At 71.4% G+C, this 51,460-nt stretch carries 47 protein-coding genes; 43 read left to right on the plus strand and 4 right to left on the minus strand.

Translation table 11 applies throughout. The features are described from left to right. The first annotated feature begins 83 nt into the window (after positions 1-83). The 12 genes from GT045_RS02520 (at position 84) to GT045_RS02580 (ending at position 12,646) form a co-directional block, all read left to right on the plus strand. A complete protein-coding gene (locus GT045_RS02520; protein WP_161298537.1) occupies positions 84-626 on the plus strand; it encodes a hypothetical protein in 543 nt (180 codons plus the stop codon). A gap of 114 nt (positions 627-740) precedes the next feature. Continuing rightward, positions 741-1,646 carry a pyridoxal 5'-phosphate synthase lyase subunit PdxS gene (gene pdxS / locus GT045_RS02525; protein ID WP_053661824.1) on the plus strand — a complete coding sequence of 302 codons (906 nt, stop codon included), beginning with the start codon at positions 741-743 and terminating at the stop codon, positions 1,644-1,646. A gap of 21 nt (positions 1,647-1,667) precedes the next feature. Then, on the plus strand, positions 1,668-2,273 hold the full coding sequence (gene pdxT, locus GT045_RS02530; protein WP_161298536.1) for a pyridoxal 5'-phosphate synthase glutaminase subunit PdxT: 606 nt from the start codon (positions 1,668-1,670) through the stop codon (positions 2,271-2,273). 51 nt (positions 2,274-2,324) lie between these two features. Next, entirely contained in the window at positions 2,325-3,077 is a 753-nt protein-coding gene (locus GT045_RS02535) for a YebC/PmpR family DNA-binding transcriptional regulator (RefSeq protein WP_161298535.1), read from the plus strand. A gap of 134 nt (positions 3,078-3,211) precedes the next feature. Beyond that, positions 3,212-3,760 carry a crossover junction endodeoxyribonuclease RuvC gene (gene ruvC / locus GT045_RS02540; protein ID WP_161298534.1) on the plus strand — a complete coding sequence of 183 codons (549 nt, stop codon included), beginning with the start codon at positions 3,212-3,214 and terminating at the stop codon, positions 3,758-3,760. Next, complete coding sequence (ruvA, locus tag GT045_RS02545; RefSeq protein WP_161298533.1) at positions 3,757-4,362, plus strand: Holliday junction branch migration protein RuvA; 606 nt, start codon at positions 3,757-3,759, stop codon at positions 4,360-4,362. The genes ruvC and ruvA overlap by 4 nt, the downstream gene beginning before the upstream one ends. 24 nt (positions 4,363-4,386) lie before the next feature. Next, positions 4,387-5,493 (plus strand): Holliday junction branch migration DNA helicase RuvB, encoded by a 1,107-nt coding sequence (gene ruvB, locus GT045_RS02550; protein ID WP_161333155.1) that lies wholly within the window; start codon positions 4,387-4,389, stop codon positions 5,491-5,493. Between the two features lie 176 nt (positions 5,494-5,669). Next, a complete protein-coding gene (gene yajC, locus GT045_RS02555) occupies positions 5,670-6,197 on the plus strand; it encodes a preprotein translocase subunit YajC (RefSeq protein ID WP_161333156.1) in 528 nt (175 codons plus the stop codon). A 142-nt stretch (positions 6,198-6,339) separates the two neighbouring features. After that, complete coding sequence (secD, locus tag GT045_RS02560; protein WP_345942528.1) at positions 6,340-8,130, plus strand: protein translocase subunit SecD; 1,791 nt, start codon at positions 6,340-6,342, stop codon at positions 8,128-8,130. A gap of 3 nt (positions 8,131-8,133) precedes the next feature. Beyond that, on the plus strand, positions 8,134-9,243 hold the full coding sequence (gene secF / locus GT045_RS02565) for a protein translocase subunit SecF (RefSeq protein ID WP_161333157.1): 1,110 nt from the start codon (positions 8,134-8,136) through the stop codon (positions 9,241-9,243). Continuing rightward, positions 9,240-9,788, plus strand: coding sequence for an adenine phosphoribosyltransferase (locus tag GT045_RS02570; protein ID WP_161333158.1), 549 nt, complete (start codon positions 9,240-9,242; stop codon positions 9,786-9,788). Before secF ends, GT045_RS02570 begins: the two co-directional genes overlap by 4 nt. A 290-nt stretch (positions 9,789-10,078) precedes the next feature. Next, positions 10,079-12,646: a bifunctional (p)ppGpp synthetase/guanosine-3',5'-bis(diphosphate) 3'-pyrophosphohydrolase gene (locus tag GT045_RS02580; RefSeq protein ID WP_161298528.1), complete on the plus strand. Its 2,568-nt coding sequence runs from the start codon at positions 10,079-10,081 to the stop codon at positions 12,644-12,646. A 114-nt stretch (positions 12,647-12,760) separates the two neighbouring features. On the opposite strand, the gene GT045_RS02585 is transcribed toward GT045_RS02580, so the two are convergent. Together GT045_RS02585 and GT045_RS02590 are read right to left on the minus strand one after the other, a co-directional pair. Further along, on the minus strand, positions 12,761-13,990 hold the full coding sequence (locus GT045_RS02585; protein WP_161298527.1) for a DUF349 domain-containing protein: 1,230 nt from the start codon (positions 13,988-13,990) through the stop codon (positions 12,761-12,763). 188 nt (positions 13,991-14,178) lie between these two features. Further along, positions 14,179-15,000 carry a peptidylprolyl isomerase gene (locus tag GT045_RS02590; RefSeq protein WP_161298526.1) on the minus strand — a complete coding sequence of 274 codons (822 nt, stop codon included), beginning with the start codon at positions 14,998-15,000 and terminating at the stop codon, positions 14,179-14,181. 167 nt (positions 15,001-15,167) lie between these two features. On the opposite strand from GT045_RS02590, the gene GT045_RS02595 reads away from it, so the two are divergent. The 5 genes from GT045_RS02595 (at position 15,168) to rpsD (ending at position 20,463) form a co-directional block, all read left to right on the plus strand. After that, the gene (locus GT045_RS02595) at positions 15,168-15,875 is read left to right on the plus strand and encodes an MBL fold metallo-hydrolase (protein ID WP_161333159.1); all 708 of its coding nucleotides are present in this window, start codon (positions 15,168-15,170) and stop codon (positions 15,873-15,875) included. A gap of 15 nt (positions 15,876-15,890) precedes the next feature. Then, positions 15,891-17,153 carry a histidine--tRNA ligase gene (hisS, locus tag GT045_RS02600; RefSeq protein ID WP_161298524.1) on the plus strand — a complete coding sequence of 421 codons (1,263 nt, stop codon included), beginning with the start codon at positions 15,891-15,893 and terminating at the stop codon, positions 17,151-17,153. Between the two features lie 334 nt (positions 17,154-17,487). Further along, a complete protein-coding gene (locus tag GT045_RS02605) occupies positions 17,488-18,144 on the plus strand; it encodes a vitamin K epoxide reductase family protein (protein ID WP_161333160.1) in 657 nt (218 codons plus the stop codon). Between the two features lie 43 nt (positions 18,145-18,187). Beyond that, positions 18,188-19,543 carry a replication-associated recombination protein A gene (locus GT045_RS02610; protein WP_161298522.1) on the plus strand — a complete coding sequence of 452 codons (1,356 nt, stop codon included), beginning with the start codon at positions 18,188-18,190 and terminating at the stop codon, positions 19,541-19,543. A 305-nt stretch (positions 19,544-19,848) separates the two neighbouring features. Next, the gene (gene rpsD / locus GT045_RS02615) at positions 19,849-20,463 is read left to right on the plus strand and encodes a 30S ribosomal protein S4 (RefSeq protein ID WP_161298521.1); all 615 of its coding nucleotides are present in this window, start codon (positions 19,849-19,851) and stop codon (positions 20,461-20,463) included. Between the two features lie 20 nt (positions 20,464-20,483). Here the strand turns inward: rpsD and GT045_RS02620 are convergent, their stop codons facing one another. Next, positions 20,484-22,709 carry a regulator gene (locus GT045_RS02620; RefSeq protein WP_202516753.1) on the minus strand — a complete coding sequence of 742 codons (2,226 nt, stop codon included), beginning with the start codon at positions 22,707-22,709 and terminating at the stop codon, positions 20,484-20,486. A gap of 135 nt (positions 22,710-22,844) precedes the next feature. On the opposite strand from GT045_RS02620, the gene GT045_RS02625 reads away from it, so the two are divergent. The 13 genes from GT045_RS02625 to nusB all read left to right on the plus strand — a co-directional run bounded on the left by GT045_RS02625 (position 22,845) and on the right by nusB (position 35,915). Beyond that, a complete protein-coding gene (locus GT045_RS02625; RefSeq protein WP_202515018.1) occupies positions 22,845-23,309 on the plus strand; it encodes a DUF948 domain-containing protein in 465 nt (154 codons plus the stop codon). A gap of 16 nt (positions 23,310-23,325) precedes the next feature. After that, positions 23,326-23,688, plus strand: coding sequence for a hypothetical protein (locus GT045_RS02630; protein ID WP_161333161.1), 363 nt, complete (start codon positions 23,326-23,328; stop codon positions 23,686-23,688). Beyond that, positions 23,688-26,360: an alanine--tRNA ligase gene (alaS, locus tag GT045_RS02635; protein ID WP_161287348.1), complete on the plus strand. Its 2,673-nt coding sequence runs from the start codon at positions 23,688-23,690 to the stop codon at positions 26,358-26,360. The genes GT045_RS02630 and alaS overlap by 1 nt, the downstream gene beginning before the upstream one ends. Before the next feature lie 15 nt (positions 26,361-26,375). Further along, entirely contained in the window at positions 26,376-26,840 is a 465-nt protein-coding gene (ruvX, locus tag GT045_RS02640) for a Holliday junction resolvase RuvX (protein ID WP_161287347.1), read from the plus strand. 122 nt (positions 26,841-26,962) lie between these two features. Beyond that, positions 26,963-28,618: an endolytic transglycosylase MltG gene (gene mltG / locus GT045_RS02645; protein ID WP_202526923.1), complete on the plus strand. Its 1,656-nt coding sequence runs from the start codon at positions 26,963-26,965 to the stop codon at positions 28,616-28,618. Next, positions 28,599-29,438: a shikimate dehydrogenase gene (locus GT045_RS02650; protein WP_161333162.1), complete on the plus strand. Its 840-nt coding sequence runs from the start codon at positions 28,599-28,601 to the stop codon at positions 29,436-29,438. The genes mltG and GT045_RS02650 overlap by 20 nt, the downstream gene beginning before the upstream one ends. Before the next feature lie 166 nt (positions 29,439-29,604). Then, positions 29,605-30,789 carry a chorismate synthase gene (gene aroC / locus GT045_RS02655; protein ID WP_161287345.1) on the plus strand — a complete coding sequence of 395 codons (1,185 nt, stop codon included), beginning with the start codon at positions 29,605-29,607 and terminating at the stop codon, positions 30,787-30,789. Continuing rightward, positions 30,786-31,304 (plus strand): shikimate kinase, encoded by a 519-nt coding sequence (locus GT045_RS02660; protein WP_161287344.1) that lies wholly within the window; start codon positions 30,786-30,788, stop codon positions 31,302-31,304. Before aroC ends, GT045_RS02660 begins: the two co-directional genes overlap by 4 nt. Then, the gene (gene aroB / locus GT045_RS02665) at positions 31,301-32,392 is read left to right on the plus strand and encodes a 3-dehydroquinate synthase (protein WP_161287343.1); all 1,092 of its coding nucleotides are present in this window, start codon (positions 31,301-31,303) and stop codon (positions 32,390-32,392) included. The genes GT045_RS02660 and aroB overlap by 4 nt, the downstream gene beginning before the upstream one ends. Positions 32,393-32,593: 201 nt before the next feature. Beyond that, complete coding sequence (locus tag GT045_RS02670) at positions 32,594-33,538, plus strand: Pro-rich N-terminal domain-containing protein (protein ID WP_161333163.1); 945 nt, start codon at positions 32,594-32,596, stop codon at positions 33,536-33,538. Between the two features lie 222 nt (positions 33,539-33,760). Then, a complete protein-coding gene (locus GT045_RS02675; RefSeq protein ID WP_161298009.1) occupies positions 33,761-34,867 on the plus strand; it encodes an aminopeptidase P family protein in 1,107 nt (368 codons plus the stop codon). Between the two features lie 50 nt (positions 34,868-34,917). Beyond that, positions 34,918-35,484 (plus strand): elongation factor P, encoded by a 567-nt coding sequence (gene efp, locus GT045_RS02680; protein WP_037742222.1) that lies wholly within the window; start codon positions 34,918-34,920, stop codon positions 35,482-35,484. A 2-nt stretch (positions 35,485-35,486) separates the two neighbouring features. Beyond that, the gene (gene nusB / locus GT045_RS02685) at positions 35,487-35,915 is read left to right on the plus strand and encodes a transcription antitermination factor NusB (protein ID WP_161298010.1); all 429 of its coding nucleotides are present in this window, start codon (positions 35,487-35,489) and stop codon (positions 35,913-35,915) included. Between the two features lie 304 nt (positions 35,916-36,219). Here the strand turns inward: nusB and bldD are convergent, their stop codons facing one another. Then, a complete protein-coding gene (gene bldD, locus GT045_RS02690; RefSeq protein ID WP_018570201.1) occupies positions 36,220-36,723 on the minus strand; it encodes a transcriptional regulator BldD in 504 nt (167 codons plus the stop codon). A 263-nt stretch (positions 36,724-36,986) separates the two neighbouring features. On the opposite strand from bldD, the gene pyrR reads away from it, so the two are divergent. The 13 genes from pyrR (at position 36,987) to metK (ending at position 51,322) form a co-directional block, all read left to right on the plus strand. Next, positions 36,987-37,586, plus strand: coding sequence for a bifunctional pyr operon transcriptional regulator/uracil phosphoribosyltransferase PyrR (gene pyrR / locus GT045_RS02695; protein WP_161298011.1), 600 nt, complete (start codon positions 36,987-36,989; stop codon positions 37,584-37,586). A gap of 90 nt (positions 37,587-37,676) precedes the next feature. Then, positions 37,677-38,654 (plus strand): aspartate carbamoyltransferase catalytic subunit, encoded by a 978-nt coding sequence (locus GT045_RS02700; RefSeq protein WP_161298012.1) that lies wholly within the window; start codon positions 37,677-37,679, stop codon positions 38,652-38,654. Positions 38,655-38,661: 7 nt separating this feature from the next. Then, a complete protein-coding gene (locus GT045_RS02705) occupies positions 38,662-39,948 on the plus strand; it encodes a dihydroorotase (RefSeq protein WP_161298013.1) in 1,287 nt (428 codons plus the stop codon). Continuing rightward, on the plus strand, positions 39,945-40,505 hold the full coding sequence (locus GT045_RS02710; protein ID WP_161298014.1) for a hypothetical protein: 561 nt from the start codon (positions 39,945-39,947) through the stop codon (positions 40,503-40,505). Before GT045_RS02705 ends, GT045_RS02710 begins: the two co-directional genes overlap by 4 nt. After that, positions 40,502-41,644 (plus strand): glutamine-hydrolyzing carbamoyl-phosphate synthase small subunit, encoded by a 1,143-nt coding sequence (gene carA / locus GT045_RS02715; RefSeq protein WP_161333164.1) that lies wholly within the window; start codon positions 40,502-40,504, stop codon positions 41,642-41,644. The genes GT045_RS02710 and carA overlap by 4 nt, the downstream gene beginning before the upstream one ends. After that, positions 41,637-44,945, plus strand: a complete 3,309-nt coding sequence (gene carB / locus GT045_RS02720; protein WP_161333165.1) for a carbamoyl-phosphate synthase large subunit — start codon at positions 41,637-41,639, stop codon at positions 44,943-44,945. The genes carA and carB overlap by 8 nt, the downstream gene beginning before the upstream one ends. 51 nt (positions 44,946-44,996) lie before the next feature. Further along, on the plus strand, positions 44,997-46,103 hold the full coding sequence (locus GT045_RS02725; RefSeq protein WP_161298017.1) for a quinone-dependent dihydroorotate dehydrogenase: 1,107 nt from the start codon (positions 44,997-44,999) through the stop codon (positions 46,101-46,103). Further along, a complete protein-coding gene (gene pyrF, locus GT045_RS02730; RefSeq protein WP_161333166.1) occupies positions 46,100-46,945 on the plus strand; it encodes an orotidine-5'-phosphate decarboxylase in 846 nt (281 codons plus the stop codon). Before GT045_RS02725 ends, pyrF begins: the two co-directional genes overlap by 4 nt. Before the next feature lie 299 nt (positions 46,946-47,244). Then, on the plus strand, positions 47,245-47,568 hold the full coding sequence (locus GT045_RS02735) for an integration host factor (protein ID WP_003977346.1): 324 nt from the start codon (positions 47,245-47,247) through the stop codon (positions 47,566-47,568). Between the two features lie 60 nt (positions 47,569-47,628). Continuing rightward, positions 47,629-48,222 (plus strand): guanylate kinase, encoded by a 594-nt coding sequence (gene gmk / locus GT045_RS02740; protein ID WP_161298019.1) that lies wholly within the window; start codon positions 47,629-47,631, stop codon positions 48,220-48,222. A 53-nt stretch (positions 48,223-48,275) separates the two neighbouring features. Then, positions 48,276-48,548, plus strand: coding sequence for a DNA-directed RNA polymerase subunit omega (gene rpoZ, locus GT045_RS02745; protein ID WP_005319902.1), 273 nt, complete (start codon positions 48,276-48,278; stop codon positions 48,546-48,548). A gap of 114 nt (positions 48,549-48,662) precedes the next feature. Further along, the gene (gene coaBC / locus GT045_RS02750) at positions 48,663-49,865 is read left to right on the plus strand and encodes a bifunctional phosphopantothenoylcysteine decarboxylase/phosphopantothenate--cysteine ligase CoaBC (RefSeq protein ID WP_161298020.1); all 1,203 of its coding nucleotides are present in this window, start codon (positions 48,663-48,665) and stop codon (positions 49,863-49,865) included. Positions 49,866-50,113: 248 nt separating this feature from the next. Continuing rightward, positions 50,114-51,322, plus strand: a complete 1,209-nt coding sequence (gene metK, locus GT045_RS02755) for a methionine adenosyltransferase (protein ID WP_161298021.1) — start codon at positions 50,114-50,116, stop codon at positions 51,320-51,322. Positions 51,323-51,460 lie beyond the last annotated feature (138 nt).

Below are 51,460 nucleotides of genomic sequence, written 5' to 3' on the forward strand. Positions count from 1 at the left end.
CCCGGTTCGGACTGGCCCGGGACTGAGCCCGTCACGCCTCCTGGGCACGGGGGCGGCACCCGGCAGCCGATAGCCTTTCGGCCGTGACCGCAACCCTCGTCTGGATCCTCGTCGCGCTCCTCGCCGTCGGCGTGTACCTCAGCTGGACCGCCGGCCGGCTGGACCGGCTGCACGTGCGGATGGACGCCGCCCGCGCCGCGCTCGACGCCCAACTGCTGCGGCGCGCCTCCGTGGCGCAGGAGCTGGCGACCTCGGGCGTGCTGGACCCGGCCGCCTCGATCGTGCTGTACGAGGCCGCGCACGCCGCCCGGCAGGCCGAGGAGGAGCACCGCGAGGTCGCCGAGAGCGAGCTGAGCCAGGCGCTGCGGGCGGTCTTCGGGGAAGCCGCGCAGGTGGAGGCCGTGCGCGAGGCCCCCGGCGGTGAGGAGGCGGCCCGCGAGCTCGCCGAGGCCGTGCGCCGGGTGCCGATGGCCCGCCGCTTCCACAACGACGCCGTGGGGGCCGCCCGCAGGCTCCGCGAACACCGCAAGGTCCGCTGGTTCCGGCTGGCCGGCCACGCCCCCTTCCCGCTGGCCGTCGAGATGGACGACGAGCCGCCCGCGGCCCTGGTCGAACGGGCCTGCTGAACCCCCGGTGGACGAAAAGGATCCACCGGCTTGCCATTGGCCCTTGCTGTGGCCTGGTCCACTCGCGTTTCCTCGTCGGTGCAGCAACCCTCTTTCACTTCAGCGAGGTCATCCGTGTCCACCATCGACAACCAGGCTCCCGAGACCGGCACCGCCCGTGTGAAGCGCGGCATGGCCGAGCAGCTCAAGGGCGGCGTGATCATGGACGTCGTCACGCCGGAGCAGGCGAAGATCGCCGAGGACGCGGGCGCCGTCGCCGTCATGGCCCTTGAGCGGGTCCCGGCCGACATCCGCAAGGACGGCGGCGTGGCCCGCATGTCCGACCCGGACATGATCGAAGGCATCATCGACGCCGTCTCGATCCCCGTCATGGCCAAGTCCCGCATCGGCCACTTCGTCGAGGCCCAGGTGCTGCAGTCCCTCGGCGTCGACTACATCGACGAGTCCGAGGTGCTGACCCCGGCCGACGAGGTCAACCACTCCGACAAGTGGTCCTTCACGACCCCCTTCGTGTGCGGTGCGACCAACCTGGGCGAGGCCCTGCGCCGCATCGCCGAGGGCGCCGCGATGATCCGCTCCAAGGGCGAGGCCGGCACCGGCAACGTCGTCGAGGCCGTGCGCCACCTGCGCCAGATCAAGAACGAGATCGCCCGCCTGCGCGGCTTCGACAACCACGAGCTGTACGCCGCCGCCAAGGAGCTGCGCGCCCCGTACGAGCTGGTCAAGGAGGTCGCCGAGCTGGGCAAGCTCCCGGTGGTGCTCTTCTCCGCCGGCGGCGTGGCCACCCCGGCCGACGCCGCTCTGATGCGCCAGCTCGGTGCCGAGGGCGTGTTCGTCGGCTCCGGCATCTTCAAGTCCGGCGACCCGGCCAAGCGCGCCGCCGCCATCGTGAAGGCCACCACCTTCTACGACGACCCGAAGATCATCGCGGACGCGTCGCGCAACCTCGGCGAGGCCATGGTCGGCATCAACTGCGACACCCTCCCCGAGACCGAGCGCTACGCGAACCGCGGCTGGTAAGCACCGAGGAACCGCACTCACATGACCGACGCACCCGTCATAGGCGTCCTGGCCCTCCAGGGCGACGTACGGGAGCACCTCATCGCCCTGGCCGCGGCCGACGCCGTGGCCAGGCCGGTGCGGCGCCCCGAGGAACTCGCCGAGGTGGACGGCCTCGTCCTGCCCGGCGGCGAGTCCACCACCATCTCCAAACTGGCCGTGCTCTTCGGCGTGATGGAACCCCTCCGCGCGCGCGTGCGGGACGGCCTGCCCGTCTACGGCACCTGCGCCGGCATGATCATGCTCGCCGACAAGATCCTCGACCCGCGCTCGGGCCAGGAGACCATCGGCGGCATCGACATGATCGTGCGCCGCAACGCCTTCGGCCGGCAGAACGAGTCCTTCGAGGCCGCGGTCGACGTGCGGGGCGTCGCGGGCGATCCCGTGGAGGGCGTCTTCATCCGCGCGCCCTGGGTCGAGTCCGTGGGTGCCCGTGCCGAGGTCCTCGCCGAGCACGAGGGCCACATCGTCGCCGTCCGCCAGGGCAACGTGCTCGCCACGTCGTTCCACCCGGAACTGACCGGCGACCACCGCGTGCACTCCCTGTTCGTCGACATGGTGCGCGCGAACCGGACGACCGAGTCCTAGTAGGATCTCTGGCGTTCGTATAGAGATGGGTTACGCGAAGGAGACAGGCAGATGTCCGGCCACTCTAAATGGGCCACGACGAAGCACAAGAAGGCCGTGATCGACGCCAAGCGCGGCAAGCTCTTCGCGAAGCTGATCAAGAACATCGAGGTCGCGGCGCGGATGGGCGGCGTGGACCTCGACGGCAACCCGACGCTCTACGACGCCGTCCAGAAGGCCAAGAAGCAGTCGGTGCCGAACAAGAACATCGACTCCGCGATCAAGCGCGGCGGTGGTCTCGAGGCCGGTGGCGCCGACTACGAGACGATCATGTACGAGGGTTACGGCCCGAACGGTGTCGCGGTGCTCATCGAGTGCCTCACCGACAACCGCAACCGCGCCGCCTCCGACGTCCGCGTGGCCATGACGCGCAACGGCGGCTCCATGGCCGACCCCGGCTCCGTGTCGTACCTGTTCAACCGCAAGGGCGTCGTCATCGTCCCCAAGGGCGAGCTGAGCGAGGACGACGTGCTCGGCGCCGTCCTCGACGCCGGTGCCGAGGAGGTCAACGACCTCGGCGAGTCCTTCGAGGTGCTCAGCGAGGCCACCGACCTGGTCGCGGTCCGCACCGCCCTGCAGGACGCCGGCATCGACTACGACTCCGCCGAGGCCAACTTCGTCCCGACCATGCAGGTCGAGCTGGACGAGGAGGGCGCCAGGAAGATCTTCAAGCTCATCGACGCGCTGGAGGACAGCGACGACGTGCAGAACGTCTTCGCCAACTTCGACGTGAGCGACGAGGTCATGGAGAAGGTCGACGCGTAACGCGGACGGCTGGCCGACCGGGCCGACGGGACACACCCGTCGGCCCGTCGCGTTGTACGGCGTTGTCAGTGGCAGCCGATAGCCTGCTCAAACTGGCGATCGAGCCGTCGGGCCGTCGAAGGGAGGGGGCGCGCGTGCGCGTACTCGGGGTGGACCCCGGGCTGACACGGTGTGGTGTCGGCGTGGTCGAGGGGGTCGCGGGCCGCCCGCTCACCATGATCGGCGTCGGGGTCGTCCGGACCCCCGCCGACGCGGAACTCAGCCACCGCCTCCTCGCCGTCGAGCAGGGCATCGAGCAGTGGCTCGACGAACACCGGCCCGAGTACGTCGCCGTGGAGCGCGTGTTCAGCCAGCACAACGTGCGCACGGTCATGGGCACCGCCCAGGCCAGCGCCGTGGCGATGCTGTGCGCCGCCCGTCGCGGCATCCCGGTCGCCCTGCACACCCCCAGCGAGGTCAAGGCCGCCGTCACCGGCAGCGGGCGCGCCGACAAGGCACAGGTGGGCGCCATGGTCACCCGCCTGCTGCGGCTCGCCGCGCCGCCCAGACCGGCCGACGCCGCCGACGCCCTCGCCCTCGCCATCTGCCACATCTGGCGGGCCCCCGCCCAGAACCGGCTCCAGCAGGCCGTCGCCCGGCAGGCCCTGCACGCAACGAACGCAACGAAAGGCCGTACGGCATGATCGCCTTCGTCAGCGGCACGGTCGCCGCGCTCGCCCCCGACACGGCGGTCGTCGAGGTCGGCGGCGTCGGCATGGCCGTCCAGTGCACCCCGAACACGCTGTCCACGCTGCGGACGGGGCGGCCCGCCAAACTGCACACCTCCCTCGTCGTCCGGGAGGACTCCCTCACCCTGTACGGCTTCGCCGACGACGACGAGCGCCAGGTCTTCGAACTGCTGCAGACCGCGAGCGGTGTCGGCCCGCGCCTCGCCCAGGCCATGCTCGCCGTGCACACCCCGGACGCGCTGCGCCGCGCGGTCGCCACCGGTGACGAGAAGGCCCTCACCGCCGTCCCCGGCATCGGCAAGAAGGGCGCCCAGAAACTGCTGCTGGAGCTGAAGGACCGGCTCGGCGAGCCCGTCGGCGCCGCGGCCGTCGGCGCCCCCGTCAGCCAGGGCTGGCGCGACCAGCTGCACGCGGCCCTGATCGGCCTCGGCTACGCCACCCGCGAGGCCGACGAGGCGGTCACCGCCGTGGCGCCCCAGGCCGAGGCCGAAGGCGGCACGCCCCAGGTGGGCCGGCTGCTGAAGGCCGCCCTGCAGACCCTGAACCGAGCCCGCTGACCCACCCCGTCGTAAGGCACACACATGAACTGGGACGACACCACCGACAGCGCCGCCGCCGAGGGGCCGGGCCCCGCCGCGGAGCGGCTGGTGGGCAATGTCGCCGACGGGGAGGACCAGGCCGTCGAGGCCGCCCTGCGCCCCAAGGACCTCGGCGAGTTCATCGGCCAGGAGAAGGTCCGCGAGCAGCTCGACCTGGTCCTGCGCGCCGCACGCGCGCGCGGCGCCACCGCCGACCACGTGCTGCTCTCCGGTGCGCCCGGCCTCGGCAAGACCACCCTGTCCATGATCATCGCGGCCGAGATGGGCGCTCCCATCCGCATCACCTCCGGCCCCGCCATCCAGCACGCCGGCGACCTCGCCGCGATCCTCTCCTCCCTCCAGGAGGGCGAGGTGCTCTTCCTCGACGAGATCCACCGGATGTCGCGGCCCGCCGAGGAGATGCTGTACATGGCGATGGAGGACTTCCGCGTCGACGTCATCGTCGGCAAGGGCCCCGGAGCCACCGCGATCCCGCTGGAGCTGCCGCCGTTCACCCTGGTCGGCGCCACCACGCGCGCGGGCCTGCTGCCGCCGCCGCTGCGCGACCGCTTCGGCTTCACCGCGCACATGGAGTTCTACGAGCCGCACGAGCTGGAACGCGTCGTCCACCGCTCGGCCGGCCTGCTCGACGTCGGGATCGATCCGGAGGGCGCCGTCGAGATCGCCGGCCGCTCCCGCGGCACGCCCCGCATCGCCAACCGGCTGCTCCGCCGTGTCCGCGACTACGCGCAGGTCAAGGCCGACGGACTGATCACCCGCGACATCGCCGCCGCCGCCCTCGCCGTCTACGAGGTCGACGCGCGCGGTCTCGACCGGCTCGACCGGGCGGTGCTGCAGGCCCTGCTGAAGCTCTTCGGCGGCGGACCGGTGGGACTGTCCACCCTCGCCGTCGCCGTGGGGGAGGAGCGGGAGACCGTCGAGGAGGTCGCCGAACCGTTCCTGGTCCGGGAGGGACTGCTCGCCCGCACCCCGCGCGGCCGGGTCGCCACCCCGGCCGCCTGGGCGCACCTCGGACTGACCCCGCCGGGGCCGGCGGCGGGCCCCGGGGGAACCGGCAGAAACGGACAACAGGACCTGTTCGGGGCGTGAGGGCCGCCGCGCGGCGAGGGCGGTGGCCCGGCAGGAACCCAGGTGCCATGCTGAGCGTTGTTCCATGCGAGCGGACTCGCTTAGACTCCGCCGATGCCGCCCTTGTGGGCGGCGCCGACCACACCCCCATCCAAAGGCCGCTCACCCGCGCGGTCGCGCGAAGGAAATTCCGTCCCGTGAATGCCTATACCCTTCTCCCGTTCATCGTGCTCATCGCGGCCATGTTCCTGATGACGCGCTCGGCCAAGAAGAAGCAGCAGCAGGCCGCCAACATGCGGAACGAGATGCAGCCCGGCTCCGGTGTCCGCACCATCGGGGGGATGTACGCGACGGTCAAGGAGGTCAACGAGGACACCGTCCTCCTCGACGCCGGCCCGGGCGTCGACCTCCTCTTCGCCAAGAACGCCATCGGCGCCGTCCTCACCGACGACGAGTACAACCGCATCGTCCACGGCATCGAGCACGACCTGAAGTCCGACGCCGGCCTCGTCCCGGACGACGCCTCCTCCCTCGCCGAGTCCGACGAGTCCGACGGTTCCGCCGCCGCTGCCGCCGCCGCCGATGACAAGATCGACCTCGGTAAGAAGGACTCCGCCGAGCGCGGCGCGGACGCGATCCAGGCCGCCGAGGACAAGGCCGACGCGGCCGAGGCCAAGGCGGAGGACGAGTCCAGGAAGACCGACGGCGACTCCGACACGAAGTAGTCACCCCCCGGGACGCGCGACGGCGGCATGACGGCGCCCCGCGCACCCCGGGCGCGTCTGTTTCCCGTACGGGAGCCCGACACCATGTCATGGCCGACCGCGCCGACCGGGCGCGGGGCGGCCCGAGAGGGAGTACGAGAAGGTGGCAGCACCTAAGAGGGGCCGAAGTGCGAGCGCCCAGAGCAAGCCAGGGCGCTCGCTGGCCCTCATCCTGATCGCCATCGTGGCGCTGACCGGAGGGATGTTCGCCTCCGGGCACAAGACTCCGCGTCTCGGCATCGACCTCGCCGGTGGTACGAGCATCACGCTCAAGGCGAAGGCCGACCAGGGGTCCGCGATCAACAAGGCCAACATGGACACCGCGGTCGACATCATGAACCGCCGTGTCAACGGTCTGGGCGTCTCCGAGGCGGAGGTGCAGACCCAGGGGAACGACAACATCATCGTCAACATCCCCAAGGGCACCAACTCCAAGGAGGCCCAGGAACAGGTCGGCACCACCGCCAAGCTGTACTTCCGGCCGGTCCTGGCCAGCGAGCCCAGCGGCCCGGCCGGCAAGAGCCCCTCGCCGAGCGCGTCCTCCGGCGGCAGCTCCTCGCCGAAGCCCGGCGCGAGCCCGTCGTCGAGCGCCTCCTCGAAGGAGAAGGCTTCCTCGCCCGGCTCCTCCTCCCCGTCGGCCACGGCCACCTCCCAGGGCCGCGCCGTCACCGACGCGCTGAAGGCCGGCTCCACTCCCTCGCCGAGCGGCTCCGCCTCCGGCAGCGGCAAGCCGTCGGCCAGCCCGTCGGCCTCCTCCGGCAGCGGCTCGGACACGGCCGCCAAGCTCCAGGCGCAGTACGCCGCCCTCGACTGCACCAAGCCGACCGACCGCGCGTCCGCCGGCAAGAACGCCGAGCCCGGCCGGTCGACCGTGGCCTGCGGCGAGAACGACGGCGCCTGGTACAAGTACCTGCTGGGTCCGGCCGGCGTGGACGGCACCGAGGTGAAGAAGGCCCAGGCGGTCTTCGACACCCAGGGCGCCTCCGGCTGGCAGGTCCAGATGACCTTCACCTCCAAGGGCGCCAAGAAGTTCGCCGACATCACCGGCGAGCTGGCCAAGAACCAGCAGCCGCAGAACGAGTTCGGCATCGTCCTCGACGGCCAGGTCGTCTCCAGCCCCTTCGTGCGGACGGCCATCACCGGCGGCCAGGCCGAGATCTCCGGCAGCTTCAAGCAGGAAGAGGCGCAGAACCTCGCCAACATGCTGTCGTACGGCGCCCTGCCGCTCTCCTTCCAGGAGCAGTCCGTCACCACCGTCACCGCCGCGCTCGGCGGTGAGCAGCTGCACGCCGGCCTGCTCGCCGGCGCGATCGGCCTGGCGCTGGTCGTGATCTACCTGGTGGTCTACTACCGCGGCCTGTCGCTCGTCGCCATGGCCTCCCTCGTGGTCTCCGCGATCCTCACCTACGTGATCATGGCCCTGCTCGGCCCGGCCATCGGCTTCGCGCTGAACCTGCCGGCCGTCTGCGGTGCCATCGTCGCCATCGGTATCACCGCGGACTCGTTCATCGTGTACTTCGAACGCATCCGCGACGAGATCCGCGAGGGCCGCTCCCTGCGCCCCGCCGTGGAGCGGGCCTGGCCGCGCGCCCGGCGCACCATCCTGGTCTCCGACTTCGTGTCGTTCCTCGCCGCCGCCGTGCTGTTCATCGTCACCGTCGGCAAGGTGCAGGGCTTCGCGTTCACGCTGGGCCTGACCACCGTGCTCGACGTGGTCGTCGTCTTCTTCTTCACCAAGCCGCTGATGACACTGCTCGCTCGCCGCAGGTTCTTCGCCGACGGCCACAAGTGGTCCGGACTCGACCCGAAGAGCCTCGGCGCCAAGCCGCCGCTGCGCCGCACCCGCCGTCCCGCCGGACCCGCCGCCGGCCCCGTCGACCCCAAGGAGGCGTGAGCGATGTCGAAACTCGGCAACCTCGGCGCTCGACTGCACCGCGGCGAGATCTCCTACGACTTCGTCGGCAAGCGCAAGATCTGGTACGGCGTCTCGATCCTGATCACCATCACGGCCATCCTCGGCCTGGCGGTGCGCGGCCTGAACATGGGCATCGAGTTCCAGGGCGGCGCGGTCTTCACGACGCCCACGAAGATGAGCACGTCGGTGGCCAAGGCGGAGGAGTACGCCGACGCGGCCTCCGGCCACCAGGCGGTCGTCCAGAAGCTCGGCAACGGCAGCCTGCGCATCCAGATCGCCGGCATCGACACCAACCAGTCCGACAAGATCAAGCAGGAGCTGGCCAAGGACCTGAACCTCGACCCCGAGAAGCTCGCCGCCGACCTGGTCGGCCCGAGCTGGGGCGAGCAGATCGCCAGCAAGGCCTGGCAGGGCCTGGCGATCTTCATGGTCCTCGTGGTGATCTACCTGGCGATCGCCTTCGAGTGGCGCATGGCCGTCGCGGCGCTCGTCGCGCTGATCCACGACATCACCATCACGACCGGCATCTACGCCCTGGTCGGCTTCGAGGTCACGCCCGGCACGGTCATCGGTCTGCTGACCATCCTCGGTTACTCGCTCTACGACACGGTCGTCGTCTTCGACAGCCTCAAGGAGCAGACGAAGGACATCACCAAGCAGACCCGCTTCACCTACAGCGACATCGCCAACCGGTCGATCAACGGCACCCTGGTCCGCTCCATCAACACCACGGTCGTCGCCCTGCTGCCGGTCGCCGGTCTGCTGTTCATCGGCGGCGGCTTCCTCGGCGCGGGCACGCTCAACGACATCTCGCTGTCGCTGTTCGTCGGCCTCGCGGCCGGTGCCTACTCGTCGATCTTCATCGCCACCCCGCTCGTCGCCGACCTCAAGGAACGCGAGCCGGCGATGAGGGCACTGAAGAAGCGGGTCCTGGCCAAGCGTGCCCAGGCCGGCCCCGACGAGGGCCTCGTCGGGGACCGCGCCACCGCGGATGACGACGCCGACGACGCCGCCCCGGCCGTCGTGGGCCCGCGCAACCAGCCCGCGTCCCGCGGCCGGGGCCGCGGCCGACCCTCGGGGAAGCGCCGATGACCGAGCTCACCGACATCCCGGCCCTGCTGCGCAGCCGCATCCGCGACGTCGCCGACTACCCGGAGCCGGGAGTGATGTTCAAGGACATCACCCCGCTGCTGGCCGACCCGGACGCCTTCACCGCGCTGACCGACGCGCTCGCCGGGATCGCCGCCGACACCGGCGCCACCAAGGTCGTCGGCCTGGAGGCCCGGGGCTTCATCCTGGGTGCCCCGGTCGCCGTCCGGGCCGGCCTCGGCTTCATCCCGGTCCGCAAGGCGGGCAAGCTGCCCGGAGCCACCCTGCGCCAGGCGTACGACCTGGAGTACGGCTCGGCGGAGATCGAGGTGCACGCCGAGGACCTGGCCGCGGGCGACCGCGTGCTGATCGTCGACGACGTCCTGGCCACCGGCGGCACCGCCGAGGCCGCGATCAAGCTCATCCAGCGCGCGGGCGCCGAGGTCTGCGGCCTCGCGGTCCTGATGGAGCTGGGATTCCTGGGCGGCCGGACGCGCCTGGGACAGGCCCTGGACGGGGCTCCCCTGGAGGCGCTCCTCCAGGTCTGACGACGCGGTACGGCGACGGCCGCCCCGGGGACACCCTGGGCGGCCGTCGCCGTACGCGGTCCCGCACCGCGTCCCGGTGGTGGCCCGGGGCGGCCGTCGCCCTCCGGTCACGCACCGCACACCGGGAGAACCCCCCCGCCGACACCCCCAGGAATCCCGCGAGCGCCGCACGCGTTGCAGGGGTAGACGGTCCTCACAGGCGCCTGAAGGCGATGACCGGGCGCAGGATCGCTACCATGGGGTCTCCGGAGCCTGACCGGGGGACCCGGATCGTGCACGGAGGAGTCCTCTTGCCAGACGAGGCCCAGCCACTGACCGCCGCCAAGCCCGAGCCCGCCTCGGCCGCCGCGGCGAAACCCGCGCCGAACGCTTCCCACGTGAAGAACGACACCCGCGGGGCGGTCGAGCACGCCCAGTCGGCGCCCGTCGAGAAGAGCGCCGAGTCCTCGCGCCCCAAGCCGTCCTCCACGCTGGACTCCGCCCGGGCGGGATCCTCCTCGCCCGAGCGCCCCGCGCAGCCCCCGGTGGTGCGCCAGCCGGCCGCGCAGCCGGCCCGCACCGGCTCCTCCAACCGCGTCCGGGCCCGCCTCGCCCGCCTCGGCGTCCAGCGCGCGAACCCGTACAACCCGGTCCTGGAACCGCTGCTGCGGATAGTGCGCAGCAACGACCCCAAGATCGAGAACTCCACGCTGCGCCAGATCGAGCGCGCCTACCAGGTCGCCGAGCGCTGGCACCGCGGCCAGAAGCGCAAGAGCGGCGACCCGTACATCACGCACCCGCTCGCCGTCACCACCATCCTCGCCGAGCTGGGCATGGACCCGGCCACGCTGATGGCCGGCCTGCTGCACGACACGGTCGAGGACACCGAGTATGGCCTGGAGGACCTGCGCCGGGACTTCGGCGACGTCGTCGCCCTGCTCGTCGACGGCGTGACCAAGCTCGACAAGGTCAAGTTCGGCGAGGCCGCGCAGGCCGAGACCGTGCGCAAGATGGTCGTCGCCATGGCGAAGGACCCCCGCGTCCTGGTCATCAAGCTCGCCGACCGCCTGCACAACATGCGCACCATGCGCTATCTCAAGCGCGAGAAGCAGGAGAAGAAGGCGCGCGAGACGCTGGAGATCTACGCTCCGCTCGCCCACCGCCTCGGCATGAACACCATCAAGTGGGAGCTGGAGGACCTCGCCTTCGCGATCCTCTACCCCAAGATGTACGACGAGATCGTACGGCTGGTGGCCGAGCGGGCGCCCAAGCGCGACGAGTACCTGGCCATAGTGACCGACGAGGTCCAGGCCGACCTGCGCGCCGCCCGCATCAAGGCGACCGTCACGGGCCGCCCGAAGCACTACTACAGCGTCTACCAGAAGATGATCGTCCGCGGCCGTGACTTCGCGGAGATCTACGACCTGGTGGGCATCCGCGTCCTCGTCGACACGGTCCGCGACTGCTACGCCGCCCTCGGCACCGTGCACGCGCGATGGAACCCGGTCCCCGGCCGGTTCAAGGACTACATCGCGATGCCCAAGTTCAACATGTACCAGTCGCTGCACACGACGGTCATCGGCCCCAACGGCAAGCCGGTCGAGCTGCAGATCCGCACCTTCGACATGCACCGCCGCGCCGAGTACGGCATCGCCGCGCACTGGAAGTACAAGCAGGAGGCGGTCGCCGGCGCCTCCAAGGTGCGCTCGGACGCGCCGAAGAGCACCGGCAAGGACGACCACCTCAACGACATGGCGTGGCTGCGCCAGCTCCTCGACTGGCAGAAGGAGACCGAGGACCCCGGCGAGTTCCTGGAGTCACTGCGCTTCGACCTGTCGCGCAACGAGGTCTTCGTCTTCACGCCGAAGGGCGACGTGATAGCGCTGCCCGCGGGCGCCACACCGGTGGACTTCTCGTACGCGGTGCACACCGAGGTGGGCCACCGCACCATAGGAGCCCGCGTCAACGGCCGCCTCGTACCGCTCGAGTCGACCCTGGACAACGGCGACCTGGTCGAGGTCTTCACCTCCAAGGCCGCCGGGGCCGGACCCTCCCGGGACTGGCTCGGCTTCGTCAAGTCACCGCGGGCGCGCAACAAGATCCGGGCCTGGTTCTCCAAGGAGCGCCGGGACGAGGCGATCGAGCACGGCAAGGACGCCATCGTCCGCGCCATGCGCAAGCAGAACCTGCCGATCCAGCGGATCCTCACCGGCGACTCGCTCGTCACGCTCGCCCACGAGATGCGCTACTCGGACATCTCCGCGCTGTACGCGGCGATCGGCGAGGGCCATGTCTCGGCGCAGAACATCGTGCAGAAGCTCGTCCAGGCCCTCGGCGGCGAGGAGGCCGCGAGCGAGGAGATCGACGAGACCGTCCCGCCGTCCCGCACCCGCAGCCGCAAGCGGCGCTCCAGCGCCGACCCCGGAGTCGTCGTCAAGGGCGTCGACGACGTGTGGGTCAAGCTGGCCCGCTGCTGCACCCCGGTGCCCGGCGACCCCATCATCGGGTTCGTCACGCGCGGCAGTGGCGTATCGGTTCACCGCAGCGACTGCGTCAACGTCGACTCACTGTCCCGCGAGCCGGAACGCATCCTCGACGTGGAGTGGGCGCCCACCCAGTCCTCGGTCTTCCTGGTCGCCATCCAGGTGGAGGCCCTGGACCGCTCCCGGCTCCTCTCGGACGTCACGCGCGTCCTGTCCGACCAGCACGTCAACATCCTCTCGGCGGCCGTCCAGACCTCACGCGACCGGGTGGCCACCTCGCGCTTCACCTTCGAGATGGGCGACCCCAAGCACCTCGGCCACGTCCTGAAGGCCGTGCGGGGCGTGGAGGGCGTGTACGACGTGTACCGGGTGACGTCGGGACGCACCCGCTCGTAGCAGCCCGCCGGGACGCACCCGCTAGGCAAGAAAGAAACCCGCCGAGCGCCCGCCGCGCATGGGAGAGGGCCCCGTACGGCCGTACGGGGCCCTCTCCCATGCGCGGCGGGAGTCTCAGCCGCCGAACTCCTGCAGACCCTTCAGGGCCTGGTCCAGAAGCGCCTGACGGCCCTCCAGCTCCTTCTCCAGCTTGTCGGCCCGGGAGTTGTTGCCCTGGGCGCGCGCCTGCTCGATCTGACCCCGCAGCTTGTCCACGGCGGCCTGCAGCTGGCCGGTCAGACCCTCGGCGCGGGCGCGTGCCTCCGGGTTCGTCCGGCGCCACTCGGCCTCCTCGGCCTCCTGGATCGCCCGCTCCACGGCGTGCATCCGGCCCTCGACCTTCGGACGCGCGTCCCGCGGGACGTGACCGATGGCCTCCCAGCGCTCGTTGATCGAACGGAAGGCGGCACGCGTGGACTTCAGGTCGCCGATCGGCAGGAGCTTCTCGGCCTCCTCGGCCAGCTCCTCCTTCAGCTTGAGGTTCTCCGACTGCTCGGCGTCCCGCTCGGCGAACACCGAGCTGCGGGCGGCGAAGAACACGTCCTGGGCGCCGCGGAAGCGGTTCCACAGGTCGTCTTCGTGCTCGCGCTGGGCGCGGCCCGCGGCCTTCCAGTCCGCCATCAGCTCGCGGTAACGGGCGGCCGTCGGCCCCCAGTCCGTCGAACCGGACAGCCCCTCGGCCTCGGCGACCAGCCGCTCCTTGATCCGGCGGGCGTCCTCGCGCTGCGCGTCCAGCTGCGCGAAGTGCGCCTTACGGCGCTTGGAGAACGCCGAGCGGGCGTGCGAGAAGCGGTGCCACAGCTCGTCGTCGGACTTGCGGTCCAGCCGCGGCAGCCCCTTCCAGGTGTCCACCAGCGCCCGCAGCCGCTCACCGGCGGCCCGCCACTGGTCGGACTGCGCGAGCTGCTCCGCCTCGACGACCAGGTCCTCCTTGGCCTTGCGGGCCTCGTCGGACTGCTTGGCCCGCTGGACCTTGCGCTCCTCGCGGCGCGCCTCCACGGTCGCCACGAGCTTGTCCAGCCGCTCCCGCAGCGCGGCCAGGTCGCCCACCGCGTGGTGCGCGTCCACCTGCTCGCGCAGGTGGCCGATGGCGGTCTGGGCGTCCTTCGCCGACAGGTCGGTCGTCTTCACTCGCTTCTCGAGGAGGCCGATCTCGACAACCAGGCCCTCGTACTTGCGCTCGAAGTAGGCCAGCGCCTCCTCGGGGGAGCCGGCCTGCCAGGAACCGACGACCTGCTCGCCGTCGGCCGTACGCACGTACACGGTCCCCGTCTCGTCGACGCGGCCCCACGGGTCGCTGCTCACAGCGCCTCCTCCACATGATGCCTGCGGGGGGCCTCAGCACCCCCGGGCATCGTCCACAGTTTCGTCACGGCCAACATAGGCGACCGGCGGGTTGCCTGTCCGCATCCAGCGCGACCGAAATTCCGCTACCGGCCGTGTCGACCTTCACGTGCGGTTATCGGCCCGGCCGGGCGGGTCGGGACGCCGGTTCAGGACTTGGTGACCGTGGCCTTGTCGATCACGACCGTCGCGTTCGGTGCGCCGTCCCCGCCGCCGGTGTTCTCGCCGGCCGCGGCGATCTTGTCCAGCACCTTCAGGCCGGCCGCGTCGATGGTGCCGAACGGCGTGTACTGGGGCGGCAGCGGGCTGTCCTTGTAGACGAGGAAGAACTGGCTGCCGCCGGTGTGCTTCTGCCCGGTGTTGGCCATCGCCACCGTGCCCGCCGGGTACGTGTGGCTCTTCAGGCTGCTGTCCTTCAGGTTCTCGTCCGGGAGCGTGTAGCCGGGGCCGCCGGTGCCGGTGCCCTGCGGGTCGCCGCACTGCAGGACGTAGATGCCCTGGGTCACCAGGCGGTGGCACTTGGTGTGGTCGAAGTAGCCCTTGCCGGCGAGGAAGTCGAACGAGTTCACCGTGTGCGGCGCCGCGGACGTCTTCAGCGCGACGCCGATGTCGCCGCATGTCGTCGCGAGCTTCATCGTGTACTTCGCCGACGTGTCGATCGTCATCGCCGGCTCCTTCTTCCAGCTCAGCTTCTTCACCGAGCCGGCCGCCGGCTTCTCGCACGGGTCGGGGGCCTTGCTGGTCGGAGTGGCGCTCGGCGTGGTCTCGGCGCTGGCGTTCGTCTTCTTGTCGTCGTCCTTGAGCACGCCCGTCGTGTACAGGGCGACACTGCCGATCACGACCAGGCCCAGTACCGACGCGATCGCGGAGTTGCGCAGGCGGGCCTTGCGCCGCGCCTGGGTGCGCCGCTGCTGCTGCCGCAAGAACTTCTCCCGGGCGAGCTGACGCCGCCGCTGCTCCTGGCTGACCACCGGGTTTCTCCTATGCGTGTCGTGTGTCGGGCGGGACGCGCGCGTCCTCGTGAGCCGACCGCTGGGTGTAGCCCCGTACCGTATATGGGTTCGCTGAGGAAACGGCAGCGCCGGTAGGCTCTGAGGGCGGCCGAAGCCGCCAGTATTCGACACAACGAAGGACGATCGTGCTCATTGCCGGGTTCCCCGCCGGGGCCTGGGGGACGAACTGTTATGTCGTCGCCCCCGCCGCCGGTGAGGAGTGCGTGATCATCGACCCCGGCCACCAGGCCGCCGAGGGCGTCGAGGAGACGCTGAAGAAGCACCGGCTCAAGCCGGTCGCCGTCATCCTCACCCACGGCCACATCGACCACGTCGCCTCGGTCGTCCCCGTCTGCGGAGCACACGGGGTACCGGCCTGGATCCACCCCGAGGACCGGTACATGATGAGCGACCCCGGGAAGGGCATCGGCCGCTCCATCGGCATGCCCCTGCTGGGCGAGCTGACCGTGGGGGAGCCCGACGACGTCAGGGAGCTGACGGACGGCGCGAACCTGGAACTGGCCGGACTGGACTTCTCCGTCGCGCACGCGCCGGGCCATACCAAGGGGTCGGTGACCTTCAGGACGCCCGGGACCACCGACATCCCGTCGGTGTTCTTCGCCGGGGACTTCCTGTTCGCCGGCTCCATCGGACGCACCGACCTGCCGGGCGGATCCATGGAGGACATGATGCGGTCCCTGGCACGCGTGTGCCTGCCGCTCGACGACTCCACCGTGGTGCTGTCCGGCCACGGCCCCCAGACGACCATCGGCCAGGAGCGCGCCACCAACCCGTACCTGCGGCAGGTGGCCGCCGGCCGGGAAGCCGCCCAGGCTCCCCGACGAGGAATGTGACGAGAGAGCTTTCCGTTGAGCACCTTCAAGGCCCCCAAGGGCACCTACGACCTGCTCCCGCCGGACTCGGCCAAGTACCTGGCGGTCCGCGAGGCGATCGCGGCCCCGCTGCGCGACTCCGGCTACGGCTACATCGAGACCCCGGGTTTCGAGAACGTCGAGCTGTTCGCGCGCGGTGTCGGTGAGTCCACCGACATCGTGACCAAGGAGATGTACGTCTTCGAGACCAAGGGGGGCGACCGGCTCGCCCTGCGCCCGGAGACCACCGCTCCCGTGCTGCGGGCGGTGCTGGAGGCCAACCTGCACAAGGCCGGCAACCTCCCGGTGAAGGTCTGGTACTCCGGCTCGCAGTACCGCTACGAGCGCCCCCAGAAGGGCCGTTACCGCCACTTCTCCCAGGTCGGTGCCGAGGCGATCGGCACGGAGGACCCGGCGCTGGACGCCGAGCTGATCATCCTGGCCGACCAGGCGTACCGCTCCCTCGGCCTGCGCGACTTCCGCATCCTGCTCAACAGCCTCGGCGACAAGGAGTGCCGGCCGGTGTACCGGTCCGCGCTCCAGGACTTCCTGCGCGGCCTGGACCTGGACGAGGACACGCTGCGGCGCGCGGAGATCAACCCGCTGCGCGTCCTGGACGACAAGCGCGAGTCGGTGCAGAAGCAGCTGACCGGCGCGCCCCTCCTGCGCGACTACCTGTGTGACGCGTGCAAGGCGTACCACGAGGAGGTCCGCGAGCTGATCACCGCGGCGGGCGTCTCCTTCGAGGACGACCCGAAGCTCGTGCGCGGCCTGGACTACTACACCCGCACCACCTTCGAGTTCGTGCACGACGGCCTCGGCTCGCAGTCCGCGGTGGGCGGCGGCGGCCGCTACGACGGCCTGTCCGAGATGATCGGCGGCCCCGCGCTGCCGTCCGTCGGCTGGGCCCTCGGCGTCGACCGCACGGTCCTCGCGCTGGAGGCCGAGGGAGTCGCACTGGACATCCCCGCGACGACCAGCGTCTACGCCGTCCCGCTCGGCGAGGAGGCCCGCCGGGTGCTCTTCGCCAAGGTCACCGAGCTGCGCAAGGTGGGCATCGCGACGGACTTCGCGTACGGCGACAAGGGGCTGAAGGGCGCCATGAAGAACGCCAACCGCTCGGGCGCCCGCTACACGGTCGTGGCCGGCGAGCGGGACCTTGCCGAGGGCGTCGTCCAGCTCAAGGACATGGAGACCGGCGAGCAGGCGGCGATCGGCGTCAACGAGATCGTGGCGGAACTCGAGGCACGGCTCGGCTGACGGCACGTGGGCGCCGGAGGAATCCGGCGCCCACACCGGTCCGTGACGCCGGCAGGCACCGGCCCGTCGAGCCGGCAGGCGCCGGTCCGTGGAGCCGGCCCTCGCCGGTCCGTGGAGCCGGGCCAGCGCCGGTCCGTCAAGACGGCGAGCGCCGATTCGTCCGCCGCCCATGCGTTCGCGTGGGCTGCCGGGCCCCCCGGACCCGGCCGGAACCGAACGGTTCGGGCTCCTCGCGCGTACCTTCTTATGTCCACCGAACGGTGGACACAGGTGCCCGTGCGGCACAATGACCGTGCCCGAAGATGGTCCAGTCTCAAGTGACGGAATCGGCGTGATGAGCAAGACGACAGTGAACGACGTCTCCGCGGAACCCGGTCCGGAGCGCGCCGCCACGGCCCCGCGCGCGGTGGGCGGCAGCCGTGCCTTCGCCATCCTGCTGGTGATCACCGGCGCGGCCGGACTGCTGGCCGCCTGGGTCATCACGATCGACAAGTTCAAGCTGCTGGAAGCCAAGGTCGCGGGCAAGACCTTCACCCCCGGCTGCAGCCTCAACCCGGTGGTCTCCTGCGGCAGCGTCATGGAGAGCAAGCAGGCCGCCGCCTTCGGTTTCCCCAACCCGATGCTCGGCCTGGTCTGCTACGGCGTCGTGATCTGCGTCGGCATGAGCCTGCTGGCCCGCGCCCGCTTCCCCCGCTGGTACTGGCTGACCTTCAACTTCGGCTGCCTCTTCGGCGTCGCCTTCTGCACCTGGCTGCAGTTCCAGTCCCTGTACCGGATCAACGCGCTGTGCCTGTGGTGCTCGCTGGCCTGGGTCGCCACGATCACCATGTTCTGGTACGTCACCTCGTTCAACGTCCGCAACGGCTTCCTGCCGGCCCCGCGTCCGCTGAAGTCCTTCTTCGGCGAGTTCACCTGGGTCGTGCCCGTCCTGCACGTCGGCATCATCGGCATGCTGGTCCTCACCCGCTGGTGGGACTTCTGGACGAGCTGACGGCCCTGCGGGGATTGTCAGTGCGGTGTTCTAGGGTTTCAGCGTGGAACCCGACCTCTTCACCGCCGCGGCGGAAGAACGCCAGGAGAAGGACCCGGCAGGCAGCCCCCTGGCGGTGCGCATGCGCCCGCGCACACTCGACGAGGTCGTGGGCCAGCAGCATCTGCTGAAGCCCGGCTCGCCGCTGCGCCGCCTGGTCGGCGAGGGCTCCGGCGGTCCCGCCGGCCCGTCCTCGGTGATCCTGTGGGGCCCGCCGGGCACCGGCAAGACCACCCTGGCCTACGTCGTCTCCAAGGCGACCGACAAGCGGTTCGTGGAACTGTCCGCGATCACCGCCGGCGTCAAGGAGGTCCGCGCGGTCATCGACGGCGCCCGCCGGGCCACCGGCGGCTTCGGCAAGGAGACCGTCCTCTTCCTGGACGAGATCCACCGCTTCAGCAAGGCCCAGCAGGACTCCCTGCTGCCGGCCGTGGAGAACCGCTGGGTGACCCTGATCGCGGCCACCACGGAGAACCCGTACTTCTCGGTGATCTCCCCCCTGCTCTCCCGCTCCCTGCTGCTCACCCTCGAACCCCTCACCGACGACGACATCCGCGGCCTGCTCCGGCGCGCGCTCGCCGACGACCGCGGCCTGAAGAACGCCGTCGCGCTCCCCGAGGGCACCGAGGACCACCTGCTGCGGATCGCCGGCGGCGACGCCCGCCGCGCCCTGACCGCCCTGGAGGCCGCCGCCGGGGCCGCCCTGGACCAGGGCGAGAGCGAGATCAGCCTCCAGACGCTGGAGCAGACCGTCGACCGGGCCGCGGTGAAGTACGACCGCGACGGCGACCAGCACTACGACGTCGCCAGCGCCCTCATCAAGTCCATCCGCGGCTCCGACGTCGACGCGGCCCTGCACTACCTGGCCCGCATGATCGAGGCCGGCGAGGACCCCCGGTTCATCGCCCGCCGCCTGATGATCTCCGCCAGCGAGGACATCGGCCTGGCCGACCCGGGCGCCCTGCCGATCGCGGTCGCCGCCGCCCAGGCCGTCGCCATGATCGGCTTCCCGGAGGCCGCCCTCACCCTCAGCCACGCCACCATCGCCCTGGCCCTCGCCCCCAAGTCCAACTCGGCGACCACCGCGATCGGCGCCGCCATGGAGGACGTACGCAAGGGCCTGGCCGGCCCGGTGCCGCCGCACCTGCGCGACGGGCACTACAAGGGCGCCGCCGAACTCGGCCACGCCCAGGGATACGTGTACCCGCACGACCTGCCGGAGGGCATCGCCGAGCAGCAGTACGCCCCGGACGCCCTGAAGGACCGCGCGTACTACGAACCGACCCGGCACGGCGCCGAGGCACGGTACGCGGACGCCGTGGAATGGACCCGCAAGCACCTCGGTCGCAAGCGCTCATGAGCACCCTGTAGACTGCTCCGAAGTGCCGAGTCCCGTGCAGTCAGAGCGGGACAGCCGGCCGGAGACCCGGTCCTTCGCGGACCGGCTCCAGGAGCGTCGCGCACCGTCGAACGGTGTCGCGGGCAGCCCACCACCACCCCGGAACTCCCGGGAGAGGTCGGTGGGCCACTCGCGTGCTGCACGTATGTGCCCAGACCAGGGAAGCGGCTGCCCGACAGGTCCCCTGCGGACCTCACGGGTTTTCCCGGCTGCGGATGCGACCTCTCTCGACCTGACGAGCCGGAAACTAGGAAAGAGAAGAACAAGTGGCGAACCAGTCCCGCCCCAAGGTCAAGAAGTCGCGTGCCCTCGGCATCGCGCTGACGCCGAAGGCCGTCAAGTACTTCGAGGCCCGCCCCTACCCGCCGGGTGAGCACGGCCGTGGCCGCAAGCAGAACTCGGACTACAAGGTCCGTCTGCTGGAGAAGCAGCGTCTGCGCGCGCAGTACGACGTGTCCGAGCGCCAGCTCGTCCGCGCCTACGAGCGTGCCTCCAAGGTCCAGGGCAAGACCGGTGAGGCCCTGATCATCGAGCTGGAGCGCCGTCTCGACGCGCTGGTCCTGCGTTCGGGCATCGCCCGCACGATCTACCAGGCCCGCCAGATGGTCGTCCACGGCCACATCCAGGTCAACGGCCAGAAGGTCGACAAGCCGTCCTTCCGTGTCCGCCCGGACGACGTCGTGCAGGTCCGCGACCGCTCCAAGGACAAGACGCTCTTCCAGATCGCCCGTGAGGGTGGCTTCGCCCCCGACGGCGAGACCCCGCGCTACCTGCAGGTGAACCTCAAGGCCCTGGCGTTCCGCCTGGACCGCGAGCCGAACCGCAAGGAAGTTCCGGTCATCTGCGACGAGCAGCTCGTCGTCGAGTACTACGCCCGCTGATCCCAGCCCGGCGCAGCACCTCAGCCCGCCGTCTCCCCGCCCTTCCGGGTGGGCGAGGCGGCGGGCTCACGTGTACCCGCCGCACCGCGCTTCCCCGGCTCACCCGGCGTCCCGCTCTCCCCGCCCCCCGGGCCCACCGGACCGCGCGGAGCAGGCAGCGAGGGCAGCGCCCCCGCCTCCCGGTGCCGCAGTGCCCGCGCCACCGCCGCCTCCCGGTCCAGCTCCGCGCCCTCCCGCACGCACTGCGCGTACCGGGTGTCGCCGAGAGCCTGCCGCGCGGCGGCCTCGCACCGCTCGTGCGGGGCGTTGTAGTACGCCGAACCGAACAGCGGCAGCCCCACCGAAGGCCACAGCCGCGCCGCGGCGCCCTGGAGCACCGCCGCCTCCACCGGATCCCCCTGGGTCACCGTCACCAGCGCCAGCAGCTCGATCGACAGCACCGAGCCGAGCAGGTCGTGGAAGCCGTGCGCGTTGTCCAGGCAGTCCGCCAGCAGCACCCGCGCGCCGGCCGGATCCCCGTCGGCCCAGGCCGCGTAGGCCAGCACGTACAGCGCGTACGACCGCGCCCAGCGCTCCCCGTGGTCCTCGCACACCCGGCGTACGTCCTCGCACAGCCGCACCGCGTCCGGCAGGTCCCCCTGGAACGCCCGGGCCATCGCCAGCTCCACCTGGCCCATCAGGACGTTGCTGTTCAGCTCGCCGATCTCCTGGTAGCGGTCGAGCGCCGAGCGCAGCAGCGTCTCCGCACCGGCCATGTCATCCGTGACCAGGGCCAGACAGCCGGTGCGGTGCTCGGCGTACGCCACCGCCGCCGGGTCGGCCGCACCCTCCGCCTGCGCCCGGCACGCCCGCAGCGCCCGCAGCGCCGGCACGGTGTCGCCCTGCAGGACCGCCACGTAGCCGAGCACCCACAGCGCCTTCAGCCGGGACTGCTCGTACTCCGACTCCAGCTCCAGGCTGCTCTCCAGCCAGCGCCGCCCCTCCGAGAGCCGGCCGCACCCCACCCAGCAGAACCACAGCGAGCCCGCCAGGTGCTGGCCGAGATGCGCCTCGTCGGGCGCGGTCAGACAGAACTCCAGCGCCGTCCGCAGGTTCGGCAGCTCGGTGTCCACCCGCGCCGCCACCTCCCGCTGCCGGGGCGAGAACCACTCCAGCTCGCACCAGGTCGCCAGGCCCAGGTACCAGTCCCGGTGCCGTCTGCGCAGCCGGTCCGCGTCCCCGGTCCCCGCCAGCCAGTCGGCGCCGTAGGCACGGACGGCGTCCAGCATCCGGTAGCGCGGGCCCGCCGGAGCCTCCTCGCGGGAGACGACGGACTGGGCGAGCAGCTGCGAGAGCACGTCCAGCACGTCCTCGGCGGACAGCCCGTCCCCGCTGCACACGTACTCGGCCGCCTCCAGGTCGAAGGTCCCCGCGAACACCGACAGCCGTGCCCACAGCAGCCGCTCGGCCGGCGTGCACAGCTCGTGGCTCCAGCCGATCGCCGTCCGCAGGGCGCGATGGCGGGGGAGCGCGTCCCGACCGCCACCGGTCAGCAGCCGGAACCGGTCGTCCAGGCGCCGCAGGAGCTGCGCCGGGGACAGCGCGCGCAGCCGCCCGGCCGCCAGCTCCAGCGACAGCGGGAGCCCCTCGAGCCGCCGGCACACCTCCCGTACCTCGGCGTCGTCGGCCACCGCCACCCCCGAGGCGCGGGCCCGGTCCAGGAACAGCTCCACCGCCTCGTCCCCGCTGAGCGGCGCCAGCGGCAACAGCCGCTCGCCCGCCAGGCCCAGCGGACGCCGGCCCGTCGCCAGCACCCGCAACTCCGGCAGCCTGCGCAGCAGCTCCGCCACCAGGTCGGCGCAGGCCGGCACGAGGTGCTCGAACCCGTCCAGCAGCAGCAGGGCGCGCCGGCCCGCCAACTGCTCCAGCATCGTCTCCCGCGGCCCGCGGGTGGTGTGGTCGGTCAGGCCCAGCGCCTCCACGACCGCGTACTCCAGGAACCGCGGATCACGGACCGGCGCCAGCTCCACCCGGCCCAGGTCCGCCGCGGGCACGCCGCGCGCCGGGTCACCGGACGCCCACCGCTGAGCCGCCCGCACCGCGAGCCGGGACTTGCCGACCCCGCCCGCCCCCGTCACCGTCACCAGCCGGGCCCGGCCGAGGGCCGTCGCCAGCTCGGCCAGCTCGGCCGAGCGTCCGACGAAAGCGGTGAGTTCGAGGGGCGGACCGCCGTCCGCCCAGGAACCGGCACTGTGAGGACCTCGCATGGGACACGGAGCGTACTGAACCGTGTTCATTCCGTACAATCGGTTCCCCCGACTCCGCCCGCCCGCACCCGTAATCCGGTACGGAGCCTCCGCCCCGGCGCGATAGGCTCGGGGCACTGCTTTTTCATGGTTCCGATGTTCAGAGCACGTTTCAGGGAGCGGGTGCGCACAGTGTCCGGTGGAGAGGTGGCCGGGATCCTGGTGGCCGTCTTCTGGGCGATCCTGGTCTCCTTCCTCGCCGTGGCACTGGCGAGGCTGGCCCAGACGCTCAAGGCGACCACCAAGCTCGTCGCGGACGTGACCGATCAGGCCGTCCCGCTGCTCGCCGACGCCTCCCAGGCGGTGCGCTCCGCGCAGACCCAGATCGACCGGGTCGACGCGATCGCCTCCGACGTCCAGGAGGTCACGTCGAACGCCTCCGCGCTGTCGACCACGGTCGCCTCCACCTTCGGCGGCCCGCTGGTCAAGGTCGCGGCCTTCGGCTACGGCGTGCGCCGGGCGCTCGGCGGACGCAAGGAGGAGGGCGTGCCCGCCTCGTCGGCCCGGCGTACCGTGATCGTGGGCCGGACGGTCCCCGCCGCACGTCGCAAGCGGAAGTAAGGACTGAGACCGAGCGATGTTCCGCCGAACGTTCTGGTTCACCTCCGGTGTCGCCGCCGGGGTGTGGGCCACCACCAAGGTCAACCGCAAGCTCAAGCAGCTGACCCCGGAGAGCCTGGCCGCCACCGCGGCGAACAAGGCCCTGGAGACCGGCCGGCGCGTGAAGGACCGCGCGGTCGGCTTCGCGCTCGACGTGCGCGACAACATGGCCCAGCGGGAGGCCGAACTGGGCGAGGCGCTGGGCATCGACGCCGAGCCCGGTCTCCCCGCGCCCCGGCGGTACGCCGCCATCGAGAACGACCGCAGCACCCCGAGGTACATCGAGGCCCCGATGACCTCGCACCCGAAGCACTCGTACGACCGGAATGAGGACCACTGATGGAGTCGGCTGAGATCCGCCGCCGCTGGCTGAGCTTCTACGAGGAGCGCGGGCACACCGTCGTGCCTTCGGCGTCGCTCATCGCGGACGATCCGACGCTGCTCCTCGTCCCCGCCGGCATGGTCCCCTTCAAGCCCTACTTCCTGGGCGAGGTCAAGCCGCCGTTCGCGCGCGCCACCAGCGTGCAGAAGTGCGTGCGCACACCGGACATCGAAGAGGTCGGCAAGACCACCCGGCACGGCACGTTCTTCCAGATGTGCGGCAACTTCTCCTTCGGCGACTACTTCAAGGAAGGCGCCATCACGTACGCCTGGGAGCTGCTCACCACGCCCCAGGACAAGGGTGGTTACGGTCTGGAGCCGGAGAAGCTCTGGATCACCGTCTACCAGGACGACGACGAGGCCGAGCGCATCTGGCACGAGGTCGTCGGGGTGCCGAAGGAGCGCATCCAGCGCCTCGGCATGAAGGACAACTACTGGTCCATGGGCGTCCCCGGCCCGTGCGGTCCCTGCTCCGAGATCAACTACGACCGCGGCCCCGAGTTCGGCGCCGAGGGCGGCCCCGCCGTCAACGACGAGCGGTACGTGGAGATCTGGAACCTCGTCTTCATGCAGTACGAGCGCGGCGAGGGCATCGGCAAGGACAACTTCGAGATCCTCGGCGAGCTGCCGAGCAAGAACATCGACACGGGCCTCGGCCTGGAGCGCCTCGCCATGATTCTGCAGGGCGTGCAGAACATGTACGAGATCGACACCTCCATGGCCGTCATCAAGAAGGCCACCGAGCTGACCGGCGTGGCCTACGGCGACTCCCAGCAGTCGGACGTCTCGCTGCGCGTGGTCACCGACCACATGCGCACGTCCGTGATGCTCATCGGCGACGGCGTCACCCCCGGCAACGAGGGCCGCGGCTACGTCCTGCGCCGCATCATGCGCCGCGCCATCCGCAACATGCGCCTGCTCGGCGCCACCGGCCCGGTCGTGCTCGACCTGATCGACACGGTGATCCGGATGATGGGCCAGCAGTACCCGGAGCTGGTCACCGACCGCGAGCGCATCGAGAAGGTGGCCGTCGCCGAGGAGAACGCCTTCCTCAAGACCCTCAAGGCCGGCACCAACATTTTGGACACGGCCGTCACCGAGACCAAGCAGACCGGTGGCACGGTCCTCTCCGGCGACAAGGCGTTCCTGCTCCACGACACCTGGGGCTTCCCGATCGACCTCACCCTGGAGATGGCCGCCGAACAGGGCCTCTCCGTGGACGAGGACGGCTTCCGCCGCCTGATGAAGGAGCAGCGGGAGCGCGCCAAGGCCGACGCCCAGGCCAAGAAGACCGGCCACGCCGACATGGGCGCCTACCGCGAGATCGCCGACGCCGCCGGTGCCACCGACTTCATCGGCTACACGGACACCGAGGGCGAGAGCACCATCGTCGGCATCCTCGTCGACGGCGCCTCCTCCCCGGCCGCCACCGAGGGCGACGAGGTCGAGATCGTCCTGGACCGCACCCCGTTCTACGCCGAGGGCGGTGGCCAGATCGGCGACACCGGCCGCATCAAGGTCGACACGGGTGCCGTCATCGAGATCCGCGACACCCAGAAGCCGGTCCCGGGCGTGTACGTCCACAAGGGCGTCGTGCAGGTCGGCGAGGTCACCGTCGGTGCCAAGGCCCACGCCTCCATCGACGGCCGCCGCCGTACGGCCATCGCCCGCGCCCACTCGGCCACCCACCTGACCCACCAGGCCCTGCGCGACGCCCTCGGCCCGACGGCCGCCCAGGCCGGTTCCGAGAACCAGCCCGGCCGCTTCCGCTTCGACTTCGGCTCCCCGGCCGCCGTGCCGACGGCCGTGATGACCGACGTCGAGCAGAAGATCAACGAGGTGCTCGCCCGCGACCTGGACGTGCACGCCGAGGTCATGGGCATCGACGACGCCAAGAAGCAGGGCGCCATCGCCGAGTTCGGCGAGAAGTACGGCGAGCGGGTCCGCGTGGTGACCATCGGCGACTTCTCCAAGGAGCTGTGCGGCGGCACCCATGTGCACAACACCGCCCAGCTGGGTCTGGTGAAGCTGCTCGGCGAGTCCTCCATCGGCTCCGGTGTGCGCCGTATCGAGGCGCTGGTCGGCGTGGACGCCTACAACTTCCTCGCCCGTGAGCACACGGTCGTCGCCCAGCTCCAGGAGCTGATCAAGGGCCGGCCGGAGGAGCTGCCGGAGAAGGTCTCCGCGATGCTCGGCAAGCTGAAGGACGCCGAGAAGGAGATCGAGAAGTTCCGCGCCGAGAAGGTGCTGCAGGCCGCGGCGGGTCTCGCCGGGTCCGCCAAGGACGTCAAGGGCGTGGCGCTGGTCACCGGCCAGGTCCCCGACGGCACGACCGCCGACGACCTGCGCAAGCTGGTGCTCGACGTGCGCGGCCGCATCCAGGGCGGCCGGGCCGCCGTGGTCGCGCTGTTCACGGTCGCGGGCGGCAAGCCGCTGACGGTCATCGCCACCAACGAGGCCGCCCGCGAGCGTGGCCTCAAGGCCGGTGACCTGGTCCGGGCCGCCGCCAAGACCCTCGGCGGTGGCGGTGGCGGCAAGCCGGACGTCGCCCAGGGCGGCGGCCAGAACCCGGCCGCCGTCGGTGCGGCCGTCGAGGCCGTCGAGCGGCTCGTCGCCGAGACCGCCGCGTAGAACGGTCGAGGAACCATGCGCAGAGGCCGCCGACTCGCCATCGACGTCGGGGACGCCCGGATCGGGGTCGCCTCGTGCGACCCCGACGGGATCCTCGCCACCCCGGTGGAGACCGTCCCGGGCCGGGACGTCCCCGCCGCCCACCGCCGGCTCCGTCAGCTGGTGGAGGAGTACGAACCGATCGAGGTCGTCGTCGGCCTCCCTCGCTCCCTCAAGGGGGGCGAGGGCCCGGCGGCGGTCAAGGTCCGCGCCTTCACCCAGGAACTGGCCAAGGGCATCGCGCCGGTTCAGGTGCGGCTGGTGGACGAACGGATGACGACGGTGACGGCCAGTCAGGGGCTGCGCGCCTCGGGGGTGCGGTCCAAGAAGGGCCGCGCGGTCATCGACCAGGCGGCGGCCGTCATCATTCTGCAGCAGGCCCTGGAATCCGAACGGGTGTCAGGTGAAGCACCCGGTGAGGGCGTCGAAGTGGTCATCTGATCGCGATACGGTAACGTTCCGCGCGATGCGCCGGTGTTCGAACAGCCGGGGCACAGAGAGAGGCGGAACGGAAACCGGCCCCCGGGCCGCGTGACCGTCGGCCTCGCGGCTCTAGGGGATCGATGACTGAGTATGGCCGGGGCCCGGGCCCCGAACCGTGGCATCCGGAGGACCCGTTGTACGGGGACGGCGGATGGGGAGGACAGCAGGCCCCCGCGGGCATGCGGTCCCCCTACGACGGCCGGCCTCAGCAGCATCCGCAGGCGCCGCAGTACGGCGACTGGACCCAGGAGCAGCAGCCCGGGTACGACGGGCAGCCCCAGCACTTCGACGCGTCCGGTCAGCAGCAGTACGATCCGCAGTTCGCCGGGCACACCCAGCAGCAGTTCCACCAGGGCGGCGGCTGGGACGCGACCGGCACCCACGGCCAGGTCCCCTACGCCGCCGACCCCGGCGACCCCTACGGTCAGCAGCCCGTCGCCTATGGCGGGGAGCAGCCCGACCTCTACGGCACCGAGGACGCCTACCCCCCGCCGGAACCGCCCGGCCGCAGGCGCCCCGAGCCCGAGCCCGAGCCGGAGACGGCGGGCGAGGAGGACCACGCCTTCTTCGCGGGAGGCGGTGAGGACGAGGAGGAGCACGAGCTCCAGAGCCGGCGCGAGCGGCGCGGCAAGGGCCGCAAGCCCGTCAAGAGCAAGAAACGGCGCACCGGCTGCGCCTGCATGGTCGTCGTCCTCGTGTTCGGCGGCGGCCTCGCCGGAGTCGGGTACTTCGGCTACACGTTCTACCAAAATCGTTTCGGCACGGCTCCGGACTTCGCGGGCGACGGCATCGACGAGACGGTGACCGTCGAGATCCCGAAGGGCGCGGGCGGCTGGGAGATCGGCCGCCGCCTGAAGGAGGCCGGGGTCGTCAAGAGCGCCGACGCTTTCGTCCACGCCCAGAGCCAGACGCCGGGCGGCAACGGGATCCAGGCCGGCGCGTACCTCCTGAAGAAGGAGATGTCCGCCGGCAGCGCCGTGAAGCTGATGATGGACCCGCGCAGCCAGAACAACGTGGTGGTCACCCCGGGCGAGCGCAATTCGGGTGTCTACGCGGCCATCGACAAGAAGCTGGAACTGTCCAACGGCACCACCAAGAAGGTCGCGCAAAAGCAGTACAAGAGCCTCGGCCTGCCGGCCTGGGCGAAGAACAGCAGCGACATCATGGACCCGCTGGAAGGCTTCCTCTGGCCGGCCACCTATCCGGCCGCGAAGGGCATGAAGCCCGAGACCGTCCTGCGGCAGATGGTCGCCCAGGCCAAGCAGAAGTACACCGCCTACGGCCTCGACGACAAGGCCAGGCAGCTCGGCCTCGACAACGCGTTCGAGCTGGTCACGGTCGCGAGCCTGGTCCAGGCGGAGGGCAAGACGCACGATGACTTCCGCAAGATGGCCGAGGTGGTCTACAACCGTCTCAAGCCCGACAACACCGAGACCAACCGGCTGCTCCAGTTCGACTCGACCTACAACTACCTCAAGGGCACGAGCAACATCCACATCTCCGAGAAGGAGATCAACAGCAACCCGAGCCCGTACAACACCTACACCCACAAGGGGCTCCCGCCCGGCCCGATCGGCAACCCCGGCGAGGACGCGCTGAAGGCGACGCTGAATCCGACCGAAGACGGCTGGATCTACTTCGTGGCGACCGACGGGACGAACAACACCGAATTCGCCAAGACCTACGCCGAATTCCAGGAACTCAAGGACAAGTTCAATGCCAACTCGGGCAACTGACGGCCGCCGTGCCGCCGTGCTCGGTTCGCCGATCGCCCACTCGCTCTCCCCGGTGCTGCACCGGGCCGCGTACGACGCCGCCGGGCTCACCGGCTGGTCGTACGACAGCTTCGACGTCGACGAGACCGCCCTGCCGGGCTTCCTGGACGGACTCGGGCCCGAGTGGGCCGGGCTGTCGCTGACGATGCCGCTGAAGCGGGCCGTGATCCCGTTGGTGGACGAGATCAGCGACACGGCGGCCTCGGTCGACGCGGTCAACACGCTGGTCCTCACCGAGGACGGACGCCGCCGCGGCGACAACACCGACATCCCGGGCATGGTGGCCGCCCTGCGCGAGCACGGCATCGAGCAGGTCGACTCCGCCGCCGTCCTCGGCGCGGGCGCCACCGCCTCCTCCGCGCTCGCCGCGCTCGCCCGGATCTGCACCGGGGAGGTCGTCGCCTACGTCCGCAGCGCGGCCCGCGCCGCCGAGATGCGGCAGTGGGGTGAACGGCTCGACGTGGAGGTCCGCACGGCGGACTGGTCCGACGCCGCCGACGCGCTGCGCGCCCCGCTGGTGATCGCCACCACGCCCGCCGGCGCGGCCGACGCCCTCGCCGCCGCCGTGCCCGAGCGCCCCGCCACCCTCTTCGACGTCCTCTACGACCCCTGGCCCACCGAGCTGGCGGCCCGCTGGTCCATGTTCGGCGGGGCCGTGGTCAGCGGCCTCGACCTGCTGATCCACCAGGCCGTACTGCAGTTCGAGCAGATGACCGGGCACGTCCCCGGTCCGCTGGACGCCATGCGGCACGCCGGGGAGAAGGCGCTCGCGGCCCGCTGACGCCCCTGCCGCACGTCCGTCTGCTGGACCGGCTGGCGGACCCCGCCGCCGGACGTGGGAGGATCGGAGGTGGCGTACCGGGGTCGCGCACCCGGCGGCGCCGTCGCCGTACGCGCGGACTCGCGTACGCAGGGCAGTACCGGAGCGCGAGCACTGAGGAGCACCGTTGAGCAGGCTGCGTTGGCTGACCGCGGGGGAGTCCCACGGTCCCGCACTCGTCGCGACGCTGGAGGGTCTTCCCGCCGGCGTGCCGATCACCACGGAGATGGTGGCGGATCACCTGGCGCGGCGGCGGCTCGGCTATGGCCGCGGTGCGCGCATGAAGTTCGAGCGCGACGAGGTCACCTTCCTGGGCGGTGTCCGGCACGGTCTGACCATGGGCTCACCCGTGGCGATCATGGTGGGCAACACCGAGTGGCCCAAGTGGGAGCAGGTCATGGCGCCCGACCCGGTCGACCCGGAGGTGCTGGCGGGCCTCGCCCGCAACGCCCCGCTGACCCGGCCCCGGCCCGGCCACGCCGACCTCGCCGGCATGCAGAAGTACGGCTTCGACGAGGCCCGCCCGATCCTGGAGCGCGCCTCCGCCCGCGAGACGGCCGCCCGGGTGGCGCTGGGCGCGGTCGCCCGGTCGTACCTGAAGGAGACGGCCGGCATCGAGATCGTCTCCCACGTCGTGGAGCTGGCCGCCGCCAAGGCGCCCTACGGTGTCCACCCCACCCCCGCCGACGTCGAGAAGCTCGACGCCGACCCGGTGCGCTGCCTCGACGCGGACGCCTCCAAGGCGATGGTCGCCGAGATCGACCAGGCCCACAAGGACGGCGACACGCTCGGCGGCGTGGTGGAGGTGCTGGCCTACGGCGTCCCGGTCGGCCTGGGTTCCCACGTGCACTGGGACCGGCGTCTGGACGCGCGCCTGGCCGCGGCCCTCATGGGCATCCAGGCGATCAAGGGCGTCGAGGTCGGCGACGGCTTCGAGCTGGCCCGGGTGCCCGGCTCCCAGGCCCACGACGAGATCCTCACCACCGACGAGGGCATCAAGCGCGCCACCGGCCGCTCCGGCGGCACCGAGGGTGGTCTGACCACCGGCGAACTGCTGCGCGTACGGGCCGCGATGAAGCCGATCGCGACCGTCCCCCGGGCGCTGCGGACGGTGGACGTCGCCACCGGGGAGCCCGCGCAGGCCCACCACCAGCGCTCCGACGTGTGCGCCGTGCCGGCCGCCGGCATCGTGGCCGAGGCCATGGTCGCGCTGGTGCTGGCCGACGCCGTCGCGGAGAAGTTCGGCGGCGACTCCGTCCCGGAGACCCGCCGCAACGTGCGCTCGTACCTCGACGGCCTGGAGATCAGGTGAGCACCGGACCGGTGGTCGTCCTGATCGGCCCGATGGGCGTGGGCAAGTCCACGGTCGGACGGCTGCTCGCCGAGCACCTCGGCGTCGGCTACCGGGACACCGACGACGACATCGTCGAGGCCGAGGGCCGCACCATCGCCGAGATCTTCGTGGACGAGGGCGAGCCCGCCTTCCGCGCGAAGGAGAAGGCGGCCGTACGGGCCGCGCTCGCCGCGCACGAGGGTGTCGTCGCGCTCGGCGGCGGAGCGGTCATGGACCCGGACACCCGGGCGCTGCTGGCCGGGCAGCGCGTGGTCTACCTCTCGATGGAGGTGGAGGAGGCCGTCAGGCGCACCGGTCTGAACGTCGCCCGCCCGCTGCTCGCGGTCAACCCGCGCAAGCAGTGGCGGGAACTGATGGAGGCACGCCGGCACCTGTACGAGGAGGTCGCCACGGCCGTGGTGGCGACGGACGGCCGTGGCCCCGACGAGGTCACCCGAGACGTGCTGGACGCACTGGAGTTGAAGCAAGGATGAGCGAGTCAGTCACCCGGATCCAGGTCGGCGGCACGGCGGGCACGGACGCCTACGAGGTGCTGGTCGGCCGGCAGCTGCTGGGCGAGCTGGCCGGTCTGGTCGGCGAGCGGGTCAAGCGGGTCGCGGTGATCCACCCGGAGTCGCTGGCCGAGACCGGCGAGGCGCTGCGGGCCGACCTGGCCGAGCAGGGCTACGAGGCCGTCGCGATCCAGGTGCCGAACGCGGAGGAGGCCAAGACCGCCGAGGTCGCCGCCTACTGCTGGAAGGCACTGGGCCAGTGCGGCTTCACCCGCTCCGACGTCGTCGTCGGCGTCGGCGGCGGAGCGACCACGGACCTGGCCGGGTTCGTCGCCGCGACCTGGCTGCGCGGGGTGCGCTGGGTCGCCGTACCGACCACGGTGCTGGCGATGGTGGACGCGGCGGTCGGCGGCAAGACCGGTATCAACACCGCCGAGGGCAAGAACCTGGTCGGCGCCTTCCACCCGCCCGCCGGCGTCCTGTGCGACCTGGCCGCGCTCGACTCCCTGCCGGTGCACGACTACGTGTCCGGTCTGGCCGAGGTCATCAAGGCGGGGTTCATCGCCGACCCGGTGATCCTGGAGCTGATCGAGGCAGACCCGGAGGCCGCCCGCTCCCCCCAGGGCCCGCACACGGCCGAGCTGATCGAGCGGTCGATCCGGGTCAAGGCCGAGGTCGTCTCCGCGGACCTGAAGGAATCCGGTCTGCGGGAGATCCTCAACTACGGCCACACGCTCGGCCACGCCATCGAGAAGAACGAGCGGTACAAGTGGCGGCACGGAGCCGCGGTCTCGGTCGGCATGCACTTCGCCGCCGAACTGGGCAGGCTGGCGGGCCGCCTGGACGACGCCACGGCCGACCGGCACCGCAGCATCCTGGAAGCCGTCGGCCTGCCGCTGCACTACCGCTACGACCAGTGGCCCAAGCTGCTGGAGACGATGAAGGTCGACAAGAAGTCCCGTGGCGACCTGCTGCGCTTCATCGTCCTGGACGGTCTGGCCCGGCCGACCGTGCTGGAAGGCCCGGACCCCGCGGTGCTGCTCGCCGCGTACGGCGAGGTCGGCCAGTAGGTCCCCGGCTGAGCGTTCTGTCCGTTCCGTCCGTTCCGTCCGCCTGGCTCCGCTCCCCGACTCCCGTGCCGGAGCGGGCACTTCGGGCCGCCCCCGGCCGTTTCACCAAACGACGGCCGGGGACGGTACCGTTCGGTAGGCGGCGGAGGCGTGCCCCCGCCGCCAGCACCACAGTGCCTGTACGAGACGGAGTGGCAACGGATGCAGCACGCAGTGGGGTCTCCGCTGCCGCCGCCCCACCAGCCGGGGCAGGGGCCGCACGCCGGCTGGGCGTCGGCCGCGCACCACGCGGGCCCGCACCAGGGAGGGGCCCAGAGCCCCGCCCCCGGGCCCCCGCCACCGGGCTTCCCGGCCCCACCGCCCTCCGTGCCGCCCGCCTCGCACCAGCCGCCGGCTCCGTCCGGCCCGGTGCCGCCGGTCTCGCACCAGCCGCCGGCTCCCTCCGGCCCGGTGCCGCCGCCCGCGCCGCAGCCGCATGTCTCCGGCCCACCGGCCTCCGATACCACCGGGCACGTGCCGCTGCCACCCGGCGGCCCGGTCGGCGCCCTCGTGGCACCGCCCGCCGCGGCCGCGGTCCCGGACCCGGCGGCCACCACCCTCGCCGTCCTCCTCATCGGCCCGGCCGGCGCGGGCAAGACCAGCGTCGCCAAGTACTGGGCGGACCACCGCCGCGTCCCCACGGCCCACATCAGCCTGGACGACGTCCGCGAATGGGTCCGCTCGGGCTTCGCCGACCCCCAGTCCGGCTGGAACGACAACTCCGAGGCCCAGTACCGCCTGGCCCGCCGCACCTGCGGATTCGCCGCCCGCAACTTCCTGGCCAACGGCATCTCCTGCATCCTGGACGACGCCGTCTTCCCGGACCGCCCGGTGGTGGGTCTCGGCGGCTGGAAGCGGCACGTGGGCCCCGGCCTGCTCCCCGTCGTCCTGCTCCCGGGCCTGGACGTCGTCCTGGAGCGCAACGCCGAGCGCTCCGGCAACCGCCGCCTCACCGACGAGGAGGTGGCCCGCATCCACGGCCGCATGGCCGGCTGGTACGGCTCGGGCCTGCCGATCATCGACAACTCCCAGCTGGACGTCGCGGGCACGGCCCAGGTCCTCGACGAGGTCCTCGCGCGGGCCATGGCGAGTCCCCCGAGCTGGTAGCCGGGAAGGGAGCGTCCCGGCCTGGGGGTGCGGGCGACCCGCGCCGCCCCCCGGCGCACCCTGCGGCGTATGCCTCAGCACCCCCCGGCGCACCCTGCGGCGTATGCCTCAGCGCCCCGCAGCGCACCCCTCAGCACCCCCGGCGTATGCGTCAGCACCCCGCGGAACCCCACTCGGCCCTCTCAATCGGCACAAATCGCCCAGAACTCCTACGCTCATCTCATGTCAGAGGTGTACGCGAACCGCCGATCCCGGCTGCGGGACCACGTCAACGCGGCCGGCACCGCGGCAGCGCTCGTCACCCGCCCGGCCAACGTCCGCTACCTCGCCGCCGCAGCCCCGCAGGGAGCCGTCCTGCTGCTCGGCCGGAGCGAGGACCTCCTGGTGTGCGCCGGCCCGCCGGAGGACCGTCCCTACGAAGGCAGGCCGGACGAGCACGTGCGCCTGCACGTCCTCGCCGCGAACGGCGGTGACGCCTCGGTCGCGGCGGCCGGCCTCGCCGCGGCCCAGGGAGCCGACTCCCTGGCGGTCGAGGAGCACCACCTCACCGTGGCCCGGCACAGAGCCCTCGCCTCGGTCGCCCCCGGGCTCCGCCTCACCGACATCGGCGGCGCCGTCGAGCAGCTGCGGGTGGTCAAGGACGAGGAGGAGATCTCCTGCATCCGCATCGGCGCCGAGATCGCCGACCAGGCCCTCGGCGAACTGCTGGAGTCCATCCTGGTCGGCCGCACCGAACGGCACCTCGCGCTGGAGCTGGAGCGGCGCCTGGTGGACCACGGCGCCGACGGCCCGGCGTTCCCCACCTCCGTGGCCACCGGCCCGCACGCCGGCCGCCGGGGGCACCGGCCCACCGACCGGCGCGTGGAGGAGGGGGACTTCCTCTCCGTCTGCCTCGGCGCCACCTACCGCGGCTACCGCTGCGAGATCGGCCGTACGTTCGTCATCGGCACCTCGCCGGCCGACTGGCAGATCGAGCTGTACGACCTCGTCTTCGCCGCTCAGCGGGCCGGACGGGAGTTCCTCGCACCCGGCGCCGCCTACCGCGACGTGGACCGCGCGGCACGGCAGGTACTGGACACCGCGGGCTATGCGGAGGCCCTGCCACCGCTGATCGGACACGGGGTCGGACTCGAAATCGACGAGGACCCGCAGTTGGCGCCCGCGGCCATGGGTAAACTGGACGCTTGCGTGCCGGTCACCGTCGAACCGGGGGTCCACCTCCCGGGCCGGGGCGGTGTCCGGATCGATGACACGCTCGTCGTGCGCCCCGAGGCGGACGGCGGACCCGAGCTACTCACCATCACGACCAAGGAGCTGCTCGCGCTGTAGGAGTGCGTGCCCCCGTGGTCGTCCACGTCAGTCCAGGAGATTCCGCAACCGTGGCTTCCACGAACGACCTCAAGAACGGATTGGTGCTCAAGCTCGAAGGCGGCCAGCTCTGGTCCGTCGTCGAGTTCCAGCACGTCAAGCCTGGCAAGGGCCCGGCCTTCGTGCGCACCAAGCTGAAGAACGTGCTCTCCGGCAAGGTGGTCGACAAGACCTTCAACGCCGGTGTCAAGGTCGAGACGGCCACTGTCGACAAGCGCGACATGCAGTTCTCGTACATGGACGGCGAGTACTTCGTCTTCATGGACATGGAGACGTACGACCAGCTGATGGTCGACCGCAAGGCCGTCGGCGACGCCGCCAACTTCCTCATCGAGGGCTTCACGGCCACCGTGGCCCAGCACGAGGGCGAGGTGCTCTTCGTCGAGCTGCCGGCCGCCGTCGAGCTGGTCGTCCAGGAGACCGAGCCGGGTGTCCAGGGCGACCGCTCCACCGGTGGTACCAAGCCCGCCACCCTGGAGACCGGCCACCAGATCCAGGTCCCGCTCTTCATCACCACCGGTGAGAAGATCAAGGTCGACACCCGCACCAGCGACTACCTCGGCCGGGTGAACAGCTAACCGTGGCTGCCCGCAACACGGCCCGCAAGCGCGCTTTCCAGATCCTCTTCGAGGGCGATCAGCGCGGCGCCGACGTCCTGACGGTCCTCGCGGACTGGGTCCGGCTGTCCCGGTCCGACACCCGGCAGCCGCCGGTCAGCGAGTACACGATGCAACTGGTCGAGGGCTACGCGGAGCACGCGACGCGGATCGACGAGCTGATCGCCCAGTACGCCGTGGGCTGGACGCTGGACCGCATGCCGGTCGTCGACCGCAACATCCTGCGGCTGGGCGCGTACGAGCTGATCTGGGTCGACGAGACCCCGGACGCCGTCGTCCTGGACGAGATGGTGCAGCTGGCGAAGGAGTTCTCGACGGACGAGTCGCCCGCCTTCGTCAACGGCCTGCTGGGCCGGCTGAAGGAGCTGAAGCCGACGCTGCGGCGCGCGTAGCCGCACAGCCCGCCCAGAGGGGCGCAGAGGACTGCCGTACGGCGGCTGCGGGTCTCCCGTGGCGCGTCGCGCAGTTCCCCGCGCCCCTCAGGCATGTCCGCGCTGCGGTGCCGGGCGCGTCCGCCCATGGCGCACGTCCGCCCCAGGCGGACCCCGGCCTCGTCACCGGCGTCCGAGGCCCGGCCGCGCGTGCCGACGCCGGTGCCGGGCGGGCGCGGCCTCGTCGCAGAACGCCGCCGGGGTGGCCGGACCATGAAGGTCCGGCCACCCCGGCGGCACGTTTCTGCTGAGTCCTGGGAGGGGGCTACGCCTCTTCGTGCGAGGCCACCGCGCGGCGCGCGTCCGCGTCCAGCACGCCCCAGCTGATCAGCTGCTCGGTGAGGACCGAGGGGGACTGGTCGTAGATGACGGCGAGTGTGCGCAGGTCGTCCTGGCGGATCGACAGCACCTTGCCGTTGTAGTCGCCGCGCTGGGACTGGATCGTCGCCGCGTAGCGCTGCAGCGGGCCCGCCTTCTCGGCCGGCACGGTGGCCAGCCGCTCCAGGTCCAGGACCAGCTTCGGCGGCGGCTCGGCGGCCCCGCCCGGCGTGGTGCCCGGCAGGAGTTCCTGGACCGGGACGCCATAGAAATCGGCCAACTCGGCAAGACGCTGGACGGTCACGGCGCGGTCGCCGCGCTCGTACGAACCGACCACCACGGCCTTCCAGCGCCCCTGGGACTTCTCCTCGACACCGTGGAGGGAAAGGCCCTGCTGGGTGCGGATGGCCCGGAGCTTGGCCCCGAGCTGTTTGGCGTATTCGCTGGACATATGGCTCCCCGGACACTGTGTCGACGCGGCCGGCTGTCTTCCCGCCGCGCGGCTGGTAACTCACTGTGAGGTTACGCAGCGTGACTCTCATGCGTCAAGCCGAATGGTCCACACCGACTCTTCCGTGGTAGTGGCCGTCCACTAGGCCAAGCGGGTGACAGGGGGGAGGCCGGGAGGCGGTGCGCGACCTGCTACCGTGGATGGCGCAAATCCGACGTCCTTTAAGATCCGTCCCGTGAGGCGGAGAAGGGGGTCCGTTTCGTATGGACAAGCACGACAGGCACGGCAGGCAGGACCTGCACGCGCATCCTCAGGCGTCCGATGCCCGGCCCGTTCTCGAAGGTCCCGACATCGCGCGGGTGCTGACCCGCATCGCCCACGAGATCGTCGAGCGCGCCAAGGGCGCCGACGACGTGGTGCTCCTCGGCATTCCGACCCGGGGCGTCTTCCTCGCCCAGCGGCTCGCCGCCAAGCTGGCGCAGATCACCGACCGCACGGTCCCCGTCGGCTCGCTCGACATCACGATGTACCGCGACGACCTGCGCATGCACCCGCCGCGTGCGCTGGCCCGTACCGAGATCCCCGGTGACGGCATCGACGGCCGGCTGGTCGTCCTCGTCGACGACGTGCTCTTCTCCGGGCGCACCATCCGTGCCGCCCTCGACGCGCTGAACGACATCGGGCGCCCGCGCGCGGTGCAGCTCGCGGTCCTGGTCGACCGGGGCCACCGTGAACTGCCCATCCGCGCCGACTACGTCGGCAAGAACCTCCCCACGTCGTTGCGGGAGACGGTCAAGGTGCAGCTCGCCGAGGAGGACGGTCGCGACACCGTGCTCCTCGGTGCGAAGCCGGCCGGTCACTAGCGAGCCGGGCACCCGGCCGCCCCCGGCGTGCCGACCGATGCCCGGTATGTCGTAATTCTCCCGAATGAACTGCCTTACGGAGCCTGACAGATGCAGCGTCATCTCATCTCGGCCGCCGATCTCACCCGCGACGACGCCGTCCTGATCCTCGACACCGCCGAGGAGATGGCCCGGGTCGCCGACCGGCCGATCAAGAAGCTGCCGACCCTGCGCGGCCGGACGATCGTCAACCTCTTCTTCGAGGACTCCACGCGCACGCGGATCTCGTTCGAGGCCGCCGAGAAGCGGCTGTCCGCGGACGTCATCAACTTCACCGCCAAGGGATCCTCGGTGTCCAAGGGCGAGTCCCTCAAGGACACCGCGCAGACCCTGGAGGCCATGGGCGTCGACGCCGTGGTCATCCGGCACGGCGCCTCCGGGGCCCCGTACCGGCTCGCCAACTCCGGCTGGATCGACGCCGCCGTCATCAACGCCGGCGACGGCACGCACCAGCACCCCACCCAGGCCCTGCTGGACGCCTTCACCATGCGCCGCCGGCTGATCGGCCGCGACGCCGGGCTCGGCCAGGACCTGTCCGGCAGGCGGATCACCGTCGTCGGCGACGTCCTGCACAGCCGGGTCGCCCGCTCCAACGTCGACCTGCTGCACACCCTCGGCGCCGAGGTCACCCTGGTCGCCCCGCCCACCCTCGTCCCGGTCGGCGTCGAGAAGTGGCCCTGCGAGGTGTCGTACGACCTCGACAGCACGCTGCCCAAGAGCGACGCCGTGATGATGCTCCGCGTCCAGCGCGAGCGCATGAACGCGGCCTTCTTCCCGACCGAGCGCGAGTACTCCCGCCGCTACGGCCTGGACGGCGACCGCATGGCCCGGCTGCCCGAGCACGCCATCGTGATGCACCCCGGCCCCATGGTCCGCGGCATGGAGATCACCGCCGAGGTCGCCGACTCCGGCCGCTGCACCGCCGTCGAGCAGGTCGCCAACGGCGTCTCCATCCGGATGGCCGTCCTCTACCTGCTGCTCGGCGGCAACGAGCCCGCCGTCACCCCCGCCCGTACCGAGGAGAAGTAGAAAACCCATGAGCAAGATCTTGATCCGTGGTGCGAAGGTGCTCGGCGGCGCGCCGCAGGACGTGCTGATCGACGGGGAGACCATCGCCGGGACCGGTGCCGGGCTGTCCGCCGAGGGTGCCGAGGTCGTCGAGGCCGGCGGCAAGGTGCTGCTGCCGGGCCTGGTCGACCTGCACACCCACCTGCGCGAGCCGGGCCGCGAGGACTCCGAGACCGTCCTCACCGGCACCCGCGCTGCGGCGAGCGGCGGCTACACGGCCGTCTTCGCCATGGCCAACACCTTCCCCGTCGCCGACACCGCCGGCGTGGTCGAGCAGGTCTGGCGGCTCGGCCAGGAGCACGGCTACTGCGACGTGCAGCCCATCGGCGCCGTCACCGTCGGCCTGGAGGGACGCAAGCTCGCCGAGCTGGGCGCGATGCACGAGTCCGCCGCCGGTGTCACCGTCTTCTCCGACGACGGCAAGTGCGTCGACGACGCCGTGATCATGCGCCGCGCGCTGGAGTACGTGAAGGCGTTCGGCGGCGTCGTCGCCCAGCACGCCCAGGAGCCCCGGCTGACCGAGGGCGCCCAGATGAACGAGGGCGTCGTCTCCGCCGAACTGGGCCTGGGCGGCTGGCCGGCCGTCGCCGAGGAGTCGGTCATCGCGCGCGACGTGCTGCTCGCCGAGCACGTCGGCTCCCGCGTCCACATCTGCCACCTGTCGACGGCCGGCTCCGTGGAGATCGTCCGCTGGGCCAAGTCCCGGGGCATCCAGGTCACCGCCGAGGTCACCCCGCACCACCTGCTCCTCACCGACGAGCTGGTGCGCACCTACGACCCCGTCTACAAGGTCAACCCGCCGCTGCGCACCGAGCGCGACGTCATGGCCCTGCGCGAGGCGCTCGCCGACGGCACGATCGACATCGTCGCCACCGACCACGCCCCGCACCCGCACGAGGACAAGGACTGCGAGTGGGCCGCCGCCGCCATGGGCATGGTGGGCCTGGAGACCGCGTTGTCGGTGGTCCAGGAGACCATGGTCGACACGGGTCTGCTGGACTGGGCCGGCGTCGCCGACCGCATGTCCGTCAAGCCCGCGCAGATCGGACAGGCCACCCGGCACGGCCGTCCCGTCTCGGCTGGTGAGCCCGCCAACCTCACCCTCGTCGACACGGAATACCGTGGCCTGGTGGACCCCGCGGGCTTCGCCTCACGCAGCCGCAACACCCCCTACCAGGGACGTGAGCTGCCGGGCCGTGTGACGCACACGTGGCTGCGGGGCAAGGCCACGCTCGTCGACGGGAAGCTCACGTGACACCTGTAATCCTGCTGGCCGAGGCACGGAAGTCCGCCGAGGTCACCGACTGGGGCGGCCGCATCGGCTGGCTCGTCGGACTGGCCCTGTTCATCGCGCTCGTCTACTGGCTGATGCGCGAGGGCTGGAAGTGGCGCGGCACCCTTCAGGGTGACCTCCCGGCGCTGCCCACCGCGCCGGAGGAGACCGGCCCGGTGAAACTGGGCATGAGCGGCCGCTACCACGGCTCCACCACCGCCGGGCAGTGGCTGGACCGGATCGTGGCCCACGGCCTGGGCACCCGCAGCCGGGCCCGGCTCACCCTGACCGACGCGGGGCTCCTCGTCGAGCGCCCCGGCGCCACCGACTTCTTCGTCCCCACGGCCGCACTGCGCGGCGCCCGGCTGGACAAGGGCATCGCCGGCAAGGTCCTCACCGAGGGCGGACTGCTGGTGGTGACCTGGGCGCTGGGCGACAAACTGATCGACTCCGGCTTCCGCTCCGACCACGCGGCCGAGCACGCCGACTGGGTCGACACCCTGAACCAGATGACCAACGACACGGAAGGCGCGCGATGACGACCTCCACCAGGGGAGCCGCGAAGGCTCCCGCCGTACTCGTCCTGGAGGACGGCCGCATCTTCCGCGGTCGCGCCTACGGGGCCGTGGGGGAGACCTTCGGCGAGGCCGTGTTCTCCACCGGCATGACCGGCTACCAGGAGACCCTCACCGACCCGTCGTACGACCGCCAGATCGTCGTCGCGACCGCCCCCCAGATCGGCAACACCGGCTGGAACGACGAGGACGACGAGTCGGGCCGCATCTGGGTCTCCGGCTACGTCGTGCGCGACCCCGCGCGCGTGCCGTCCAACTGGCGCTCCAGGCGCTCCCTGGACGACGAGCTGGAGCGGCAGGGCGTCGTCGGCATCTCCGGCATCGACACCCGCGCCCTCACCCGCCACCTGCGCGAGCGCGGCTCGATGCGCGCCGGCGTCTTCTCCGGCGAGGCACTCGCGGCCGACGCCGAGCTGCTGGAGCGCGTACAGGCCCAGCCGCACATGAAGGGCGCGAGCCTCTACGAGGAGGTCGCCACCAAGGAGGCGTACGTCGTCCCCGCGGTCGGCCAGAAGAAGTTCACCGTCGCCGCCGTCGACCTCGGCATCAAGGGCATGACCCCGCACCGCATGGCCGAGCGCGGCATCGAGGTGCACGTGCTGCCGGCCACCGCCACCGCCGAGGAGATCTACGCCGTCGAGCCCGACGGGGTGTTCTTCTCCAACGGCCCCGGCGACCCCGCGACGGCCGACGGCCCGGTGGCCCTGATGACCGCCGTCCTGGAGCGCCGGACGCCGCTGTTCGGCATCTGCTTCGGCAACCAGATCCTCGGCCGCGCCCTCGGCTTCGGCACCTACAAGCTGAAGTACGGCCACCGGGGCATCAACCAGCCGGTCCAGGACCGTACGACCGGCAAGGTCGAGGTCACCGCGCACAACCACGGCTTCGCCGTGGACGCGCCGCTCGACAAGGTCAGCGAGACGAGGTTCGGCCGCGCCGAGGTCTCGCACGTCTGCCTGAACGACGACGTCGTGGAGGGGCTCCAGCTGCTCGACCAGCCGGCCTTCTCCGTCCAGTACCACCCCGAAGCGGCAGCGGGCCCGCACGACGCCGCCTACCTGTTCGACCGCTTCGTTTCCCTGATGGAGGGCCAGCGTGCCTAAGCGCACCGATATCCAGTCCGTCCTGGTCATCGGCTCCGGCCCGATCGTCATCGGCCAGGCCGCCGAGTTCGACTACTCCGGCACCCAGGCGTGCCGCGTGCTCAAGGCCGAGGGCCTGCGCGTCATCCTGGTCAACTCCAACCCGGCGACGATCATGACCGACCCGGAGATCGCCGACGCCACCTACGTCGAGCCGATCACCCCCGAGTTCGTCGAGAAGATCATCGCCAAGGAGCGCCCCGACGCGCTGCTGCCCACCCTGGGCGGCCAGACGGCCCTGAACACCGCCATCTCGCTGCACGACAGCGGCGCCCTGGCCAAGTACGGCGTCGAGCTGATCGGCGCCAAGCCCGAGGCGATCCACAAGGGCGAGGACCGCGACCTGTTCAAGAACGTCGTGGAGGAGGTCCGGCGCAAGACCGGGCACGGCGAGTCCGCCCGCTCGGTGATCTGCCACACCATGGACGACGTCCTCAAGGGCGTCGAGACCCTCGGCGGCTACCCGGTCGTCGTCCGCCCGTCCTTCACCATGGGCGGCGCCGGCTCCGGCTTCGCCCACGACGAGGAGGAGCTGCGCCGCATCGCCGGGCAGGGCCTGACGCTCTCGCCGACCACCGAGGTGCTCCTGGAGGAGTCCATCCTCGGCTGGAAGGAGTACGAGCTGGAGCTGATGCGCGACAAGAACGACAACGTCGTGGTCGTCTGCTCCATCGAGAACTTCGACCCCATGGGCGTGCACACCGGTGACTCCATCACCGTCGCCCCGTCGATGACGCTGACCGACCGCGAGTACCAGATCCTGCGGGACATCGGCATCGCCGTCATCCGCGAGGTCGGCGTCGACACCGGTGGCTGCAACATCCAGTTCGCCGTGAACCCCGACGACGGCCGCGTGATCGTCATCGAGATGAACCCGCGCGTCTCCCGCTCCTCGGCGCTCGCCTCCAAGGCGACCGGCTTCCCGATCGCCAAGATCGCCGCCAAGCTGGCCGTCGGCTACACGCTGGACGAGATCCCGAACGACATCACGCAGGAGACCCCGGCCTCCTTCGAGCCCACGCTCGACTACGTGGTCGTCAAGGCCCCGCGGTTCGCGTTCGAGAAGTTCCCGCAGGCCGACTCCACGCTGACCACCACCATGAAGTCGGTCGGCGAGGCCATGGCCATCGGCCGCAACTTCCCCGAGGCCTTCCAGAAGGCGCTGCGCTCGCTGGAGAAGAAGGGCAGCCAGTTCACCTTCGTCGGCGACCCCGGCGACAAGGAGGCCCTGCTGCGCGAGGCCGTACGCCCGACCGACGGCCGGATCAACACCGTCATGCAGGCCATCCGCGCGGGCGCCACCCCCGAGGAGATCTTCGAATACACGAAGATCGACCCCTGGTTCGTGGACCAGCTCTTCCTGATCAAGGAGATCGCGGACGAGCTGGCCGAGGCGCCCGAGCTGACCGCCGACCTGCTCGCCGAGGCCAAGCGGCACGGCTTCTCCGACCAGCAGGTCGCCGAGATCCGCGGCCTGCGCGAGGACGTCGTCCGCGAGGTCCGGCACGCCCTCGGCATCCGCCCGGTCTACAAGACGGTCGACACCTGCGCCGCCGAGTTCGCCGCGAAGACGCCGTACTTCTACTCCTCCTACGACGAGGAGACCGAGGTCGCGCCCCGCGAGAAGCCCGCGGTGATCATCCTGGGGTCCGGTCCGAACCGCATCGGCCAGGGCATCGAGTTCGACTACTCCTGCGTCCACGCCTCCTTCGCGCTGTCCGACGCCGGGTACGAGACCGTGATGGTCAACTGCAACCCGGAGACCGTCTCCACCGACTACGACACCTCCGACCGGCTGTACTTCGAGCCGCTCACGCTGGAGGACGTGCTGGAGATCGTCCACGCGGAGTCCCTCGCCGGCCCCGTCGCCGGTGTCATCGTCCAGCTGGGCGGCCAGACCCCGCTCGGCCTGTCGCAGGCGCTGAAGGACAACGGGGTGCCGGTCGTCGGCACGTCCCCGGAGGCCATCCACGCCGCCGAGGACCGCGGCGCCTTCGGCCGCGTCCTCGCGGAGGCGGGGCTGCCGGCCCCCAAGCACGGCACGGCCACCACCTTCGCCGGGGCCAAGGCCATCGCCGACGAGATCGGCTACCCGGTCCTCGTGCGCCCGTCGTACGTGCTCGGCGGACGCGGCATGGAGATCGTCTACGACGAGACCCGCCTCGCCTCCTACATCGCCGAGTCGACCGAGATCAGCCCCTCCCGGCCGGTCCTCGTCGACCGCTTCCTCGACGACGCCATCGAGATCGACGTCGACGCCCTCTACGACGGCGAGGAGCTCTACCTCGGCGGCGTGATGGAGCACATCGAGGAAGCCGGCATCCACTCCGGCGACTCGGCGTGCGCCCTGCCCCCGATCACCCTCGGCGGCTTCGACATCAAGCGGCTGCGCGCCTCCACCGAGGCCATCGCCAAGGGCGTCGGCGTGCGCGGTCTGATCAACATCCAGTTCGCCATGGCCGGCGACATCCTCTACGTCCTGGAGGCCAACCCGCGCGCCTCCCGCACGGTCCCCTTCACCTCGAAGGCGACCGCGGTGCCGCTCGCCAAGGCCGCCGCCCGGATCTCCCTGGGCGCGACCATCGCCGAGCTGCGCGCGGAGGGTCTGCTGCCGAGGAACGGCGACGGCGGCGAGCTGCCGCTGGACGCGCCGATCTCCGTCAAGGAGGCCGTGATGCCGTGGTCGCGCTTCCGCGACATCCAGGGCCGCGGCGTCGACACCGTGCTCGGCCCGGAGATGCGCTCCACGGGCGAGGTCATGGGCATCGACTCCGTCTTCGGCACGGCGTACGCCAAGTCGCAGGCGGGTGCCTACGGCCCGCTGCCCACCAAGGGCCGCGCCTTCATCTCGGTCGCCAACCGCGACAAGCGCTCGATGATCTTCCCGGCGCGCGAGCTGGTCGCCCACGGCTTCGAGCTGCTCGCCACCTCCGGCACCGCCGAGGTCCTCAAGCGCAACGGCATCAACGCCACGGTCGTGCGCAAGCAGTCCGAGGGCACCGGCCCGAACGGCGAGCGGACCATCGTCCAGCTCATCCACGACGGCGAGGTCGACCTCATCGTCAACACCCCGTACGGCACCGGCGGCCGGCTCGACGGTTACGACATCCGCACGGCGGCGGTGGCCCGCTCCGTGCCGTGCCTGACGACCGTCCAGGCGCTGGCGGCGGCGGTCCAGGGCATCGACGCCCTCAACCACGGCGACGTGGGCGTCCGCTCGCTCCAGGAACACGCGCAGCACCTGACCGCGGCCCGCGACTAGCAGCCCCGAGGGGGACACCGGAAACGGTGTCCCCCTCTTCATGAGGACACCATGTACCAGAACTTCTTCCGTCTCGTCTTCTCCCGCATGGACCCGGAGAAGGCACACCACCTGGCCTTCCGCTGGATCCGGCTCGCCGTGCGCGTCCCCGTGCTGCGCACGTTCCTCGCGGCCGTGCTCGCGCCCCGCCACAAGGAGCTGCGCACCGAGGCGTTCGGGCTGCGCATGCACGGCCCGTTCGGGCTCGCCGCCGGCTTCGACAAGAACGCCGTCGCCGTCGACGGGATGTCGATGCTCGGCTTCGACCACGTCGAGATCGGCACGGTCACCGGTGAGCCGCAGCCGGGCAATCCCAGGAAGCGGCTGTTCCGGCTCGTCGCCGACCGGGCGCTGATCAACCGCATGGGCTTCAACAACGACGGCTCGCTCGCCGTGGCGGCCCGCCTGGCGACCCGGGAGCCGGTCTTCCGGACCGTCGTCGGCGTCAACATCGGCAAGACCAAGGCCGTCCCCGAGGCCGAGGCCGTCGGCGACTACGTGAAGTCGGCCGAGCGGCTCGCGCCCTACGCGGACTACCTGGTCGTCAACGTCTCCTCGCCGAACACGCCCGGCCTGCGCAACCTCCAGGCCACCGAGGCGCTCCGCCCGCTGCTCGGCGCCGTGCGCGAGGCCGCCGACCGCACGGTGGCGAACCGCCGGGTCCCGCTGCTGGTGAAGATCGCCCCCGACCTCGCCGACGAGGACGTCGACGCGGTCGCCGACCTCGCCGTGGAGCTGGGCCTGGACGGCATCATCGCCACCAACACCACCATCGCGCGCGAGGACCTCGGCCTGCGGTCCGCCCCCGCGCTGGTGCAGGAGACCGGCGGCCTGTCCGGCGCCCCGCTCAAGGCGCGCTCCCTGGAGGTCCTGCGCCGCCTGTACGCGCGGGTGGGCGACCGGATCACCCTGGTGGGCGTCGGCGGCGTCGAGACCGCCGAGGACGCCTGGCAGCGCATCCTGGCCGGGGCCACGCTGGTCCAGGGCTACAGCGCCTTCATCTACGAGGGCCCCTTCTGGTGCCGGTCGATCCACAAGGGCCTCGCCGCCCGCCTGCGCACCAGCCCGTACGCCACCCTCGCCGACGCGGTCGGCGCCGACGTGAGGAAGTCCGCATGAGCCCGCTGGATCCCTTCGGCGCACGGCTGCGCCGCGCCATGGACGAGCGCGGCCCGCTGTGCGTCGGCATCGACCCGCACGCCTCGCTGCTCGCCGAGTGGGGCCTGGACGACGACGTCGCCGGCCTGGAGCGGTTCAGCCGTACGGTCGTCGAGGCCATGGCCGACCGGGTCGCCGTCCTGAAGCCGCAGATCGCCTTCTTCGAACGGTTCGGCTCCCGCGGCCTCGCCGTGCTGGAGCGGTCGGTCCAGGAGGCGCGGGCGGCCGGCGCCCTGGTCCTGATGGACGCCAAGCGCGGTGACATCGGCTCGACCATGGCCGCCTACGCCGAGTCCTTCCTGCACCCGGACGCCCCGTTGTTCTCCGACGCGCTGACCGTCTCGCCGTACCTCGGCTACGGCTCGCTCAGCCCGGCCGTCGCCCTGGCCCGGGAGAGCGGCACCGGCCTGTTCGTGCTGGCGCTGACCTCCAACCCGGAGGGCGGCGAGGTGCAGCACGCGGTCCGCGGGGACGGCCGGAACATCGGCGCGACCATGCTGGCCCACCTGGCGGGCGAGAACGCGGGGGAGGAGCCGCTGGGCTCCTTCGGCGCGGTGGTCGGCGCCACCCTCGGCGACCTGTCCTCGTACGACCTGGACGTCAACGGCCCGCTCCTGGCCCCCGGCATCGGCGCCCAGGGCGCGCGGCCGGCCGACCTTCCCGGCGTCTTCGGCGCCGCCGTGCGCAACGTCGTGCCCAACGTCAGCCGGGGTGTTCTGCGTCACGGTCCCGACGTCGGCGCGCTGCGCGGGTCGGCCGAGCGGTTCGCGCAGGAGATCCGGGCGGCCGTCGGGGCGGTCTGAGCCGCGAGCCGGGTGCCCGGCCGAGCGGCGTCACACCGGCTGGAGTGTGAATACATCCTCAAATCGAGGGCAGTATGTCTGCTATGTCCGGCCTGATCAAGGCTGACCAGGACTTTTCCGCTGTTCTCGCTGACTCTGGCGGACTTGCCCGCTAGTCTCCGAGCAGTGGGGGCACCTCCCTCGCCCCTCAGGCAGTGGGGGAGAACGGGCAGCGTGTTGCTCGTAGCTCCCCAGGTGTGGGGCGACTAGGTTCCTCACCGGTCCGTATCCGACAGTTCGACATCCGAGGTGACGTAGGCGTGGCTCTTCCGCCCCTTACCCCTGAACAGCGCGCAGCCGCGCTCGAAAAGGCCGCCGCGGCTCGCCGGGAGCGGGCCGAGGTCAAGAATCGACTCAAGCACTCCGGCGCCTCCCTGCACGAGGTCATCAAGCAGGGCCAGGAGAACGACGTCATCGGCAAGATGAAGGTCTCCGCGCTGCTGGAGTCCCTGCCGGGCGTCGGCAAGGTCCGCGCGAAGCAGATCATGGAGCGTCTGGGCATCTCCGAGAGCCGCCGCGTACGCGGTCTCGGTTCCAACCAGATCGCCTCCCTGGAGCGTGAGTTCGGCAGCACCGGTTCCTGAGTCCGCCTCCGGGCGGACAGGGAGTCCCGGGCACTCCGGGATTGCTGGAATAATCGCTGCATGGCAGTAACACTCCGGGGGACGACCCCCGAGCCCCCGGACGCACGTCCGCGGCTGACCGTGCTCTCCGGCCCCTCGGGGGTCGGCAAGAGCACGGTCGTCGCTCATATGCGCAAGGAACACCCCGACGTCTGGCTCTCGGTCTCCGCGACCACCCGCAAGCCGCGCCCCGGTGAGCAGCATGGAGTCCACTACTTCTTCGTCACCGACGAGGAGATGGACAAGCTGATCGCCAACGGCGAGCTGCTGGAATGGGCCGAGTTCGCCGGCAACCGCTACGGCACGCCCCGCGCGGCCGTGCTGGAGCGGCTGGAGAACGGTGAGCCCGTCCTGCTGGAGATCGACCTCCAGGGCGCCCGGCAGGTCCGGGAGTCAATGTCCGACGCCCAGCTGGTGTTCCTGGCCCCGCCCTCCTGGGAGGAGCTCGTGCGCAGGCTGACCGGCCGGGGGACCGAGTCGCCCGAGGTCATCGAGCGCCGCCTGGAGGCGGCGCGGACCGAGCTGGCGGCCGAGCCGGAGTTCGATACGACCTTGGTCAACACCTCCGTCGAGGACGTGGCCCGCGAGCTGCTAGCCTTGATGGACGTTGTGTGATCGTGACCGTGATCACGATGTCTGATTCTTACCCATCCATCGGAAGGTAGAGCGTGTCCTCTTCCATCACCGCGCCCGAGGGCATCATCAACCCGCCGATCGACGAGCTCCTCGAGGCGACCGACTCGAAGTACAGCCTCGTGATCTACGCGGCCAAGCGTGCCCGCCAGATCAACGCGTACTACTCGCAGCTCGGTGAGGGCCTCCTCGAGTACGTCGGTCCGCTCGTCGACACCCACGTGCACGAGAAGCCGCTCTCGATCGCCCTGCGGGAGATCAACGCCGGTCTGCTGACCTCCGAGGCCATCGAGGGCCCGGCGCAGTAGTACCTTCAGATCGCGATTGACTTATCCACAGGCCCGGCAGTCATCCTGCCGGGCCTGTGGTGTGTCATGGAGTCGTACGTTTTCGTCGTACGTTGTCGAGTCCGGGGAGACACGGTGGACAAGCCGAGGGTCGTGCTGGGGGTCAGCGGTGGCATCGCCGCCTACAAGGCCTGTGAGCTGCTGAGAAGGTTCACGGAGTCGGGCCACGACGTCCGCGTGGTGCCCACCGCCTCCGCGCTGCACTTCGTCGGCGCCGCCACCTGGTCCGCGCTGTCCGGCAACCCGGTCGCCACCGACGTCTGGGACGACGTCCACGAGGTCCCGCACGTCCGCATCGGCCAGCAGGCCGACCTCGTGGTCGTGGCCCCGGCCACCGCCGACATCCTCGCCAAGGCCGCCCACGGCCTCGCCGGCGACCTGCTGACCAACACGCTCCTCACCGCCCGCTGTCCGGTGGTCTTCGCCCCGGCGATGCACACCGAGATGTGGGAGCACCCGGCCACCCAGGAGAACGTGGCCACGCTGCGCCGCCGCGGCGCGGTCGTCGTCGAGCCCGCCGTCGGGCGCCTCACCGGTGTCGACACCGGCAAGGGCCGGCTGCCCGACCCCACCGAGATCTTCGAGGTCTGCCGCCGCGTGCTGGCCCGCGGCGGCACCACGCCCGACCTGGCGGGGCGGCACGTCGTCGTCTCCGCGGGCGGCACCCGCGAGCCGCTCGACCCCGTCCGCTTCCTCGGCAACCGCTCCTCCGGCAAGCAGGGCTACGCCCTCGCCCGGACCGCGGCCGCCCGCGGCGCCCGTGTGACGCTCGTCTCGGCCAACACCGCGCTGCCCGACCCGGCGGGCGTCGACGTCGTCCGGGCCGGCACCGCCGTGCAGCTGCGCGAGGCCGTCCTGAAGGCCGCGGCGGACGCCGACGCCGTGGTCATGGCCGCCGCCGTCGCCGACTTCCGCCCGGCCGCCTACGCCGCCGGGAAGATCAAGAAGAAGGACGGCCAGGATCCCGACCCCATCGTCCTGGTGCGAAATCCGGACATCCTCGCGGAGGTGTCCGCCGAACGGGCCCGGCCCGGACAGGTGATCGTGGGCTTCGCCGCCGAGACCGACGACGTCCTCGCCAACGGCCGCGCCAAGCTCGCCCGCAAGGGCTGCGACCTGCTCGTGGTGAACGAGGTGGGCGAGCGCAAGACCTTTGGTTCCGAGGAGAACGAAGCCGTGGTGCTGGGCGCCGACGGCAGCGAGACACCGGTGCCGTACGGCCCCAAGGAGGCCCTCGCCGACACCGTCTGGGACCTCGTCGTAGGACGACTGGGCTGACGTCCGGCACGCGGTCGGGCGAACCCGTCGGCGGGCCGCGACCGGCTCAAATCGGGTGTGGCGGCCCTGGCCAAGGCCGCTCGCCATTGTGCAGAATGCCCGTGCCGCAGGTCACAGCGCTCCCGAGAGGCGAGACGGTGGCCCGTCGGACGAGTGCGACCGATAAACTGTTCACGGTCGACGCCGGGCGCAGCCCCGTGTCCTCCGCAAATGATCAGCCAGCAGCCGCTGCAACCACAGGGAGCGTTGTGTCCCGTCGCCTGTTCACCTCGGAGTCCGTGACCGAGGGTCACCCCGACAAGATCGCTGACCAGATCAGCGACACCATTCTCGACGCGCTTCTGCGCGAGGACCCGACCTCCCGGGTCGCGGTCGAGACCCTGATCACCACCGGCCTGGTCCACGTGGCCGGCGAGGTCACGACCAAGGCCTACGCCGACATCGCGACCCTCGTCCGCGGCAAGATCCTGGAGATCGGCTACGACTCCTCCAAGAAGGGCTTCGACGGCGCCTCCTGCGGCGTGTCGGTGTCCATCGGCGCGCAGTCCCCGGACATCGCGCAGGGTGTGGACGCGGCCTACGAGGCGCGGGTCGAGGGCGACGAGGACGAGCTGGACCGGCAGGGCGCGGGCGACCAGGGCCTGATGTTCGGGTACGCGTCCGACGAGACGCCCACCCTGATGCCGCTGCCGGTCTTCCTGGCGCACCGCCTGTCCAAGCGCCTGTCCGAGGTCCGCAAGAACGGCACCATCCCCTACCTGCGCCCGGACGGCAAGACGCAGGTCACCATCGAGTACGACGGCGACAAGGCCGTCCGCCTCGACACGGTGGTCGTCTCCTCCCAGCACGCCTCCGACATCGACCTGGAGTCGCTGCTCGCCCCCGACATCCGCGAGTTCGTCGTGGAGCCGGAGCTGAAGGCGCTCCTGGACGAGGGCATCAAGCTCGACACCGAGGGCTACCGCCTGCTGGTCAACCCGACCGGCCGCTTCGAGATCGGCGGCCCGATGGGTGACGCCGGCCTGACCGGCCGCAAGATCATCATCGACACCTACGGCGGCATGGCCCGCCACGGCGGCGGTGCGTTCTCGGGCAAGGACCCGTCCAAGGTGGACCGCTCGGCGGCGTACGCGATGCGCTGGGTGGCGAAGAACGTCGTGGCGGCGGGCCTGGCCTCCCGCTGCGAGGTCCAGGTCGCCTACGCCATCGGCAAGGCCGAGCCGGTCGGCCTGTTCGTGGAGACCTTCGGCACCGCCAAGGTCGACGCCGAGAAGATCGAGAAGGCCATCGACGAGGTCTTCGACCTCCGTCCGGCCGCGATCATCCGCGACCTCGACCTGCTCCGCCCGATCTACGCCCAGACGGCCGCCTACGGCCACTTCGGCCGCGAGCTGCCCGACTTCACCTGGGAGCGCACGGACCGCGTGGACGCCCTGCGCGCCGCCGTGGGCATGTAGGACCCCCGCACCACGCATCGCCGAGGCCCGGCCGCCCCACGGGGAGGCCGGGCCTCGGCGTACCCGGGGCGGCCCGGGGACCGGCACCGGCCTGGCCGCCGCAGACGGGTGGCCGCAGACGGGTGGTCCGGAGCGGGG

It is taken from the genome of Streptomyces sp. SID486 (assembly GCF_009865385.1).
Lineage (GTDB): Bacteria > Actinomycetota > Actinomycetes > Streptomycetales > Streptomycetaceae > Streptomyces.

Excerpts from the sequence above, each read along its gene's own strand:
- pdxT (WP_161298536.1), top strand. The coding sequence starts at position 1,668 with ATGACCGACGCACCCGTCATAGGCGTCCTGGCCCTCCAGGGCGACGTA.
- GT045_RS02535 (WP_161298535.1), top strand. The coding sequence starts at position 2,325 with ATGTCCGGCCACTCTAAATGGGCCACGACGAAGCACAAGAAGGCCGTG.
- ruvA (WP_161298533.1), top strand. The coding sequence starts at position 3,757 with ATGATCGCCTTCGTCAGCGGCACGGTCGCCGCGCTCGCCCCCGACACG.
- ruvB (WP_161333155.1), top strand. The coding sequence starts at position 4,387 with ATGAACTGGGACGACACCACCGACAGCGCCGCCGCCGAGGGGCCGGGC.
- secF (WP_161333157.1), top strand. The coding sequence starts at position 8,134 with ATGTCGAAACTCGGCAACCTCGGCGCTCGACTGCACCGCGGCGAGATC.
- GT045_RS02570 (WP_161333158.1), top strand. The coding sequence starts at position 9,240 with ATGACCGAGCTCACCGACATCCCGGCCCTGCTGCGCAGCCGCATCCGC.
- GT045_RS02605 (WP_161333160.1), top strand. The coding sequence starts at position 17,488 with ATGAGCAAGACGACAGTGAACGACGTCTCCGCGGAACCCGGTCCGGAG.
- GT045_RS02620 (WP_202516753.1), bottom strand. The coding sequence starts at position 22,709 with ATGCGAGGTCCTCACAGTGCCGGTTCCTGGGCGGACGGCGGTCCGCCC.
- GT045_RS02625 (WP_202515018.1), top strand. The coding sequence starts at position 22,845 with ATGTTCAGAGCACGTTTCAGGGAGCGGGTGCGCACAGTGTCCGGTGGA.
- GT045_RS02630 (WP_161333161.1), top strand. The coding sequence starts at position 23,326 with ATGTTCCGCCGAACGTTCTGGTTCACCTCCGGTGTCGCCGCCGGGGTG.
- alaS (WP_161287348.1), top strand. The coding sequence starts at position 23,688 with ATGGAGTCGGCTGAGATCCGCCGCCGCTGGCTGAGCTTCTACGAGGAG.
- ruvX (WP_161287347.1), top strand. The coding sequence starts at position 26,376 with ATGCGCAGAGGCCGCCGACTCGCCATCGACGTCGGGGACGCCCGGATC.
- mltG (WP_202526923.1), top strand. The coding sequence starts at position 26,963 with ATGACTGAGTATGGCCGGGGCCCGGGCCCCGAACCGTGGCATCCGGAG.
- GT045_RS02650 (WP_161333162.1), top strand. The coding sequence starts at position 28,599 with ATGCCAACTCGGGCAACTGACGGCCGCCGTGCCGCCGTGCTCGGTTCG.
- aroB (WP_161287343.1), top strand. The coding sequence starts at position 31,301 with ATGAGCGAGTCAGTCACCCGGATCCAGGTCGGCGGCACGGCGGGCACG.
- GT045_RS02670 (WP_161333163.1), top strand. The coding sequence starts at position 32,594 with ATGCAGCACGCAGTGGGGTCTCCGCTGCCGCCGCCCCACCAGCCGGGG.
- GT045_RS02675 (WP_161298009.1), top strand. The coding sequence starts at position 33,761 with ATGTCAGAGGTGTACGCGAACCGCCGATCCCGGCTGCGGGACCACGTC.
- bldD (WP_018570201.1), bottom strand. The coding sequence starts at position 36,723 with ATGTCCAGCGAATACGCCAAACAGCTCGGGGCCAAGCTCCGGGCCATC.
- pyrR (WP_161298011.1), top strand. The coding sequence starts at position 36,987 with ATGGACAAGCACGACAGGCACGGCAGGCAGGACCTGCACGCGCATCCT.
- GT045_RS02700 (WP_161298012.1), top strand. The coding sequence starts at position 37,677 with ATGCAGCGTCATCTCATCTCGGCCGCCGATCTCACCCGCGACGACGCC.
- GT045_RS02705 (WP_161298013.1), top strand. The coding sequence starts at position 38,662 with ATGAGCAAGATCTTGATCCGTGGTGCGAAGGTGCTCGGCGGCGCGCCG.
- carA (WP_161333164.1), top strand. The coding sequence starts at position 40,502 with ATGACGACCTCCACCAGGGGAGCCGCGAAGGCTCCCGCCGTACTCGTC.
- GT045_RS02725 (WP_161298017.1), top strand. The coding sequence starts at position 44,997 with ATGTACCAGAACTTCTTCCGTCTCGTCTTCTCCCGCATGGACCCGGAG.
- pyrF (WP_161333166.1), top strand. The coding sequence starts at position 46,100 with ATGAGCCCGCTGGATCCCTTCGGCGCACGGCTGCGCCGCGCCATGGAC.
- gmk (WP_161298019.1), top strand. The coding sequence starts at position 47,629 with ATGGCAGTAACACTCCGGGGGACGACCCCCGAGCCCCCGGACGCACGT.